Source organism: Alteromonas sp. PRIM-21 (genome assembly GCF_027563165.1).
GTDB classification, from domain to species: Bacteria; Pseudomonadota; Gammaproteobacteria; order Enterobacterales; family Alteromonadaceae; genus Alteromonas; species Alteromonas macleodii_A.
Genome location: NZ_JADOEK010000004.1, coordinates 1 through 57,671, shown reverse-complemented (window position 1 = coordinate 57,671; position 57,671 = coordinate 1). Strand labels below are relative to the sequence as shown.

The window sequence follows — 57,671 nt, the reverse complement described above, 5'->3', positions numbered from 1 at the left end:
TAAATTATTAATATCGCCTTCACAGTTTTATTGCTAAACACAGTGGTTCGTGGCTCAATATACTTTTGAGTTACCGCTGAAGGCCGAAGTATTGCTTACTGCATTAAAAACGTTCAACGACAAACGCTACCTAACGATTTTTCTATTTGGCATTTCCAGTGGTTTTCCTTGGATCATGATTGGTTCAGTGTTATCGGCTTGGCTAAAAGATGAAGGTTTATCGCGTTCGGCTATTGGCCTTTTCGGTATCATCTTCGCCACCTATTCATTTAATTTTTTATGGTCGCCCCTTGTCGATAAGCTTAAGCCGCCGTTGCTAGGACAACGACGCGGTTGGATCTTTTTGATGCAAAGCGTTGTTGCTTCACTGTGTCTGGCGATGTCCCAACTGACCGCAAACCAAGACCTATTCTACGTAGCCTTAATTGGTTTACTCATTGCCATTGCTTCTGCCACCCAAGATATTGCTATTGATGGCTTTCGTATTGATTGCATTGAAAAAGAAGATAAAGATGGTATGTCTGCTGCTTCCTCAGTAGCAACAGCTGGATGGTGGACGGGCTACGGTGGCCTTGGCGCTATCCCTTTTTTCTTAGCAGACCTCACTTCCTGGACTTGGCCAAATATTTACTTATTACTTGGCGCTATCATGGCCTCTTTGGCAATAGCTACCTGGTTTGCTAATGAACCCGCAGTTAATAGGGAAGCTTTGCTTGAGCAAGTAACGGATGTAAACGCAAACAACTCTGCAGTGATTAACTGGGTAAGAACAACGCTCATAACACCATTTTCGGAGTTCTTTAACCGCAATGGCATCAAGCTGGCCGCTTCATTCTTACTGTTTATTTTTCTTTTTAAAATTGGTGAAGCGTTTTTAGGTCGTATGAGCATCGTCTTCTATAAAGAAGTTGGATTTTCAAATAGCGATATCGCCACTTACTCAAAGTTACTTAACTGGTGGGTGACCATTATATTCTCTTTACTTGGCGGGTTAGTAAATATCCGCTATGGCATTTACCGAGGGCTAATGATTGCTGGCGTCGCCATGGCGGCTTCAAACCTTCTTTTTGCACTTATCGCACAGACTGGACCTTCAACTTCACTGTTGGCCATCACTGTAATTGTCGATGGTTTTACCGGGGCATGGAGCACAGTTGCTATGGTCGCCTTTATATCGCTTTTATGTAACCGCGCTTTTAGCGCAACACAATATGCGCTTATGGCCTCACTAAGTGTTGCAGGACGAACATTGGTTGCTTCTAGCAGTGGTTTAGTTGTCGATAGCCTCAATGGAAACTGGAGTTTGTTTTTCATTTTGACCGCTGTCATGGTGGTCCCTAGCCTTTGCTTTTTATATTCCATAAGAGATCACATAAAGCGCGTCGAAGCGCCATAAATTTTTACACTCTGTTGCAGTCTACATTTAGTGACCTTGCAAGTTTGCATTAGTTGCCTACATTTAAAGAAGGTAGTTAATGCAAACTCTTGCAAGGAAGAAATTTGAGCGCAAACAAGGCTGATCCACCGCAACGCAAGTCATCATTGGTATCCAGCGCTTTTACCTTTTCAAAAGTAAACGCCACGGCTATGTTTTTCGCTGCCATTATTATTTCAATCTTGCTTGTGTTAAACACCAAACAGCAGTCTTTCATTACTAGCCTTAAGCAAAAGAGTGATTTAGAAGACAGTATAATTACCGCTGAATATCGAATACACCAGTTCAACAGCCAAACTCAAAGCAATAATGGCACTCATACCGCTTTAGCCCATCAGTTACAGGTAACGTACCAAGGGTTAAATCGATATGTAGAAGACAGGTGGAGGGTCAGCGACAATCTAGCCCCTGTTTCTAAAGAAGAGTTTACAAAGGCATATAAAGGCTTAAATAGAGCCACAGCCGAAGAAAGCGCCAAAACAACGCGAATATTGCTTTACACGCTTATGGCGCTCTCCCCTACTGAAATGACGCTCTATATCGATGATGGCTTTAGCCTTCTTCCTCTTCTAAGCACCTTACAAGCAGAAGAAAACGCGGTGTTACTCCGAGTTCAAGGACTGCGTGAAAAGATGTTGCTAACTACTTTATTTGGCACGGTTGTTATGGTTCTTTGGTATCTTGGTGCCTGGCTTGTTAGTAAAAGCTCACCCAAGAAACCTCTGCGAAAGCTCCACAAGTCGAATGTACGGCTTGCTGTAGCTGATTATGGTCAAGACTTACAGAACAAAGAATTTTTAAAGCTTATCAGCCATGAGTTTCGAGCGCCGATCAGCGCCATAATAAGTGCCTTAGAGCTTATTCCCAATTTGGAAGACCAGCGTACCCGGTTAATCCAGCAAGCTGAGCAATCAAGCTATAGACTGCTTAATCTAACCAGCAACCTTACGGATATACTCAATAATCATGTAGAGGATGACCTACAGCTTTCAAAGGTAGACTTGATAAGTCTGTTAGACGAATGCATCTCGCCTTTTTCGGTAAGAGTGAAAGATAAAAAACTCGAACTTAACATGCATTGCAGTCATAGCGTGCCAAGTTATGCTGAAACCGACGCTATGGCCCTTTCCAAAGTCATAGTGAATATTCTCGATAATGCCGTGAAATTTACTTCAACGGGATTAATTGACGTGACCGTTACAACGCTGGTTAAAAACAAAAAAGTCTTTCTAGTAATCATTATTAACGACACGGGTATTGGTATTGATGAACAAACCCAAAAACGCATGTTCGAGCGCTTTTATAGAGGGGAGCACTCGCAAAGTCAGCGCTACCCAGGGGCGGGAATTGGGCTATCGGTTGCCAAACGCAGTATTGATAAACTTGGCGGTACGTTACAGGTAAATAGTACAGTAGGCGTCGGGTCCGAGTTCAATATATCACTGCCAATTACGCCCCTAGAAGACTCGCCATCAGTAACATCGACGCCTTCTAGTGCCAAGTTTGCTATCGTCGATGATTTAGAAATATCAAGGCTACACCTACAGTCTATTGTCACAAAAGAAGGCTTTAGCGTTCGCACATTCTCATCTGGTGCCAACCTTTTAAACCTTCACGATGAATTGCTTCAATTCTCCGGTATCATCGCCGATCTCTATATGCCAGGAATGAATGGTCTTGAATTGGTTAAAACACTAAAAGCCATTTACGGGGAGCGCGTGCCGCCGGTTATCGTGTTGTCTGCAACGCCGGATATCGCCAATATTATCGCCAAAAGTGAACTGCCTATATTTCAGAGCTTTGTTAAGCCCATCGACAGAAACCGGTTTGTAGACGCCATACATCAGCTTTCAGGGAATAACACAAAGGCCATCAAAGCGTTGACCAAAGCAAACATTCTAGTGGTAGAGGATGAGCCAATAAATGCAGAAATGGTGGAATACATGCTACAAAGTATGGGGCACGATGTCACCGTATGCTACACGGGCGACGATGCAATAGGCAGAGTAAATGAGACCGCCTTTGACTGTATATTACTTGATATTAATCTGCCTGATATCAATGGCTTAGAAGTGGCTAATATTATAAAAGAGGGCCACCCTAACCTGCCCATTATTGCGCTTACCGCTAACGCCCATAGAAACGATAAAGAGGCTTCACTACGGGCCGGTATTCGATATCATCTCGTGAAACCTGTTACATACCAAGAACTTAAGAATACCTTGCGGCTAGCGCTTTCTTAACAAGTCTTTTTTAAGTGTAGATACAGTACTGGTTTCGACCGTTTTCTTTTGCCTGATAAAGCGCTTGGTCAGCACATTCAAGCCATGCCATCGGTTCCTTAAAGTCGGGAGAGAACTGAGCAAGACCAATGCTTACAGTGAAGTTTATTGATTCGCCCTCATGCTCAACCACTAAACGCTGTGCAAATTGACGAATACGCTCGGCAACCGCTTTTGCATCGTCTACCGTTGAATCGTTTAGGATAATAGCAAATTCCTCACCGCCATAACGCCCAGCAAGGTCGGTTTCCCGCACACAACGTTTAATCAAAGCAGCAAGCATTTTTATAACTTTGTCGCCAGCTTGGTGGCCATAGGTATCATTAACCCGCTTAAAATGATCGATATCAAGCATAAGTGCAGTACTCGGCTTTTCTCTGCGAACGCATAACTTGTGCATTTCATCAAAGCGCTCTTGCCAATAGCGACGGTTAAATAGCCCAGTAAGCCCATCGACCCGGCTTGCCGTTTTCAACTCTTCGTTAAGATGCTCCATCCCTAATTTACCCAGGGCCTGTTCGGTAACATCGTAAACCAGCATACAAAACCGCTCTACTCGCCCGCTTTTATCTACGATAGGGAACATGGTCACGTTTTGGTACATAAACTCTGCGGCGCAAGTAACCGGACGATTACAATCGAATTTTAATAAGTAAGGACGCTGCTCCCAAATGATAAACACTGGGCTTTTTAAATTAAATACAGGGTCAATTTTGGTCCTGAGCCACTTCTCTTCTATTTCTGGAAAGTGAGAAAACAAGCTAGTTCCAATAATAGCGTTTGCTTTTTTTGCGCTATGGTTCTCAAGAAATTTATTCCAGACCTGCACGTTGAAGTTGCGATCAATTACCGCAACGCCTACTTCAATTGAGTCGAGTAATTCTGCAGGTACGTGAGATGAACTAACGAGGGTTTCTGCTGCGAGTGTACCAGTTGAAGCATTCATAGACTTTCCTTGTCTTGTTTTATAAAGCCATCATCGAACAGCCGCGCATAAATGTGACTCATAGCATCACCAGGGAACAACAATAGAAGGTCAAAGGAAATATCTCTCGACTTTATTGCATAGCCAATCTCAATAGCCATTAATTTCCCCCAGCGCTGTACGTTATCACTTAAAAGCGTTGATAAGCCTTGGTGCTGCCCGAGTAAGATAGGATGCGTATGACTAAAAGCAACATTGAGCTGTTCTGACAAGCCATTTAAACAAGCACCTATTAGAATATTCGATACGTCCATAAGGGCTTCTAGGGCAAGTTTATCTGATGAGGCAGACGATGGGTATTTCAACAGCTCAACAATGTTTTGCGTATTTGTATCGTTGAAAATAACTAGGGCTTCACCACTTATACCCTCGCTAATAAACCCTTTTGAAACCGCAGAAACGCTGTCATTACGATTAATCTCGGCAATCGCCATAGACAGTTCGTTGCTTTCAATTAAGTTAACATTGGGTATGGGTAAGTCAATAAACTCACCTAGCAGCTGGGCTAGATTTTCTCCCGCGCGCCCCATGGCGATATTGACCATTTCACGGCATGCATCTAACTGCTCTTCGTTACTCGTTGGGCCCTTGGCTTTAGGCGCACTTGACTCACTTTGTCCCTGCGCCTTTTGTAAACTAGCTCCTGATGAATGGCTCTCACCACTATAAATACCGTAGGAAGATAAGATATGACTGAGCTTTTCATTATCAATTGGCTTTCGAATGAAATCTAAAGCACCAAGGGCAAGCATTTTTTCCCGCGCTTGCGCCTGAACATCACCAGACACTACCACCACTAAGCACGGCAAGTCCTGTTGACGTATGGCTTCCATAGTTTGGTAGCCATCCATTACCGGCATGTTTAAATCGAGAAAGACCACGTCGCCCTTACCTTCTTTGATAAGAGCTAGGGCTTGTTCACCATTTTCGGCAAACGAGACATCTACATCCCACCCATCGGGTAAACTGCGCGCCATTTGTCGCCTTGCGAAGCCCGAGTCATCGCAAATCAATATTGGAGTACTCATGGTAACTCCTTAAATAGCGACAGGGGCTTTAATATGCGGGTGTGACTGATAATTCTTTAGCGTGAAGTCTTCGTAGGAAAAACCAAAGATATCTTTAATATCTGGGTTAATTTCCATCGTTGGACGGGCAAAAGGTTCGCGACTAAGCTGAAGCTCTACCTGCTCAAGGTGATTTGAATACAAGTGTGCATCACCTAGCGTATGGATAAAATCACCCGGCTCTAAGTCACACACTTGTGCAATCATCATGGTAAGCAGTGCGTAGCTTGCAATGTTAAACGGAACGCCAAGAAAGATATCACCGCTACGTTGGTAAAGCTGGCAGCTTAGCTTGCCTTCTAAAACGTAAAACTGAAAAAGCGTATGGCAGGGAGGTAACGCCTGCTTGCCCATTGCCGCATTTTCTTTTGGTGAATAGCTAGTATCAGGCAATACCGCTGGGTTCCAGCCGCTAACGATAAGACGACGTGAATCAGGGTTATTTTTAATTTGCTCTACCACTTCGGCAATTTGGTCAACGGAGGTACCGTCACCGCGATCCCAACTACGCCATTGATGGCCATAAACAGGGCCAAGCTCGCCTTCATCGGTAGCCCATTCATCCCAAATTTTTACGCCATGCTCTTTTAAATAGGCAATATTTGTTTCGCCTTTTAAGAACCAAAGTAGTTCGTGAATGATTGATTTTAGGTGACATTTTTTTGTTGTCACCAAAGGGAAACCTTCCTGTAGATTAAAACGCATCTGATAGCCGAATACACTTAAGGTACCTGTACCAGTTCGATCTTCCTTTTTCACACCCGTATCACGTACATGGCGCATTAGTGCGAGATATTCTTTCATCGTTATTCTTATATTTTTTGTTGTTCAACACGGTCTTTTCCGCGCATGTATGCACGGACTATTAATCCTATTCCTAAAGCTATCATAGGTAAACAAAGAAGTTGCCCCTGGCTTAGGCCCATTTGGTATAAGCCAATATGAGCATCAGGCTCTCTGAAGTACTCAACGATAAACCTAAAGCTACCGTAACCGAGCAAGAATAAGCCACTCACCGCCCCTACTGGGCGCTTCTTGGCAGAATAAAGCCATAGGATAATAAAGAGCAGCACGCCCTCTAGCGCAAACTCGTAAAGCTGTGACGGGTGGCGAGGCACATAACCTGCGTTAGGAAAAATAACAGCCCAAGGTACGTCCGTGGTGCGCCCCCATAGTTCTGCGTTTAGGAAATTGCCGATTCGCCCAGCCCCCAAACCAATGGGCACAAGTGGTGCAACGAAATCCCCTAAACGTAAGAAGGTAGTATTCATACACTTTGCGCGCCAAAACAGGGCTGCTAACACCCCTAACAAGCCGCCGTGGAAAGACATTCCACCCGCCCAAATTTTAAATAGATACAGAGGGTCATCTAAGAACATGCCAAACTGGTAGAAAAACACATAGCCAATGCGACCACCCAAAATCACGCCCACAAAGCTCCAGAAAAGTAGGTCACTTAACTGCTCACGGCTCCAGCTGGTTTGAGATAGGCGCTTTTGTGCTAACAAATAAGCTGCAATAAAACCTACCAAATACATTAAGCCGTACCAACGGACACTTAATGGACCGACACTGAAGATAACGGGGTCGATACTGGGAAATACCAGATAACTGCTCTGTTCCATTATATTATTCAATTCCTAAAATCATTCTAATGCTTACTAAAACAAGTAAACATGCCAACATCGCTTTTAACACACGTATATTAACGCGCTGTCCAAGCTTCGCTCCTATGTTTGCGGTAAACATAGAGGTTGCAACAATACCAGCTGTAGCAGGCAGATAAACATAACCCATACTGTATTCTGGTACATCTATCTCACCCCACCCAGCGATAACAAAACTGGTGGTACCAAAAACGGCAATAACTAGCCCGCAAAAAGCAGCACAACCTATAGCCGCGCGTACATTAACACGAAACCACACTAAAGCGGGTACAAGTAATGCGCCACCGCCGATCCCCATTAGCGCACTTAGCATACCTGCTCCACCGCCAACAGCGGCTAACGAACCTTTAGAGGCTTCGTTCTCAGACGCTTTTTGTTTGCCAAAAATCATTTGCAGCGCTATCAATATAACCAGTACGGCGAACACATCTTTAAGCACTTCGCCCGAGATATGACTTGCTACCTGCGCACCGACAATTGCACCAAGCGCAATCCCTAGCCCTGTATAAAGCACTATATGACGCTGAATATTACCCAGTTTATAATGTGCTAAAGCCGACGACATACCCGTGAAAATAATGGTAGATAAAGAAGTTGCGATAGCGACAGGCATAACCGTTTCGGTGGTCATGCCCAGAAAGTGAATCATTAGGTACGACAGCGCGGGTACGATAATTAAGCCGCCACCGATACCCAACATACCCGCAAGAATACCAACAATAGAACCTAAGATAAGACAGCTGGCAACAATTACAACGAGTGGTTCCATTTTTTAAGCACCTGCTCGGATAAGGCCTCCTAGGCCCTTAGTTTCAAGATACTGATTCAAGTGCACAAAAACTTCGTCTTGGCTAACAGAGGTTAGCGCTAATGCAAGTAACTGCTTACACTCATCAAGCGTTACTTTACGAATAAGCCAGTTTATCTTTCTTAAGTTGAAACCATTCATACTCAAACGGCGGTAACCCATCCCCATTAGCAGCAGCGCTCCCGCGGGTTCCCCTGCGATTTCTCCGCAGATAGTCACAGGCACTTGATTTTGGTTAGCTTTTTGAACCACATCGTAAAGTGCCCCTAATACGGCCGGATGATAGCTATTGTAAAGCCCCGCCACCCGCGTATTGTTTCTATCGACTGCCAATAGGTACTGGGTCAAGTCATTACTGCCAACTGAAAAGAAATCAACATGCTTGGCCAGCTGAGGTAATTGATAAAGTACCGATGGCACTTCAAGCATAATGCCTAATTTTGGCTTATTCAGAGTTTGCCCTGATTCTGCAATTTCGTCAGATATCTCATAAAACGCCTGATTGATAAGACGCTTAGACTCCTGCACTTCAGATACTGTAGATATCATGGGCAGCATAATTTGCAGATTGCTTAGCCCGACGCTTGCCCGAAGCATAGCGCGAACTTGAACCAAGAATATTTCGGGGTGATCAAGGGTAAGTCGAATACCTCGCCAGCCTAAAAACGGATTCTCTTCGTTAATAGGAAAATAGGGTAGCGGCTTATCTCCTCCCACATCCAAAGTACGCATGGTGATGGGTAATGACGGTACAGCCTCAAGGACTTGGCGATACAGCTTTACCTGCTCTTGCTCCGAAGGGAATCGCTCGCGCAGCATAAAGGGGATTTCGGTGCGATATAAACCCACGCCTGCCCCAATCTGCTCGGCGTTAAGTTCTACTTCAGCAGAAAGGCCCGCGTTGATGTATAAGGACATTCTGCAACCATCAACGCTTTCACACGGTTTATCTGCCTCTGCGTCAATTTTCTCTGCAATGGCAGACTCTTCTTCAATAAGCTGAATAAACTCAGTCTTAATATTGCGTTCTGGAGAAACAATGACTTCCCCAGAGTAGCCATCAAGCAGAATTTCTTTGTCTTCAAGTAGCGCTGGTGTAACGTTTTGACAGCCCATTACGGCAGGCACGCCCATAGCCCTTGCTAATATGGCTGCGTGAGAGTTGTTCGAGCCTCGAATGGAGATAATGCCTTTGAGCTTATCTCGCGGAAACTCAGCAAGCATGGGGGCTGACACTTCATCAGCGACCAAAATACTGGCCTCAGTAATAACCTGCTCAGACACTTTTTGTCCATTCGCTTCATACAAAATATTGGCTAAGATACGGTCTGATAAATCGACAATATCAATAGCACGCTCTTGCATGTAAGGGTCGTCCATAGCCTGAAAACGTGCAGCGTAGCTTTCGACCACCATTTTCAACGACGAGGCAGCGTCCCAACCTTGGCGAATTTTTTCTTCTACCTCACGCCCTAAACTATTGGCATCTAAAAGGTGATGATAGAGCTGGAAAATTGACTTAACGTCGTCGGGAATACCGTCATCTAATCGCTGAGATAGTGCGTCAACATGGCCTCGTGTTACCTCAACACCTTTACGGTAAAGCTGAATTTGCGTTTGTGGTGATTGAGTGCGCTTAACCACCCAGTTTTTGAGGTTGATAGACTTATCGGGTGAGACCCCTTTACCTATAGCTAAACCAGGCGAGCCAGCAATACCACGAACGTTTTTTTGCCGTGCCGTATTGTCGTTAGAGTTTGATAACGTTAATGCGCCACGTATATCGGCATTGGTGATCTCTAGCGCTAACTGTGCAGCGAGGGTAACTAAAAACGCTTCTTCATCTTCGCTAAAGCGTCGCATCTGAGATTGCTGAAGTGTGATAACACCCAGTACACGCCTTTGATTGATAATGGGCGTACCTAAAAAAGCATTATACTTTTCTTCTTTTACTTCAGGGTAGTGTTTGAATCTAGGGTGGTTGTGTGCGTTTACGATATTTAGCGGTTCTTCCCGTTGACCAACTAAACCGATAAGGCCTTCCGAAAAACCAATGCGAACTTGTTCTACCGCATCGGGGTGAAGGCCGTCAGTGGCTTTGAGGATGAATTCTTGCGTATCGTAATCGGCAAGGTAAATAGAGCACGAGTCAACACTAAGAGTATGCTTTACACGTGAAGCTAGCCTAAACAAAGCGGTATCGAGTGCAGGAATTTGATTCATTTCCTGCACGATACGTTTTAATGTTGTTAACATTGCGCCTTGTTGGCTCTGAGGGCTCACTGGTTTTTCCTTGTGTAATCGCAGTTTGCTCGTCGCTTACTATTGCATATCGCTACTTTTGACACTTTCACCATCTCGCCACCTTGCACACTTTTCCCATTAGCGGCTTAACCGCGCCTACGCTTTTTACCGCGCTTATGCGGGGCTGCATTTTGGCGCTGTTGAGGTCGATGTTGCGCAGACATAACTACAGGCGAGAACTCTTTCATTACTCGTCTGTATACATCTCGCTTGAACGATACAACATTTCTAATCGGATACCAGTAACTTACCCACCTCCAGTCATCAAATTCAGGATGGCCTGTTTTAAGCACATTAACATCGCGCTCGTTGCAATCTAGCTGCAACAAGAACCATTTTTGTTTTTGCCCTATACAAACAGGGTTGCTGCCTTGTCGAATTAATCGCTTTGGTAGCTTATATCTAAGCCAGTTACGGGTAACACTTAAAATGGTGACATCTTTCGGTGTCAGCCCTACTTCTTCGTGAAGCTCGCGGTACATAGCTTGTTCAGCAGATTCCCCTTCATCAATTCCGCCTTGAGGGAACTGCCATGAATGTTGGCCATAACGTCTTGCCCAAAATACTTGACCCATTTTGTTGCAAATCACTATGCCCACATTCGCACGGAATCCATCGGCATCTATCACATAGACTCCCGGGCACACTATACTTGTATATGTTTTCATTCTTCCACAAACTATGCTCCAATCATAGTCTTAATGTTCGCCTTCGCTTTTAAACAGGAAATTAACCACCTTTATGCAACCTCCTTCATCGCCTCCATCTTCGCCAGACAGCCTTTTGGCGCGATGTCACGCCATTGCAGGTTTAACCTTAGGAGAATTGGCTGACATGGCCAATGTTGCCATTCCTGCCAATTTACAGCGCCACAAAGGGTGGCCGGGCATGCTTATTGAGAAATGGCTTGGCGCGAGTGCAGGTTCAAAGCCTCAGCAGGACTTCCCCGAGTTAGGCATAGAGCTTAAAACCATACCCATCGATGCTAATTTTTCCCCACTGGAAACCACCTATGTTTGTTTTGCGCCCCTATTAATGGCGCCGGGTATCACGTGGGAAACATCAAATGTGCGAAACAAGCTACAGCAGGTGTTGTGGCTACCCATTGAAGGCGACAGAGCCATTCCTTTAGCTCATCGTCGGGTGGCTACTGGTTTTTACTGGCGTCCCAATGAGCATGAAGACGCAATGCTAAGACACGACTGGGAAGAATTGGTAGAACAAATTGCTACGGGACAGGTGGAATCTATTACTTCTCGGCAAGGCGAGGCACTTCATATTCGCCCCAAAGCAGCTAACGGCAAGGTGCTTACCGACGCATTAGGACCAGAGGGCCAGCGTATTAAAACTCGCCCTAGAGGCTTTTACTTGCGCAAAACCTTCACCCACCAAATACTGCGCAATGCATTTGGTGTTTAAAGGATGCGGGACGATATAAAAGTATTTTTCACTTGGTAGGAGCAGCATTCAGATGCTTAACGAGGTATTCGCTTAAGAACTTTTCTGAATTAACGCCAAGCCGTTTTGCCACAGCTTCTAATTTGGCATCGCTATGGAGCAACACTTTTTTCGCATATTCCAAGCGGTAGTGGAATATAAACCGCCTAAAGTTCTTCTTTTCAGTAAGCTGAAGCGCGATAGCCAAAGATGTAGGGTCGATATCAGCCCCTTTGCAAAACTCACTAAGCGTAAGGAATCGGGTTTTATAGGCTTTTGACTCAATGGTATAGCGCTCTGCTTTAGAAATAATATTGCTTATCTCATAGGGTGTAGCTTTACCTTCATCCAGTCGCTCGTAGTTCAATGGCGACGGCGCTGTTCGGCGGATAAAAGTAAGTGAAAACAACACAACTAACAGGGCGCAACCAATCATTAAGTGATGAAAGCTTTCCCAAAAAGGTACGGGGAAAAAGCCAAAAGTTGCGGCGGTAACAAGTAAAATACTCATAAAGGCAACACCGACCAAACTTCCCATTACTCCGGCAAGCTTAGGCATTTTTAAATTTTTAATGTCTACTGCCTGCTCAGGTAAATGTCTGTGATACATCTGAATGTGTTCGGTAATAAGAATACCAATAAGCAATACACTAAAGCCTGTTAAAAGCGAGGCAAAATAGGCTGGCCATAACAGTAAAGGCTCGCCGTTCGGCGAAGACGAAAGCCATTGTTGTTTGTCATCTATCGGTATCAATAGCACTGTGCACTGGAAAATTGCCGTTACCACAGCAGGCCACCATAGCCGCTTTCTTGCCGTGGGATAAGCCAATAACATGGGCTTTATGGCACGATAACAACAAGTGATTGCGATAACCGCGAATACGTCTGATAAACCATACAAACCTGCTAGTGAGCTCGCTTGTGCTATTCGCAGCCATTCATCTAGCATAAATAGTGGCCAGCAGATAAAGGCACCCACTAGCCAGCGCATGCTTGTTAAATTTACTTTCTGAACGAACAGACGCGCAAAACAGAAAACATAAACGCCTAGTAGCGAATAAAGAAAATAATCATAGTAGCTTGAAGTCATCAGCGCCCTCCTTCCCTGAGATAAAATTTGCTAACGCAATACGTGTCCATCGGCACGGGTTACCAATAGATTTCACGTTGCATAGCCACAGTGCGCGTTCGCTCCATAATTCGAATTAACGTACTGAGCTTCTCTGCTGTCCATTTGCGTACCTCATCATGAGAGTCAACTTCCGCATCGTCTATTGATTGTTTCAGCATGAGCAATGCGTTTAATTCATCAATGCCGGTAAGTAAGTCTAACCAAGGCGCACGAAAGTTACCCCGCTCTTCAACAAACAAGTCACCAAGTAAAAAACCACTCCACAGGGTTTGTCTTAGCATTATTTCCACTGCGCTGTAATTAGCTGGCCCCATGGTTTTACTGAGGGGCATACTTTGCTGCACGGTTTGCCACCCTTGCGATAACCACCCTTTTGCATGGTCAAGTACAGGGTGATCAAACCCCGTCGCTACCTTTTGCCAAGGCTTATTTTGTATAAGGCTTATAGCGTGAATCTTAATGTCTGTAGCGTCATTGTCGAAAAATAGCTTTTCAGGCTCATGGGCTTGCATCAAACCTGTTTGGCGCCCTTGCAGGTAGCTTACTACCGCTGGGTGTTTGCTTAATGTTTTGTTAAACATGCTCTTTTTAGACAGCAAGTAGCGCAAACTTTGTAAATCGTCTTGCCAGCCCCACTTTTGCGCATGGGTTACCAGTTTTTTGTGCAAGGCTAACAGCTCTGGGCACTGCAATACGGGTAGATAAAGCGACACACTCTGAAGCAGCAACCTAACGCTTTTAGCAACCTCAGCCAGCATTTTTATCGAGCCACTTTCGCAGAATACATGCTCGTGATGCTGCCAATGTGCCAGAGCGGTTTGCACTGCTTGGCCGAATGCCTCTTCTGTGGTGGTGGTCTCTTCAAGGGCTAGAAAGTCTGGTAGGTGGCGAACTTTAGCGTTAAAGCCGTGTAACAACTGATAGCCCTGAGCGGCTTTTGACACATCACTTAGACGCACCGGCATGTTGTCGTTTATTAGTACAGCGAGAGAAAACAGACTGTTGATCTCCCCTGACATCAATTCAAGCTCAATCTCATTGATGGGGGAGCTGGCTTTATCCGTACTAGCTTCACCGCAGTCTAAGACAATTTCAACTAGGCTATCGCCTAAAGCAACCACATAGGCATTGCGCGTAAAGTGTGTACTAAATTGTTTAGAAAGACTCGCATTCTTAGTTGCGATGTCCCAACCTTCAGGCCATACATTTGACTCGAACAACGTGAGATCCGGTCTTGCGTTATCAAGACTTACGTTATACTCCATGCGCTTGTGCAAGCCACCGCTTACTACACCGTTGGTTTTTAACGTTTGTTCGTACTCGCCATTATTACCACGAACCCGAAAGCCCATTTTGTTGTTTTGAAAATCGAGCTTATCCGTATCGTAATAGTCATTCTCTAAGCGCATTTCGCGATGAGAATTAACCTGGATATTGTGTTTTTCAAAAAGAGGGAGTACGCGTTGGGTAAACGCCTGGTGAGCATTGTCACCCGTTACAAATTTTAATTCTATTTCTGACATGGTTGCGCTAAGCACAGCTTATGATGCTGACACCTTACCTTTGTCGTTCACTTTTCGCAATGTTGCTGCTGTTAAAGAAGTCGCTTAAATTAGACAAAAGTGGAACAAACTTGCCTTTATCGCGGTCAACCAATACCATCTTCACGTTTTAAATTCTAAAATTGGACTTCATATGATTCGAAAGTGGTTAGCAGCAGCCCTTATTGCATGCTCTTTTCAAGCATTTTCGCTACAAGATACCGCTGATTTAGAAGCGTCTTCTTCGCACTATATAAGAGATGACTTGTTTATCTTTATGCATACTGGACCTGGTCGTAACTATCGCATTCTGGGTTCAATTGAAGCTGGCACACCTATTACGGTGCTCTCCCGCGACAATGATGCTGAATTCACGCAAATTACCGACGATGAAGGGCGTAAAGGCTGGGTTGAAAGTAAGTTTGTGTCTAATACTATGTCGCAAGCTGAGCAGTTGCCAATTGTTAGTGAGAAGCTTGCTGAGAGCCAAAGTAGTCTGCAAGCGGCACAATCAGAAAATGCCAAACTTCGTCAGCAGCTTAACGATGCTCGCCAAAAGGTGTCTAAACTTACCACCACAAACGACGAGCAAGCGTCTCAAATTATTCGTTTAACGGCAAAGGTTGAAAGCGCGAATAAAGACGAGCTTGTTACTTGGTTTACGCGCGGTGGCATAGTTGCAGGCGTGGGGATATTGCTTGGTGTAATGCTCACTTACCTTCCTAAACGCAAGCGTAGAAACAGCGAATGGATGTAGTGTTAGCATTTAAAATGAGCGCTTAAACAGACAAAAAAACGCCGATGTTAAACATCGGCGTTTTTTGTAGGTGCCTTTGGAAGGTTTAGTACAATATTTCTACGAATAGGGCAGCAATAATAGTGTATTAACTTATACGTACTTACCCTGTGTCTGATTATTTAAGTGTAAGAACAACGCTATATCCTTTCGCCGAAGAGTCCATCCCACCGAGGCCGCCCTGAGTATCCTGTGTAATAATTTTTTTGTGTGAATATCCCCATTCTAGCTTCGCACATAGCTTATCAATAAGCTTTAAACCTATCCCAAAACCGCCATCTAACCCACTATTAGGCGTAATCGATAGCGAGGCATTTTCGCCTTGCTCTAAACCTTCTTCTTCGTTAAGTACAGTAAGCGTTGCACCTGAAAGTGTGATTGCAACATTGCCTTGTTGGGTATGTTGGTAAGCATTTCGAATCACGTTGCCTATCACTATTTCGCTTGCTGTTTTTGGTAGCAACAATGCACATTCGCTCAAGTCTAGCTGTACGTTTACGTCCTTCCCTGAAAGCAAATACATTAAGTCTTGGCTAAGCGCCTCAACCATGGCTTTTAAATCAACGTTCTCTTTAGGCAGCGCAGTCTCTTCATTTCTTCCTAGCCAAAGTAAAGTTTCGGTCAAATCCGCCATGGTTTTTGAGGCGTGATCCACCCGCGCTAGAGCGTTGTTGCCTTTGGTATTCCCACTATCTATCACTCTATGCAGCAAAGCCGCACTGCTTCTAATAACGGCAATGGGCGTTCTTAGCTCATGGCTGGCGTGATTAACAAACTCCCGCTCTCGGTTAAGCGTAGTGCGTACGTTCTGCAAGCTACCGTGAATTATCGCCGCAAGCGCGTTAAGCTCTTTGTAGCGAAACTCAGGGATAGGCTTATCGAGCTCTTTCTCATCAAGAGAGGCAGCCCAGCACTGTAATGACTCTATGGGGCGGGATACGCTGCGCATTAAAAATAGAAGCGCGACAGAAAACGAAATAAGCGCGATAACCCCGACTGCCGCGCTGTAAACAACATGGTTAATGCGGAATTTTTTATAATCCTCAGGAGGCGGTGCCCTAAAGGTTTGCGATACGTAACGCGTTTCACCATTGCCTAAAGTAACCATTAAAGCAAAATGTGCCCAAGTCGGGCGGGTAAGCCAGTTAGGTTTATTTATGTTTTTTTTCAAAGCAAATGGTGTGAAACTATCTTGAGGAAAGCTCTGTTTTATTTCATCGGGCAAATCATCGTAATTTGCGTATACATGTAAATCTAGGATTTGCGCATGATTACTGTTATCAAGCTCTGCACTTTGTGCCGCTCGAACCATGGTATTTCTCAGCATGCCGTCCATACCATCGAAAAAGCTATCGCTGCTCTGTATAGAAAAAAGCACAATGACTATGGTAGCTAAACTCAGTAACGACCATAAGACATAGCGCCTTAAGCTAATGCGAAGGCCGTTTACCATTGGTCAGTGTCCTTATTTTTGTTTGGCGATAAAGTGTTACCCAAGCCCTCATTTGCCATTTGATCAACTTTCAAGGCAACGCAAAAACCTGCGCCCGGTACAGCTTTAATTTCTATGTTTGCGTTAGCTTGAACGAGTGATTTGCGCAAATTGTGAAGGTGAACTTTTAGCGCATTACTCTCGGGCGTGTCTTCTCCCCACACCGCATCAAGTAACCGCTGTCGAGGCATAACTTTTCCTTGTTGCTGCAATAAGGTTTTTAGCAGGGTAAAGCCCGTAGGACTTAGCTTAATAGGCGTGCTATCAACACTTGCCAACTCGTCTCCTAATTCTAAACTTACATTGCCGAAGTTTAGCCTCTTCACTTGCGATGAGCGCCTATGCGCCAACACTGACACTCGTGCTACGAGTTCAGGCATATCAAAGGGCTTTACTAAATAATCATCAGCCCCCTTTTGAAACCCTTCGAGCTTATTTTCTAGCTGGTCTCGGGCGGTAAGCATGATAATAGGTGTATCGTTGCCGTCACCACGTACTTTTTCGCATACGGTTAAGCCATCAAGCCTTGGTAAATTGATATCTAAGACCACAACGTCATACGGATTATTTTGAATAAACGTTAGTGCTGCCACGCCATTAGCGGCGTGGTCACATACCATATCTTCAAGTTCTAAATAGTCGATAATATTGCCCGCAAGGCCCATATCATCTTCCACTAGTAACACGCGGATCATTAACCGTATTCTCCGTTAAGGGTTTAACGAAATATCTTGCCATTAAACGGCTTACATCTTCATAAATTAACAGTAATGCTGGAATTAATAAAAGCGTGATAAGGGTGGCAAACAAAATACCGTAACCCAAAGACGCCGCTGCCGGAATTAGAAACTGCGCCTGTACCGAGGTTTCCCCCAATATGGGATATAAACCTACAAAGGTAGTAATTGACGTTAAAAGCACAGCACGTAAGCGACTGGTGCATGCTTCAACAACCGCTGCATTCGCAGGCATACCATTCTCACGTAAAGCATTAAATCGCGAGACCAATAACAAGCTATCGTTAACTACCACGCCGCTAAGCGCCAATATGCCGTTTAACGAAAGTAGGCTTATCATAAGGCCATTTGACCAGTGTCCGATAATGGCTCCCACAATACCAAAGGGAATTGCAGTCATGATAATAAGCGGCTGCACATAGGATTTAAGTGGTATCGCTAATAATGCAAATATAGACAGCAAAGCCAAAATGAACACGCTCTGCATTGAGCTTTGTGTTTCCGCTTGTTGTTCAGCCTCACCGGCAAAGTAAAGCGATAAGTCTTGGTATTGGCGTTCCAACTGAGGTACAAACTCGCTATTAAGATAGTTAACCAACTCTGTAGAAGTAATAACATCGCTATCCACCGACGCACTTACTGTCAGGGCACGCAATCCATCAATACGTACAACCTGTTTTTCTTGTACATCTTGAATAACATTCGCCACTACAGAAAGTGGTACCACTGTGCCATCGTCTAGGCGCACCTGGGTATTCATTACATCTGACGGATTCATCCTATCTTTTTCTGGGTAACGCACCCTCACTTTTACTTCATTTTTATCTCGCAAATAGCGCTGAACAATTTCGCCGCCGAATGCTTTTAGAAGTTGCTGTGACAAACTTTGCGTATTTAACCCCAAAGCTCGTCCTTCAGGGGTAAGTTCAAAGCGCATCATGGCTTCGCCGGGTGTAAGCGAACTTTCTACGGCATATACGCCATCAATATTGTTAAGCGCCTCAACAAAAGCATCGTTGGCGGCTGTTAGCGTATCATCGTTGATGCTTTTAATTTCAACGTTGAACCCGTCGACCATTTCTCGTCGAGAGCGTATTTTTAAGCTTTTTACGCCTTCTAAGCTGCCAGTTAAGGCATTCCAGCGTGAAGAGAGTTCATCTAACGAATAAGGCGAGTCTTCATCAAGGGAAATAGTGATTGTGCCGCTTTGATCACCACTTGCCGTCACCTGTAAACTACTAATACCGCTTTCATCTGCGCCGTTTTCTTGAGTTAGTTGGCGATCTGCTTCAAGCGCATTTTTCTCTAGCAGCATTAAGTTGCGTTCGTTTTGCCCGTAGCTAGCATCGCTATAAAGCGACATATTGGCCGAAACAGTATCACCTTGCATACTGGGGAAAAAGCTTACTCGTACTGCACCCGTTAGCGGTAAACTAACTACGAAGATAAATAGCGCGATAAACAATAAAACGGCTGCATAGCGGTAGGCTACAGTGACTTTCAACAAGCGTTGATAGACTCGGTAGTTAAACCATTGAAGTCCACCATCTGCTTTTTGCTGCACTTTATTCCACAGGCCGCCTATCCCCTTTCGGGTTTTCTGTTTGGTTGGCAAATGGGCTAAATGCGAAGGCAAAATTAACTTCGACTCCACTACCGACAGCAGTAAACACAAAGTAACGATAGTGCCAAACTGCGAGTACAAGGTACCTAAGCCGCCCGATACGTTCGATAGCGCGAAGAAGGTTGCTACCGTGGTCAACACCCCAAACAGTGTGGGCACCGCTACTTTATGTGTACCTAAAATAGTGTTTTGAAGCGTATCGCCGTGCTGTTTTCGCGTGGCGTACACGCTCTCTCCAACGACTACAGCATCGTCCACTACAATGCCGAGGGCCATTATGAAGCCGAACGTGGTCATCTCGTTTAACGTCATGCCCGTGTAGCTATCGGTCATGAAGTACAAAGTGCCGAAGAAAATAAACGGCAAGCCAGCCGCCACCCAAAATGCCACACGTAAATTAAGAAACACAGCAAGGGTGACAAACACCAACACAATACCCATTAGTGCGTTACTGGTAAGCAATTCCAAGCGCTCGGTAATAAGCGTGCTTTTGTCATACCAGGTTTCGAGTTCGACACCTTGAGGTAGTAAACCTTTATCATGCCACGCATCCACTACCTCGTGAGCCTGCTGCACCATTTTCGTTACATCACCGTATTCATCCATAAGCACCTGAATACCATATCCATTGGTTCCGTTGTAACGGGCCAAGTGGTAGCTGTCATCGGCAAACATATCGCGTACCGTCGCCACATCGCCAACGGAAAGTATTACGCCACTGGTATCGGTAATAAGGGGAATGTCAGCAAAATCTTTCGCCCAATAAGACTGCTCAGAAGCTTTTAAACGAATCACTTTTTCTTTGTTACGCAAACTGGTTGTAAGGGCGGTATTAGACTCCTGGTTTACCGCATCTGCCACATCAGATAGCGTTAAACCATAGGCCTGAAGCTTACCCTCGTCTATTTCAATAGACATCATGGGGTCAACAAAACTACCCGCGCTGACTTCTCTAATGTCGTCTTTTGCCAGCAAGTCTCGCTCTAATTGCTCACCTAGGTACTGAAGCGTAGCATGGTCGACATCGCCAAAAAGCTGCACCCAAATAGCATGTTCTTGCCTACGCGCTTTGCTAATAACTGGGTTCTCTGCATCCGACGGGAAGTTAGAAATACTATCTACTTCGGTTTTGATGTCGTTGAAAAGCGTGTCTAGATCGTATTCGGTTTCCTTTTCCACCTGCACACTCGCACCGCTGGCGTTTGAGGTAGACGTGATTCGCTTAATACCGGGAATGGCCTCTAGCGCGGTTTCAATTTTTATGGCAATCCCTTCTTCGGCTTGCTTGGGGTCACCGCTGTCATATGTCATTGAAATGGTCACGAAGCGAGGCTCCATACTGGGAAACGCCTCTTTACGTATATCGTTCATGGACACCAAACCCAGTACGATAAGACTGACCATCAGTAAGTTGGCCGCCACCGAGTTTTGCGCGAACCAAGCGATAATTCCTCGAGGATTATTTTTGCTATGCTCGCGTCCGTTGCGATTATCACCCTCGTCGAAAGGCCCTCCATTTCGATTATTGGTCATTGGCTTGCCCTCCCGTTTGCCCTTCTACAACAGGCTTAACTTTCGTGTTGATGAGGTAACTGTTTAGGGGGCGCGCAACGACCATCGCTTGGCGTACTTCGCTTTCAGGTTCTGGCTCGGCTTCACTGCCCGCATTGCCCCAAGACTCACTTGCAATATTGCCCTTAATATCACTTGCCTTAGGTGGAGTGATGTAGGCATAGCCATCGCTTTCAAAAAGCACTGAGGGAGTAAACTTCGCTAGTTGCCCGGTGGCCGGCATCACCAACCATACTTCTTGTTTTTGTGAAATGGCAGAAGCCGGCAGCTTCCATACATTTTCGAGCTGTCTTCCTTCAATTTCTGCCTGTACAAAGCTACCAAATAAAAGAGGGGTTGCTTGGTCTAATGGATTTTCAATAACCGCAATAGCGTTGCGCTGGCGCGTTGTATCGCTTTGATGCCATTCGGCGCGAACGATATTGGCACCCCATTTATTACCTGTGGTGGTATCGGTAAGCGTTACCGACCAATTGAGAGGTGTATCATTAGATAGCTGTGCTCCAGAAACCGAAGGTAGCTGAGTCCATTGGCTTGGAGAAAGCCCTATAGCAATTTCGGCAGCATCAGTAGAATAAAGTGTTGCGACAGCACTGCCGGCCTGAACAAAGCTTCCCAACGCTATATCACGGCTAACCACCACAGCATTAAAGGGTGAACGTAATGCTGTAAAAGCTAAGTCTCGCTTCGCCGAGTTTACCGTCTGCTCGGCTTCATCCAAGGTTGCTTGCGCAGCTTCTAGCTGTGGTTTTCTTAATACCAATGCGGATAATGGCTCACCGTCAAGCCCTGAACGTGTCCACTCGTCTTTAGCTTGTGTCCCCTGTAAGCGCTCTTCTTCTAGGCTTACTATAGCGGCTTGATAAGTCGCATTAGCACTTGCTAAAGCCTGCTGATAGCTGGTGTCATCAATGCGCGCTAAAATTGTGTCACTTTCAACTAGCGCGCCCGTCTTAAAAGCTGGCGATACGTGGGTAACTTGTCCGCTAACCTGTGCGACTAAGCTCAAGCTATCCTGAGGAACAACCTGACCATACCCCTTCACTTTGGCCCTATAGCTGTCGGTGGTTACGTTGATAACCCCTACTTGAGCCAGTTGAGAATCAGCACTTTGCTCGTCTTTTTGGGTGCGATAAGTAGTGCTATCTGCAGATAGCCTTTCACTTGCTTCGTTGGCTACTTCAGTATCGCTTTCTCTTGGTGGGCGACGCATAGCGCTTTCAGCCAGTTCTCCTTTGGGAGGTTTTTCATCGCCTATCGGCCTCATTGCAGCAGCGCCACCTTTTAATTGTTCAGCATCATCGGGTATTTGCGAAGACGGTGGCGCTGACTTAGGCGCCCCCTGCGGCCGAGCGCCAGGGTGCTGAGCCCCCATATTCATCATGGTATACATGACTGCCAGCGCAATACTCGCAGCCGCAATTAAGGTTACAATAATTCGTTTGTTTCTCATTGTGACACTCCAAGGCCAAGGGCTAGGCCTAAGTCAATTCGGTTTTGTAATTTTTGGGCGTGAAGTTCAACAGCTTGCGCTTGTAAGTCAAAGCGCGTGTCATACACAGAAAGTAAATCCAAGATATCAGCAAGGCCTTGTCGATATTGACCTTCAATGGTAGTTACACTTCTCTCTGCATTGGCGAGCGCCACATTTGTGTGGCCAATTTGCGCGCTGTAGGCAGTCTCACTATCTAGTGCGTTTTGGGTTTCCTGCACCGCAGTTAATAGCGTTTCGCGATACTGCCACCAAGCATTTGCTGCGGTAAGTTTTGCGTCTTCAATTTGCGCCCTCAATGCGCCCCCCTGAAAAAGAGGTGCCGTCATCTGTCCAAGCAATGTCCATACAGGGTTTGCAAACAAAGCTTGAGAGGGTGTAGAGGCTGCATCAGATAGCGATGCCGATAAACTGATGCTAGGCAGCAAAGCTTTATAGGCCACATCAACTTCAAACTCTGTTGCTTGTATCGTATAGAAGGCCGCCTGAAGGTCGGGCCTGCGGGCAAGGTCTTGTTTTGGCAAATTAGCAAGCGGCAATAAGACATCTGGGAAATTTACCTGCGTATCAAGCTCGCTTAGAGATTGGTCCTGCCTGCCTAGAAGCACTGCCAATGTGCGCTTTGCTGATAACAGTGCATTTTCATATTGAGCAATGGATGCACGGGTATTTGCGCTGCTTGTACGGGCGGTATCTAAATCGTCTAGGCTTCCTAGTCCGGTGCGATAACGCATTAAAATTACTGCTTCATTGTTTTCTAGTACCGATAACCGAGCCTGTTCAATATTTAGTAATTGCTGTTGAGTGAGCACATCGATATAGCTTCTTATTACGCTGGCTACCAGTGAGTCTCTAGCCGATTGATAACTGGCTCTGGCACTTGCTGCATCGAGGTTTGCGGCACTTATGCCATCGCTAATTTTTTGCCACAAATCCAGCTCCCAACTAACGTTTAAACTTGCGCTATAGCTTGGGTTGTTTAGCTGACTACTTGTATCTGTATTTGCGCCCGTACTAGTAGATGAACTGCTGCCTGTAGTTTCACTTTTTGATGACGAAAAGCTTGCGTCAACATTCAGGTTTCTGTCTGCTTTTGCGCTATCTATGGCAACTTGTGCTTTACGAAGTGTAATAAGCGATTGCTGCAGGTTTGCATTGGAAGACAGAGCTTCTTCAATAAAGTCTGCTAAGTGCGGCAGCTGATTGAGGTCTATGACGTCTGTTAACGCAGTATCTGAATTTAACACTAGGGTTTGCGCCGAAGCTTGCTGCTGCGCTTGCGACTGCCACACAACATCATTCCCCGTTGTTAGGGATGCAGATTCGCTCAACGCTCTGTCATCAGTACTTGTGCATGCAGACAATAAAATACAAAGGGTAACAATGTTTACCGTCAGTTTTGCCTTGCCCATAATTTATGCCTATTGCTTGGCGCATAGCCTACTTTTAAAGGCCTATACGCAACTTGTTTAAATTAACTGACGCTAGTATTTCAAACGCGGGGTTAAGGCAGGGTTAAGGCTTAAAAAACCGAGAAAGGTAAAAAAAGAGATAGTACGGAAGCAAAAGAAAAGGCCAGTGCTATACAGCGCTGGCCTTTAGTTCGCATTTATTGTGAAAACACCAGCTTTATTAGATAGCCGCTGGTGACAAGCCCGAGAGCTTATTCATCATCTTCAACAAGGGTCATCAGCGATGTGTTACCACCTGACGCTGTTGTATCGATACTGATGGCTTTTTCAGTCATCAAACGCTGAATAAGGTTATCGTTATACTCAGCCGTGATTACCGGCAAAATAGCCCCTTCACGTGACGAGAGCATTGCAGTAATACGCGCGGTACGATCAGTACCAGAATCGACCACTACGCCAGACAAGTCTTCATCCATCAACAAGGTATCTAAATGCGCTAGACGTGCCACTTGGAACAAGCCTTTCGGTGCCCCCGTCGATTCAAACTTGTTCTGAATCTCTACTGCTTCTTCGTAGAAAATTTCAGAAACCACTGATACCACCGGGTTACCCGTTGATAGCGCCGTCACAATTGATAACAACCAGTATTCGAAGGTTACCTCTTTATCGGCGAAACATACCAAGATACCTCGAGGCTCTAAATAGAGCTTATTCGACTCACCTGTGGGCCCTGGCAATACCTGCGGCTTGGCAAGTTTGCGTTCAACGCTGGTTAGCTGTTGACGTGCCGTTGCTAGCGTGCGGTTTAAGTCGTCAGCCAGCTCATCAACAATGTCCACTTTTGCAATTTTTGCTAGAAGCTGACGCACCATAGATATACGGTCATTAAGCGGCGTATGACGCCACTGTACTTCCACCGCTTTTGCCTTGTCCATCATGACATGGGCACGCTCAGCAATTTTTTCATCACCTACAAGCGCTGCATCGGTACCGTCCACATCGTCAATGCGCGAAGGCTTAGGCGTTGCGCGTTCCATCATTAAGCGAGGTAGATAGTTTGGACCACCCGCTTTTGGACCTGTGCCAGAAAGGCCACGGCCACCAAAGGGCTGTACGCCAACAATAGCACCAATCATGTTGCGGTTAATATATACGTTACCCGCGCGGCTTTTCGCAGCAAGCTCGTTAGCACGTTCTTCAATTCGCGAGTGAATGCCCATAGTCAGGCCGTAACCTGTACCGTTAATTTGCTCTAGTACACCATCAAGGTCTTTCGACTTAAAGCGAACAATGTGCACCACTGGGCCGAACACTTCTTTTTCAAGCACATCAATGTTTTTGATTTCATACAAAGTCGGCGCAAAGAAAGTACCGTTTTCAAAACCTGTTGGCATTTCGTTGCGATAAAGCAACTTAGCTTTGTCTTTCATGAAATCTTGATGATCAGTAAGGCTCTTAAGCGCTTTTTCATCGATCACAGGGCCAACGTCGGTGGCAAGCTGTGTTGGGTCGCCAACGGTAAGCTCTTTCATGGCACCGATTAGCATATCGATAAGGTCATCAGCAATTTCTTCTTGTACAAACAAGACGCGGAGTGCTGAACAGCGTTGACCAGCACTCTGGAAACCCGAATGAATAACATCATCAACCACCTGCTCTGGCAATGCGGTTGAATCAACTATCATACAGTTTTGGCCGCCCGTTTCTGCAATGAGAGGTACCTGCTCACCACCACGCTCTGCAAGCACCTGTGAAATTAAGGTACCGGTTTGCGTTGAGCCCGTGAACATGACAGCTCTAATGCGCTCATCTGGTAGCAAGGTTTCACCCACTTCTTTACCTGGTGATACGATAAGCTTCAGTGCGTCTTCCGGTAAGCCTACCGAATGCATAATATCTACCGCTCGCTTGGCCACCATGCTGGTTTGTTCGGCGGGCTTGGCAATAACGGTGTTACCTGTTACCAGTGCAGCCGTAACTTGACCTAAGAATATGGCCAGTGGGAAATTCCAAGGGCTGATACAAAGCACAACACCACGCGGCTTTAAGCGCTGGTCTTCAGCAAGCTCTTCGGCGCGCGCAGCATAATAGCGACAAAAATCAACCGCCTCGCGCACTTCATCAATACTGTCTTGAGCTACTTTACCTGCTTCACGCATACAGATAGCGATAAGCTCAGCCATGTGACGCTCAAGTGCATCAGCAGTACGATTAAGAATTTCAGCACGTTCGCTGACATCGCGTTTAGACCATGCTTCAAACCCAGCGTCAGCTTCATCTAGCGCCTTGCGCATGTCATCAGGTTTTGCATAGTAGTGATAACCCACCACATCATTGTGGTCTGTTGGGCTAAGTACTGCTGTTGCCCCCTCTGGTACTTCACCCGTTACTTTGTAGTAATCCTGCCAGCGCTCAAGCTCGTGTTTAAGCGCCGTTACCGCATTGGTATCGGTAAGATCTAGACCTCGCGAGTTGTCGCGCTCTGGCGCATACAACCCACGTGGGGTTTTAATTAGCTTGTTATAACGAACTTTCAAACGTTGAGTTTTCTCTACTGGGTCTTCAAGTAACGCTTCAACGGGCTTTTCATCATCAACGATAGCGTTAACGAATGATGAGTTCGCACCATTTTCAAGAAGACGGCGCACCAAGTAGGCCAATAGGTCTTCGTGTTCGCCAACTGGCGCATACACGCGGCACTGAATCTTATCCTGTGTTACCACCTGATCGTACAGGGTATCGCCCATGCCGTGCAGACACTGAAACTCAAAACCTTCTTTGTCGTCACCAGCAAGCTCAACAATCACAGACGCTGTGTAGGCATTGTGAGTGGCAAACTGCGGGTAAATGGTGTCGCGATACTCAAGTAAGCGGTTCGCACAGGCATGGTATGACACATCTGTTGACGACTTACGGGTAAATACAGGGAACTCTTCAAGGCCCGCTTGTTGGGTAAGCTTAATCTCAGTATCCCAATAGGCACCTTTAACCAAACGCACCATTAGCGGACGACCTACCTCTAGGGTAAGTTCACGCAAGTGTTCTATTACGTGAATAGCGCGCTTTTGGTAAGCCTGTACGGCCAAGCCAAAGCCTGTCCAGCCATTTAAATCTTCGTCGCGGAATACGGCTTCTATGATATCTAACGAAAGCTCAAGACGGTCGGCTTCTTCCGCATCAACGGTTAAGCCAATATCGTATTCTTTCGCCATCATACACAAGGCTTTTAAGCGCGGTGGAATGTCAACCATGGCCCGTTCGCGGTGAGAAAACTCAAAGCGTGGATGAATAGCAGAAAGTTTTACAGAAATACCTGGCGAGCGCTTGGGTCCGCGACCATTGGCCGCCTTACCGATAACTTTAATCGCTTTTTCATATGACTCATAGTAGCGATCAGCGTCAGCCATTGTGCGGGCTGCTTCACCTAGCATATCGTAGGAGTATACGTAGCCTTTAGTTTCTTTCTCTTTAGCGCGCTCTACTGCATCTTCAATGGTTTCGCCCATAACAAATTGGCGGCCCATAACGCGCATAGCAATGTTCATTGCGCGGCGGATAACTGGCTCACCTAGGCGACCTAGCGTTTGCTTTAGCAAACCAAACTGTTCTTTTTTGCGCTTGTCAGCATAGTTCACCATGTTACCGGTGAACAATAAGCCCCACGCCGATGCATTAACAAATAAAGATTCTGAGTTGCCTAAGTGCGGTGTCCACTGCCCTTGAGATAGCTTGTCACGAATAAGCTCATCTTGCGTAGCTTTATCTGGTACGCGTAGCAAGGCTTCAGCCAAGCACATCAATACCACACCTTCTGCTGTAGATAGCGAGTATTCATTTAATAGTGCATCAACACCACCGTGCCCTTCTTGCTCCCGGCGAATTTGAAGTACCATCTTACGTGCGCGTTCCCATGCACGACTTCGAGCACGCGGGTTGACCTCGGCGATAGGAAGAATCTGGTCCACAGCCACTGACTCACTAATACGATAGTAGTCTCTTATACGCTGGCGTAGGGGTGATGTTGTATGAAGTGTGTCGTTAATGAGCATTGCAACCCTTTCATAGAAATAGCTGTAACAAAAAGCGTTCCCGCCGTGTATGACTGCCCACGGTTACATGGAAGCGGCTAAATAACAAGCAAAGTCGAAACCCTGCATTGACCTGTCATTCTTCTTTAAACTTTATACTTTTGGATGAAGATCACGACGGGCCAAATTTTCGCGGATAGTAGCACACAAAAATGCCCTGCCAAGCCCCCACTATCAAAGTTTTTAATTTTCTCTGTCAAGCTACGTATTCAGTGCGTTAGATGACATATATCATCCTGTAAAAGCCGCTCTATTTTTGGTTCATTAGTCCATTTATTCACTACGCTAAAGGTCGTAGTAAAAGATTGTTGAAAATGATGTATTTTTAATTGCGATAAAAAGCGGCTAACTAAAAACCGACTACACTATTAAAAAACAAAAAAATAACTAGGTATTGCCAATGTGGTTACGAAAATTTAGCTTGATTCAACGACTGGGCATAATTGTAGCCCTTATTACTTTGCTGTTTGTATTGCTAACCGCTGTTGTCTTAAACAGGCACTATGAAGCTTTAAAACAAAAGTCCTATGACGAAAACCAACACTTGGTTGAAGTAGTTCACACTATGCTCGCCAGCTTCGAAGCGCGTAGCGACGTAGATGAGACTACGGCTAAACAACAGGCGTTAGCAGCGGTAAAGGCGCTGCGATATGACGGCAGCAATTACTTTTGGATCCAAGACCAAACCCCCTCTATGGTTATGCATCCCATTAAGCCGGCGCTCGATGGTAAAGACCTAAGAACATTTAAAGACGGAAACGGCAAAGCCTTTTTTATAGAAATGGCGCGGAAAGTTAAAGCGCAAGGGGACGGCTTTGTTGATTACGTGTGGCCTCTTCCCGGCGAAGAAACCCCTACTGACAAAATTTCTTATGTAAAAGAATTTAAACCGTGGGGCTGGACTGTGGGTTCAGGAATCTACCTTACAAACCTTGAAGAAGAGTTCGCGCACCTTCGCAACCTTATTTTGGTATTTTGCCTAGTGAGCATTGTATTGGTTGTATTGCTGGTTTATGTAATAGGCGGAAGCATTGTAAAGCCTGTCCAAGAAGTGTCTGAACGGATGAAAGATATCTCTCAGGGAGAAGGCGACCTCACTCGCTCTCTTCCTGAAACTGGGCAAGACGAAGTTACTCGGTTAGCCCGCTACTTTAACGAGTACACCGATAAAATGCGTCAGTCTTTGCTGGGTATTCGCGAAAATATCAGCTCTCTTACCCAGCAAGCTGAACTCGTAGAGTCGTCCAGCCAAAATAGTAATGCACAAGCGCAAACACAAAACGAGAATATGCTGCAGGTTGCCGCAGCAATGGAAGAAATGACAACGCAGATTAACGATGTAAGCGGCAATGCGGATTCTGCAGAGAAGAGTACAAGTAGTGCCCGAGGGAACGTTCAAAACGGTGCAGCAGTGGTGGAGAGTACAGTACAAGATATCCGCTCGTTAACCTCTGATATAGAAAGCGTGAGCAACGTAGTGACTGAACTCGCTGCACAAACAGACAGTATCGGAGCTGTGCTTGACGTAATTCGAGGCATCGCGGAACAAACCAACTTACTCGCCCTTAATGCCGCTATTGAAGCTGCTCGAGCCGGTGAACAAGGAAGGGGGTTTGCCGTAGTAGCAGATGAAGTTCGTACCTTGGCAAGTCGAACCGGACAAAGTACCGATGAAATTCAAGCTATGATTGAAAAGCTGCAAAGTAACGCGAAAAGTGCGGTAGACGCAGTACAAATCAGTCAGTCTGCGTCAAACAAAACTGTAGATAATGCCATACAAGCAAACCAAAACCTTCAGGAAGCTGACCGCCTAATGACGGAAATTGCAGACATGAGCAGTGAAATTGCCCGAGCCACTGAACAGCAAGCGGAAGCCGCCACTGAAGCGAATATGCGAATAAATGCATTATCGGGGGCTGCAGATAGTAGCTTGAAAACAGCAGATGAACTGGCAGCTGCAAGCCAAGCACTTAAAAGCAGTTGTCTGGCAATTATGGATATAGCAAACCGTTTTAAGCTGTAAACCTTTTTTCGACTGCGGCCTAGAGAGCCCGCGAAGCAATTCGCGCGTGTTCAGGCCGCTCATACCTTTCTTTATGTCCTTCCCTGCTTTAACTCGAACTTCAAATTCGATTATTTTCGATACTAAGAACGAAACTTTGTAGCATTTAGACGCTCTTAAACCATCAGTGACAAGCTCTGCCTGTGGAACAAAAGCCCTGAGTGCATTACACTCAGAATCACATTAAGTGGCCGAGTGCCGATTTCTTCTAGGTAATCGGCTATGCTATCGCAATGTGGCAATGGCTTAAGCGCTTGTAACGTTAGACGCGTATCAAATCAAGGAGTTGAATATGAGTAGTGGTTCTAAGGGGAAGCCTATTTTACTATGGGTTGCCGGTTTTTTCGTGTTGCTATTCTTGGTGTACTTTTTGTTCGCCAACACCATTATAAAATCTATTCTTGAATCAAAATTAGGGGAATCATACGGCGCCGAAGTCAATATTGACGAATTCGACCACTCTCTTTTCCCCACTACCGTTACCCTAAAAGGCATCGCGCTAACCAACCCAACCAAGCCATCTCACAACCAAGTTTTTGTAGGTGAGGCTAATGCGGACGTCGAATTAAAGCCACTGCTTGATGATCAGGTTATTGTTAATAACCTAGACCTTTTAGAAGTACAGTTTGATACCAAGCGCGAGTCAGAAGGTGAAGTATATCGCGTTCCAGAGCGCTCACTGTCGTTTGATGAAATCAAAACGAAAGCGAAAGAGGCCGTGCCTACGGTTGATGAACTACTTGCACGCAACCCGCTAAAAACGACCGCAGCCATCGAAAATGCCAAGTCTGCCTACGAAACGTATGGCAAAGGCCTTAAAGATGATTATGAATCTTTGCCTGACAAAGCGCGTATTGACTACTACAAAACACAGGTCGCTCAGCTTAAAGAAACTAACTACAAAGATCCGCAGGCATTAGTTCAAGCGAAGTCAGCATTCGATAAGCTGAAAGAAGAAATGCAGGCAGACCGCGCGCTTATTAGCAACTTCACTGAAAAGGCTAGCGATGCAAAACAGGCCTTAAGTGAAAGTATTGAAGCGCTCAAAAAAGCACCTCAGGAAGACTATGCCTTACTCAAAGGTGTTATCGCGGGCGATCAAGCCGCCCTTTCTCAGGTAACCTATTTTGTATTTGGCGATAAAGCAGCGGAATACACCGAATACCTGATGGCAGCAATGCAAATAGTTATGCCGCTTATTCAGGGCGAAGAAAAAAGCGAAGCGCCTGCTGACGTACCCTCAATTTTAGTAAAAGAGGCTAATGTCTCAGTACTATGGCAAAACGAATCTATCACGAGCAAGTGGAACAATATTACTAACGTTCACGAAGTATTTGGTAACCCTACCACCTTCACCATTGAAGCGGCTGGCGATTTATTAAAGTCGTTTACCTCTAGCGGTGAGTTTTGGATTGACGGTGAAGGTGTTGATGCTAGCCAGGTATGGGAGCTAGCTGGCGTGAACATGTCAGACATTTCTTTTAGCGGCAATGAAACACTTAATGCGGTGCTTAAATCGGCGCTAATGAAAACCAACGGGTCGATGAAAGTCACTGATAACATGCTTACCGGTACCGGCGAAGTCGACCTACAGCAGCTTGTCATGGAAGCAACGGGTACTAGCGATATCACTAGCGCTATCGCGCAAGCACTGCAAACCTTAAGTAGTCTGAACATGACCATGTTGCTTGATGGCACCCTTTCAGACCCTGGCTTTAACATTAAGTCTGACCTTGACAATAAACTTGCAAAAGCAGCACTTTCGCAGCTTACGGCTAGCCAGAAAGATAAACTAGACGAGTTAAATACTAAGCTCAACAGTATGATAAGTAGCGAGCAGTCCCTTCTATCTGGTGAGCTTGTTGACGTAAACAGTATGCTTAGCGCAGCCCAAGGTGACAGTGCAGCCCTTCAGGAACTACTTCAAGCTCAGCTTAACAACGTTGTCGAACAGCAAAAAAGTAAACTGTTTGATAAATTGAAGGGTAAATTTGGTCAGGGTGAATAATGCACCTTTGACTCGGCGCTGCTTCGCGGCATAATACAACACAGCAGAGGCATAGCGCCTCTGCTTTTTTTCCGCTTAACCATATTGTCAGGTGAATCTGTGTTACAAGGTAAATGGCTTCCCATTGTGTTAATAGTACTTCTTGGTCTATTGCAATACAGACTATGGTTTGGAAAAAATAGTATTCCCGATTACTTCAACCGAAAACAAGAAGTTCATACACAAGCCCTTCAAAACGCAAACCTTGCTCAGCGCAATGCGTTACTTAAAGCTGATATCAGCGATTTAAAAATTGGATTAGAAGCCATTGAAGAAAGAGCGCGAAATGAACTCGGTTTGATTAAAAAGGGAGAAACCTTTTACCGTATTCTACCCGCAGATGCTAAGTGAATAAAATGACATCGCCCCGCGTTGTTGCGGTTATCCCCGCAGCCGGAGTTGGCAGCCGCATGAAAGCCGACCGTCCCAAACAGTACCTTACCTTAAACGGTAAAACCATTCTTGAACACACCATAGACGCATTGTTAACCCATCCATTAGTTGACGAGGTTGTGGTGGCCATCAGTCCAGGCGATGCATACTTCGATACCTATGGACTGAGGGAAAAACCAATTCATGTGGTAGACGGTGGCAAAGAACGGGCAGACAGCGTACTTAGCGGCATCATGTCTTTGGGCGATAATGATTGGGCTCTAGTACATGATGCAGCCCGCCCCTGTATTGAAAAGAACGACATTTCAGCGCTTATTGCCTTAACAGACAACGAGTCGGTTGCCGGCGGTATTCTGGCAACCCCCGTTAGAGATACTATGAAGCGAGTTGCGCTTGATACGAACAAGGACACCAATGTTATTTCTCACACCGAGGACAGAGACGGCCTGTGGCACGCGCTAACGCCACAGTTTTTTCCCGCAACACTTTTAAAGCAAGCCCTTCAGGAAGGTTTAGCGAAAGGCGCAGCGATTACTGACGAGGCGTCGGCTATGGAGCTTGCTGGCTACAAAGTAGCTATGGTTAATGGAAGCCCTGCTAATATTAAAATTACCCACCCAGCCGACCTTCCTTTGGCAGAATTCTATCTTAAGCAAAAATTTAACGCGCAAGGCGACAATCTGCAAAGCCAAAGCGCGCAAGATCAAAAGGCAAATTTATAATGCGAATAGGACACGGTTTTGATGTACACAAATTTGGCGGCGACGGCCCCATCACCATAGGTGGCGTGCGCATCGACTACGAACAAGGCCTTGTGGCACATTCTGATGGCGACGTATTGCTTCATGCACTTTGCGATGCAATGCTAGGTGCGGCAGCACTTGGTGATATTGGCAAGCACTTCCCTGATACAGACGATGCCTACGCAGGTGCAGACAGTCGCGTACTGTTACGCCACGTTGTGAATGTAGTGAAAGAAAAAGGCTACAAGTTAAGCAATGCCGATATGACGATAGTGGCGCAGGCGCCGAAAATGGCCCCACATATTGAAGCTATGCGCGAGATTATCGCGCAAGACTGTAATGTAGCGCTTGACGACATTAATGTAAAAGCTACGACGACGGAAAAACTCGGTTATACCGGCCGCAAAGAAGGCATTGCCTCTCACGCTGTCGTGCTATTGGAAAAACTATGAAGCCCTTAAACACTGATCACTGGCAGTACTATTTCACAAAGCCTGTATCTACTGGCATATTTAAATTCCAAGCCGACGACTTTCAAGTTGTTGAAGATTTAGGCTATACGCCCTGCGGTGAAGGTGAGCACCAGTTTGTGTTTGTTGAAAAAACCAACACAAATACCGCATTTGTGGCGGAGCAACTTGCGCGCTTCGTTAACTTGCCACTGCGCCAAATTACTTATGCTGGTCGTAAAGATAAATACGCAGTAACACAACAGTGGTTTGGCATACATGCCCCCGGCAAACCTGATTTCGACTTTAGCAATTTCGAACTGGAAGGCGTTAAAGTACTCAAACAAATGCGCCATAACAAAAAGCTGCGTACGGGTCAGCTTAAAGGCAATCACTTCACGATTACCTTGCGTCAGGTATTACACCCAGAAGCTATTGAAGAGCGTTTGCAAGAAATTGCAGAGCACGGGGTACCTAATTACTACGGCGAGCAACGCTTTGGTGTAATGCGCTTAAATGATATGGGTGAAGTGCAGCGTGGCGGAAACCTGGTAATGGCCGAACGCATGGTAAATGGTGAAACCATTAGGCACCGCAACAAACGCTCTATGGCACTTTCTGCTCTACGCAGCTGGCTGTTCAATGAAATGCTTTCAACGCGCCTAGAAAAAGGCACATTTGATAAAGTAAACCAAGGCGATGCACTGGTGCTATCCGGGTCTAATAGCTTTTTCATTAATGAAGGTGCTGAAGGCTCAGAACAGCAACAAGATGCACAACGTCGCTTTACTGCAAAAGATGTGTGCCCTTCAGCGCCACTTTGGGGTAAAGGAGCACTCGTTACGCAAGCTGACGTATTAGCAATGGAACAGTCTGTTGCTGCGCAAAATAGTGAAGTTATCGATTTTTTAAGTCAATGCGGGTTCGAACAAGAGCGCCGAGCGATAAAAATTTGGCCTTCACAGCTTGAATGGCAGAGTAAGGGTGATACATTTACTATCTCGTTTGCGCTTCCGAGCGGCTGCTTTGCAACCTCGGTCCTAAGAGAATGCGTGGAGACCTTATCCCCCATTAATCGGGTTTAAAAAGTATTGATAAAAGTGTGGCGCGCAACAGATTTAACCTCGCGTGGCTGTGAATAAAAATAAAGGAAAGTACGCAACATCATGAGAGCTTCTAGAAAAGGAGACGCGTTAGCACAACTGCTTTATAACGAAGGAATACGTTCACAAGCAGTATTAAACGCCATTGCTGGTACGCCGCGGGAGAGCTTCTTGCCCGACGCGCTTAAACATAAGGCTTATCAAAATACGGCATTGCCTATAGGGCAAGGCCAGACAATTTCGCAGCCTTATATCGTTGCGAAAATGACCGAGCTATTGCTTGATAGCCCCAATAAACCTGAAAAAGTGCTGGAGATAGGCACAGGCTCAGGTTATCAAACGGCTATTCTTGCACAGCTATTCGCGAAGGTTTTTAGTGTAGAGCGTATTAAATCACTGCAGTTTCAAGCGAAGCGCCGAATGAATCAACTCGACCTTCACAATATTGCAATGAAACACGGCGATGGTTGGAAAGGCTGGGCGTCAAAAGGCCCATACGACGCTATTATTGTTACCGCTGCTGCTGCGAGCCTTCCCCAGGATTTGTGCGAACAGCTAAAAGAAGGTGGGCGACTTATAATTCCCGTGGGTAACGAACAACAATCGTTGCTGTGTATTGATAGGATTGAAGGGGAACTAAAAACGTCGACCATTGAATCGGTTCGATTTGTTCCTCTTGTAGCAGGAGAGCTAATGTGAAGCTTTTTGAGCCGTGTTATGACATGGCGTTACGCTGGGCGAGGCATCGCCACGCAACCAAATATTTAGGTGGGTTAAGCTTCTCAGAGTCGGTTTTCTTCCCCATTCCCCCTGACGTGATGCTTGCACCGATGGCCTTGTCGCAGCCTAATAAGGCATGGCAGTTTGCTCTGATTACTACCATTGCCTCTATTTTGGGTGGTATTGCGGGCTACTGGCTTGGTTACTTTGCGTTTGATGCTTGGCTCGCTCCGCTTGTAGAAAGCTGGGGGTATACCCATAAAATTGAAACCGCAATGCAATGGTTTAAAGACTATGGTGTATGGGTAGTCTTTCTTGCAGGGTTTTCCCCCATTCCCTATAAAGTATTTACGGTAAGTGCCGGTTTCTTGCAAATGGCTTTTCTACCATTTTTACTTGCATCTGCAGTAGGGCGTGGCGCGCGTTTCTTTTTAGTCGCGGGCCTAATGCGCTGGGGTGGAGCTCCCATGGAACAAAAGCTAAGACAGTACGTAGAAGTGCTAGGGTGGGCAGTTGTCATCCTTGCAGTACTCGCCTATTTACTGCTGCGATGATATGCATAAGCCTCTTTTTTATATAGGTTTTTTGTTATATTTCTGTGTACTTATTGGGGGATGCGCAGGAAGAAGTGCTCCTGCCCCTGTTGTTTTATTAAATAGTCAAGTTTCAGATGGAAGCGAAGAGTACACAAAAAAAACCTATAAAGTGCAACGAGGCGACACACTTTATGCAGTAGCTTGGTACACCGGAAACGACTATCGCGATCTAGCAAAATACAACCATTTATCAGCCCCTTACACCATTTTCCCTGGTCAGATTTTAAAGGTTACCCCCCCGTCAAATGTAGCTGTAGCCCCCGTAAAATCTAAGGTAAAGACCAAACGGTCAACAACTCCGACCACCCCAAAAGTAGACAAAAGTTTGGTTGACCCCCCATCGCCACAAGCGTATCGTGAAAGTGAAAAAGTTGTTAAGCCACAAAAAGTTACGACTGTCAAGAAGCCGTCACGAAGCGTCAAAAAACAAACGCCGACGAGCTTTCCAAGCAAAGTACAAAAGTGGGTTTGGCCTGCAGAAGGTAAGTTAGTTGGTACCTTCAGTAAGACAGAATCAGGCAACAAAGGAATTGATATCGCTGGTGCTAAAGGCAGTAAAGTCGTCGCAGCAGCAGATGGAAAAGTTGTTTACTCAGGGAGCGCCTTAAGAGGTTACGGTAAGTTAGTTATTATCAAACACACCGATACTTTCTTAAGTGCTTACGCCTACAACGATACTATTTTAGTCAAAGAACGAGAATGGGTGTCAGCGGGGCAGCAGATTGCAACCATGGGTGATAGCGGAACAAATTCGGTAAAACTTCACTTTGAAGTTAGGTATAGAGGGAAATCATTAGACCCGATGAAATACCTGCCAGTATTAAAATAATAAAAATAAATAACAATAAAAAAAGACAAAGGAGAAACGTCATAAGGTAAACCTTGTAGCAGGAGATTCATGATGGGTAAGTCAAATAAAGCCTTGGAATCAAAACCGCAAGATGACTTAGATGTCATCGATATGCCAGCTGATATGAAAGCTGACGAAACCTTAACCAACGACGCTGAACTAGAAAATGACGATGCCATTTTCAGTCAGGATGACCAACCTAAAAACCTAGATGCCACACAGCTTTATCTAGGCGAGATTGGTTTTTCACCACTGCTAACCGCAGAAGAAGAAGTTTATTTTGCGCGCCGCTCACTGAAAGGCTGCGAAGCCTCTCGCAAACGTATGATTGTTAGCAACCTTCGCCTTGTTGTTAAGATTGCTCGCCGTTATAACAACCGTGGACTAGCACTTCTCGATTTAATTGAAGAAGGTAACTTAGGTCTAATCCGTGCCGTAGAAAAGTTTGATCCTGAACGCGGATTCCGTTTTTCAACGTATGCAACCTGGTGGATTCGCCAAACTATCGAACGCGCGATTATGAATCAAACGCGTACTATTCGTTTGCCTATCCACGTAGTGAAAGAACTAAACGTTTATTTACGTGCTTCTCGTGAACTTTCACAAAAGCTTGACCATGAGCCAACTGCAGAAGAAATTGCAGCGGCCCTAGATAAGCCAGTGGAAGATGTAACAAAGATGCTTCGTTTAAATGAACGCATTACCTCTGTCGATACACCTATTGGCGGAGAAAATGATAAAGCACTGCTTGATATTATTGCTGATGAGAAAGAGTTTAGCCCTGAAGAGAGCTTACAAGACTCTGATATCAAAAGTAATATCGTAACTTGGCTTGAAGAGCTAAATCCTAAGCAGCGCGAGGTACTCGCTCGCCGTTTTGGTCTTATGGGATATGAGCCTTCAACCCTTGAAGATGTGGGTGTAGAAATTGGATTAACACGTGAGCGTGTTCGTCAAATTCAGGTGGAAGCACTTCGCCGTCTTCGCGATATGCTGGGTCATCAAGGCCTTTCATTAGAGAACTTGTTCGACCAAATGAAGTAGCTTCTACTCACATTGTAGAGTAAAACGTAAATGCCAGTGTTGTGACGCTTTTAAACAAGCGTTTCAACACTGGCATTTTTATTTTAGATTCACGGTAACCTAGCAACCCTTTGCTAGTTCTATCTATGCGGATTGGTATTAGTTTCTCTCAAGCGTCACAAAAGTATAAGCATGCGCATTCTTTTCATCGGCGCTATGTGCTTCTCGTGATACTTCAGTCCAACTTGCTGCTGCCTCATAATCAGGGAACTGGGTATCTCCCTCTACTGAAAGATCAATATGTGTAAGGTACAAGGTATCCGCTCTATCTAAAAATGACTGGTAGATAGTACCGCCACCAATAATCATTACCTCGTCATTCTGCCCATTATCGTTACTTAGCGCTTTTGCGACCTCAAATGCTGATTCCGGCGAGTCGACCACAGTAGCGTCAGATAAGCTGTAGTCAGCATTACTGGTAATGACGATATTTGGCCTACCAGGAAGTGCTTTTCCAATTGACTCGTAAGTTTTTCGCCCCATGATAACCGCCTTGCCCAGAGTAATAGCTTTAAAATGCTTCAAGTCAGCAGGTAAATGCCACGGCATATCATTGTCTGCGCCAATAATTCTGTCCTTTGCCATAGCAGCAATCATCGCTATTTTCATTTTTACACCTTCAGGCCAAGTTTTAATTGTTTAAAGCAAAGTATATCAACATCAGATAGGAAATGCGCCAACACCTTAAAGCAAATAATAACAATTATCATTTGCATGAGTTATAAAAGTATTTTAGTGTAGAGTTAGGAGGTGGCTACCATGCTTATAACTTATTTATGCCCTAAACATGCAGACTGGGTTTACAACAATCCAGAGCAAGCGCTACACGTAATGGCACGGGACGAAATGCAGGGCACTATGCTTATGCAAAGTGGTCAGTTAAGTGAAGCGATTCCCTATCTTGGATGTGCATTTGATATCGCCGTCATACTGCTTGAAGTTGACGGTGGCGAAAACAGCGCTATGACATCTAAAATTATGAGCTTAACCAGTTTACTTGAAGATATTTATTTTCATTTGAGACTTACCCATTACAGAAATGCCATAGTAGACAGAGCCCACAGGATAATAGAAGCTTCTAACAATATCGCGAACAACGAAATACCTCTGCGATTTGCGGTGTAGAATTGGTACGCACCTAACAAAAAAGCTCGCACTTTGCTTTGGCAAATGTACGAGCTTAATGTTTTGTGAGCTGATTGATTGTGAATGCTTAAATCACTAACTCACAGAAACTATCTTCGACCAGTGCTTCTCGACGATTGTTTCTCAGCGATTGTTTCTCAACGACTGTTTCTCAGCGATTGTTTCTCAACGACGATACTCAACTTCCACGTCGTAGTCGTCTTCGTCCCAGTCGTCGTCATCGAGATCATCTTCAAATTCATCATGGGCTTCTAGTGTATTCTTATGGTAAGTGTCCCACTTGAATTCCACTTCTTTCTTCTCTTCTTCCTCTTCTATTTCTGCAGGAAGACTTTCAATGAAGTCCATAACATCGTTACAGAGTGGATCGAGGTTCATCTTTTGGAACGCTGAGATTTGATAAACAGGGCCTTCCCACCCTAGCGCATCAATAACGTGCTGGCAGCGCTCTTCGGCTTCTTCTTCAAGCAACAAATCAACTTTGTTAAATACCAACCAGCGTGGCTTTTCTGCTAGCTTAGGGCTGTATTTCTCAAGTTCTTCTATAATTGCTTTAGCATTTTCGGCCGGATCAGTTTCATCTACAGGGAAAATATCTACCACATGAAGCAAGATACGACAGCGCTCTAAGTGCTTTAAGAAACGAATTCCTAGGCCCGCACCATCGGCTGCACCTTCAATCAAACCAGGAATATCAGCGACAACAAAGCTACGCTGTGAATCTTGGCGAACAACACCTAAGTTAGGTACAAGCGTAGTAAACGGGTAGTCAGCCACTTTCGGCTTAGCCGCCGATACAGAGCGAATAAAGGTTGATTTACCCGCGTTAGGCATACCAAGCAAGCCCACATCTGCTAGAAGCATAAGCTCTAGCTTAAGATTACGAATTTCACCTGGCGTACCATTGGTTTTTTGACGTGGTGCGCGGTTAGTACTGCTTTTAAAGCGAGCATTACCTAAACCGTGAAAACCACCTTGTGCCACTTTAAGCTTTTGACCATGACGAGTTAAGTCACCCAATACTTCACCAGTATCGCTATCAGTGGCGCGTGTACCCACGGGCACCATAACGGTAAGATCTTTACCCTTCTTACCGATACAGTTACCGCCTTGGCCGTTTTGGCCGCGCTCTGCTCGATGAAAACGTTCGAAGCGATAATCGATCAATGTATTTAGGTTTTCATCGGCTTGTAAGAATACGCTGCCGCCGTCACCACCGTCGCCGCCGTCTGGGCCACCTTTAGGTACGTATTTTTCCCTTCTAAAGCCAATGGTACCGTTGCCGCCGTCACCGGCTTCAACGCGAATTTCAGCTTCATCTACAAATTTCATTTATCACTCCGGGCTGTAATGCCGTGGGTTATTAACTTTTTAATGCGAATACTAAGTTTACACCAAATTACCCATTGGCGCTTTTGTGTCTGCTCAGCATTCTAAAAAACGAGAAGTAAAACCTTGCCTAGCGTTAATTCGTTCTAGAATTTACACGCTACAAATAAGAACAGTAAAAGAAAGAAAGGTTTCACAAAACAAAAAACCCCGCTTGCGCGGGGTTTTTCTAAGCCTGTTCGGCGAGAAGCTTTCGCGCTTACTCAGCTACGATGCTTACAAATTTACGGTTTTTCGGTCCTTTAACGTCGAACTGAACTTTACCGTCTTTTAGTGCAAACAACGTGTGGTCTTTACCGATACCCATGTTGTCACCAGCGTGGAAACGAGTACCACGTTGACGAACAATGATGTTACCAGCAAGAACAGATTCGCCACCAAAGCGCTTAACACCTAGGCGTTTACTCTCTGAATCACGACCGTTTTTGGTACTACCACCAGCTTTTTTGTGTGCCATGTGTTCGTGCTCCTATTATGCGTTGATACCAGTGATTTTCACTTCTGTGAACCACTGACGGTGACCCGCTTGCTTACGAGAGTGCTTACGACGACGGAACTTAACGATTTTTACTTTATCGCCACGACCGTGTGTAACAACCTCAGCAGTCACCTTACCACCAGCAACGATTGGTGTGCCGATTTTTACGTCGTCACCGTTGCTTACCATTAAAACTTTGTCAAATTCAACCGTTTCGCCTGGGGCTACTTCGATTTTTTCAAGACGAACGGTTTGGCCTTCGGCCACACGGTGTTGTTTACCGCCACTTTGGAAAACCGCGTACATAGTTAACTCCGCTCTGCGTCCACTGACGCTTCAATTCAAAAAACAGGGCGCGAATTGTACGTGAAACATCCGTAAATCACAAGCCCGATTCGCAGAAAAAATGATTATTTTTCCAACATGGGGCGAATTATGCCTCAATTGCTTATTTGATGCAGCTTCAAATGCTCTGAAACTATTAAAATTTCAAAAATAATTTCGATAAATCAGCAGAAAAGTAGGATCGCTAACTATAAAAACTTAGGCTATTTCTACAAAATATTGGCGAAAAGTGCAGGCATAACTACAGCGAATTGATTGTGGCCGCTGGCGGTTGAACTTGCGCCGCTAGCGATCCGCGAAAGCCGTTAGCGGTCAAAGAAGCCATTAGCGATCTAGGAAAGAATTAGCGATCTAATAGAGGCTATTTGCGATCGGCTTAATGAGATCCCGAATAGATCAGCACAATCGGTTAAAGGATAAAAGATCCTTTCTTACGAGATGAATTGTGTCCCTCCTCACTATCTAGTCATAGTACTACTTTTTGTAGTTTTACTTTCCGATTGCCTATTGGATCGCAAGTTTAGATCGTTACGCTCCCCTTTTGCTTGATACAGGATCCGTGAATTTACGTAAACGATCATCCGGTTTAATTGCTCGGCTAAATAGCTCGCTTAAATGCTCGCTTAATTGCTCGTTTTAGTCGACAGTGGAGCGTATTACTATTCAGATATAAAACGTTAAAAAATCGCCCTTTGAAAGGAAAAACAATTAAGAGTGCCTATAATTACAATTAATTGCATACGGAAGTATTAATGGGCAAAGCTCAAGTAAGCGAATACCGCAAATTGAACACTATTGAAAAAACAATATTTAAAAGAGTTGAGAATCTCTGATGAAAAATGCTTTTCCTCAATTTCTAAAACGAGTTTAAGCGTAATTAAGAAATTACACGTAAATACGTTAAGCCGTCATTTTTTAAGACAATTTGGTGGATAGTACAGATGATTAAGGTACAATCGCCAGCAACCATTGCCCAAGACGTAAGAGTAAGTATTTATTGCCATGCCTATGGATATAGATCAAATCCGCGCCCTGTCTAATGATGATATGCAGGCGGTTAACCAGCTGATTCAACAACAAGTCGATTCTGATGTTGCCCTTATTAATCAGCTTGGCTTTTATATTGTAAACAGTGGCGGCAAACGCTTACGCCCCCTACTTACCGTGTTAAGTGCGCGGGCAATGGGCATAGGTAATAACGACCATCACACCCTTGCAGCCATTGTAGAATTCATTCATACCGCGACCCTGTTGCACGACGATGTGGTTGACGAGTCGACCATGCGCAGAGGTCGGGAGACTGCGAATGCTATCTTTGGTAATCAGGCCTCGGTATTAGTAGGTGACTTTCTTTACACCCGCTCTTTCCAAATGATGGTTAGCCTTAAGCGCATGCGCGTTATGGAAATATTGTCGGAAGCCACGAACCAAATAGCAGAAGGCGAAGTGTTGCAGTTGATGAATTGCAACGATGCCAGCACTACAGAAGCGCGCTACTTTGACGTTATTTATGGTAAGACGGCCCGTTTGTTTGAAGCAGCAACACAGTTAGCGGCTGTTTTGACTGACCAAAACGAGCACATTGAACATGCTATGCAAGAATATGGTAAGCACTTAGGCACAGCCTTTCAGCTTGCTGATGATATTCTTGATTACATGGCCGACAGCGAAGAAATGGGTAAAAATGCCGGCGATGACTTAGCAGAGGGTAAACCTACCCTGCCATTACTGTACGCTATGTGGCATGCAAAGAATGATGACGATAAAGCACTCATTCAAGAAGCCATTGAGCAAAGTAACGGCCTACCACATTTAACCCGTATTCAAGGCATTATGGAAGAAACCGGCGCTTTGGACTACACACGAGAATGTGCCCAAAAAGAAGTGCAAATGGCCATTGATAGTCTAAACGCTGTCGAAGATTCTGAATACAAAGAAGCGCTCATTGCGCTGGCGCATATTTCAATTGAGCGCACGAGCTAATTACCAATAAATGGTATGAGAAGGCGTGTTATGAACAACACGCCTTTTTTGTGGGTGGAACTTGGGTACTACTTATAACGTAGACTACTCACTTTTTGATACACAAACGTTTTCGACGCTCTGACAGGCCATTTCAGTACAGAACCTTCTCTTCGTCGGCTCAATATGAAAACACACGTTTAGGCTAAGCGCATGTTTAGCAAGCTAGCCTTCAAGCATGAAACCTACAAGGCCTACTAGGAAGCCAAGAATACCGCCTAGAGGTGGTAACCAATGGTTTTCCATACGAATTTGCGGTGCTATATCCTGGAACACTGAATAAAGAATACCGCCTGCAGCAAACAGCATAATCCCACTCATGACCACTGGGAACTGGGCTAAATAGTAAAAGCCTAGCAAACTGAATAACGGCCCCAGTAACGCCATCAGAACAAAGATAACAATGAGTTTATTACTGCGCTGTTTGTTTTTGGGCAACATTTCTCTGTAGGCGTTGAACCCTTCAGGTAAATTTTGGACCGCAATCAATAGGCCTAATAACATGGTACCTCCACCTAAAGCTGCCGTGGTACCAAGGGCGATAGACTCTGGCACAAAGTCACTGAGCATAGCGGCTAACTGACTGCCAGCGGTTTTCTTTTTCGCTAAATAAATATCAAGGGCCATAAAAGCTAAGGCGCCACCAATAAAACACAATATGGCAGCAAATACCGATACGTCTTTTATCCCTTCGGGTACAAGTACTAAGCCAACTGCTGATATCAGGGCCCCTGCCCCAAGTGCTAAAATGCCGTGGCGTAACTCTTTTTCTAACCACTTAGGTTGAATACCTTGGTACGTTGCTAAGATAGCGCCCGCTGGCATGGCTAGGCCAGCTACCGTTGCCATTACCAATAAACCTACAATATCACCTTGTGACATAAAGACTCCTTTCTCGCTTTTGTCTGTGCACGTCTATTTATTGATTACTACACACAGCCCCATTGGTTTAAAAATAATACTAGTTTGCATAGATTATTACCCACTCAACGAGATTTAAAATGTTCGTAATCGCGGCGTGTTACCGCAGGAATAGTGGTTCTACATCAAGGTGACACAATAAAAGAGAGCAGCCTAACGCTGCTCTTTGCATTCATGAAGATAGTTTGAGCTTGCGGTTAGCTATGCTCAAAAAAGCCCGATTAATTTAAATCTAAATCTCGGGTCATATTTTCGTTCTTATCGCGATGCACAATAATATTATCTTCAATACGAATACCGCCAAACGGCTTGTATGCATCAATAGTATCCCAGTTGATGTATTTAGACGCAGGCGTCGCTTTCAAGTCGCGCAGCAAGCTTTCGATAAAGTATAAGCCAGGTTCAATAGTGAACACCTGACGAGCTTCAACCATTCGCGTACAGCGCAAGAATGGGTGTTCATCAGGAGCAGGCTTAGGCGTACCGCGATCGTCATTTACAAGACCACCTACGTCGTGTACCTGAAGGCCCAAGAAGTGACCAATACCGTGTGGGAAGAAAGTACGGGTAATGCCCATTTCCACGATTTCTGGCGGCGTTAAGTTCACCATGCCGGTATCGTGAAGAATTTGTGCAATACCGTCGTGGGCTAACAAATGTATGTCGGTATAAGCTACGCCAGGCTTCAACGAGTCGACCAAGGTCAGCGTTACCTTGTCTACCGCCTGAATAAGGTCTCGAAACATTGCTGAATTTTTAACACCGTCTTGAGCATAAGTACGGGTAATATCTGCCGCATAACCATGATAATTCGCACCCGCATCAATCAAAAACGAACGTGACTCTTTTGGCGCTACGGTATCGCACTGCATGTAGTGAAGAATTGAAGCGTGTTCGTTAAGTGCCACAATGCTGGTGTAAGGCACATCATTATCGCCTTGTCGACTTGCCGTTGCGTAAGCAAGATTAATATCAAACTCGCTTTTTCCTTCACGAAAGGCTTGCTCAGCCGCTTTGTGCCCAGCTACCGCCAGCTTGTTAGCTTCGCGCATGCAATCTAGTTCGTAATCGGTTTTATAAGCACGTTGATAGTGCAAATAATGCAACACGCGGTCTGGGTTTACGTTATCAAAGCCCAGCGCTTTTGCCACCTCAATGTATTCGCCCACATAGGCAAAACGGCTTTTGTCATAAGGCAGGAATTTTTCTACCGCATCGGCTTGTTGCAGCAATTTAATGTCGAAGCTGTCAGTCCAAAAATCGTTTGGTTCTGGCGGCACCTTGTGCCAGAAGTCTTCGGGACGGTAGAAAATAAGCGTAGGCTTGTCTACCCCGTTTACCACCAGCCAACAGTTAGGATTATCAATAACAGGCACCCATGCTTTGAACTGCGGGTTTACCTTGAATGGGTAATGATTATCGTCTAAGAAAAGGCGCTTGCCCTGCCCCGAGTGAATCACTAGCCCGTCGAGACCTTCTCGTTGTAATGCTTCACGGGTACGAGCCTGAAGCTCTTCGATATGCTGTTGGTAGGTTGCTTGATGTTGCGACATAGCCCCTCTTATCTTTGTAGTCGTTAGATGGAACACATTAGCCACTAGTGTATCACGAGGCCAACATGACGTGCATGCTGACCCCGACCATTGCGCTGTCGTTTACGGTAAGTCGTCGGAGCTCTCCGCCGCACAAGGTAAACCACTGTGTACGCCTAGCCTTACATCGCTATCGTGGCGCTAGTTGCAGTGTGCCTGTTACCGGATGTGTACTGACCGCATCAGCCGATGGGATCATATCGCGGGTAAGTTGAGGGAAGATATTCTCGTTGCCACCTAGCTGTTGGTCGTAGATATGCTGATACGCCATAACCGCTTTTACGTAAGCGCGGGTTTCTTTATAAGGAATATTCTCAATCCAGATATCAACCGGAAGCGCTTCATTAGCAGGCAGCCATTCCAACACTTTGCGCCACCCCGCATTGTAAGATGCAGACACCAGCACTGGGTTATTGTTTAGCTTGTCCATTAAGTAACGAAGGTACTGCACACCATAATCAACGTTATCATCGACTTTAAAAAGCTTGTTTCTACTTACTTTCTCTTTTGCCACATAGCGCGCTGTTCCTGGCATTAGCTGCATTAAACCTGCCGCTCCGACCGGCGATATAGCATCACTTCTAAAAGAGCTTTCGCGGCGAGCAATAGCCATAGCCATAGCCAGTGATTTCGAAATGCTATAGGCCTGCGATTTTTCGCTAAATACATCGCTAAACGCTAGTGGGAATCGGCGTTCTACATCGTCCCAATAGCCGCTTCTAGCGAAGCTGGTAATTGCTTGGTCGTACAGCCCCCACTCATAAGCGAGTATGCCTGCATCAGTCACTTTCGACTCAGGTAAATGGGAAAGCAAGTAGTACCACTCTCTACGCGCTTCTGTGGTTCTGTCTAACCTGAAAAATTCTACGGCGCGCATAGTGGCTGGGGTTTTAGCCACACTAGCAATAGCTGCCGTGTCTCTAGGCGCTGGCGTGTGCGCAAGCGATGGAATTTCGCCAATGTGCGCACTGGCCATAAACCCGTAATAGTGTCGCTCTTGCGCAAGTTCTTTATACAACACAGTTGCCTGCATAGTTTGACCAAGCGCTTCTAAGGCACGGGCTTTCCAGTAACGGAAATTTTCTTCTTGCTGCAGGTTAACTGGGGCGTTATCAATAACATCAATCACCTCCTGCCATTTCTTCATGCGCAGCAAATGAGAAACATGCCATAGCTTTACATCATCACTGGCACCCTGAACATCGGCTAGTTCTAGCCACTGGTGGGCTTGAGGAAGGCGGTCTAACGTGTAGCTAAGCGCAATCGCTCGACGCATAACGTGTTGCTGGGCTTCTGAGAATACTTGCTTAGCCTTGTAGCGATTAAATACCTTGCCGGCTAAATCTGGGTTTCGCCACGCTAGTTTTTCTATTGCCCATACCATTACCTCAGCTTCATGTGATGTATTTTTAAGTGGGAAAAGCGCGGTTTTATTAACGCGGCTGGTGTCGCGGGTTACCGATAGCCATGCATCAGCAATGTATTGCTTATCGCTGGGAAGTTGGCGTTTTAGGTAAGAGATGATACTTCGGTTATCTTCTTTCGCTGCAATTTCGATGCGTTTTATCACCATTTCTGGTGTCATCATGCCCGCTTTTTTCCACTTCGCAAAAAGCGGATCGCATTCGTCAGGCTGGGACTGGCCATGAAGCCAAAGCGCATCTACTTCACGGAGAATATCTTGTTCGCTTTCACCTTCTTTCAAACGGTAATTAAGCGCAGTACATGTTAATCGTGCGCCCATGCCGGGACGATAACTGCTTAAAAATGTACTGCGATAATTGTTCTTTGCGAGATACTTCAGCCACTTGTAACGCAAGCCATAGCTAACCGGTTGACCGTTAAAGTCATCTAAAAACTGTTTAACTTCGCGCTTTGTTTTGATTGACATGGTGCGCTCTAATTTAAGCCGTAGCAGGTACGGATAGAGTGGATAATGCGCTAACTCATAAATGTCGTTATCAAGGTGTTGAAGGCGGTGTTTCGAGTAAGTAAGCAGCTTCTTTTCAACTTCTAAATAGCGGGCACGATCTTTTTCGAAAATATCGTTGGGTAGCGTTAACGGCTGTGTGGCCCATGCGCTAATAGAGAAAACTAAAGAAAGCGAGCAAACTAGCGCCCCCACTAGCGTGGCGAGTAATTTATCGTTTTTTGCCAGCGAGTGCTGACCTAACCTCGAACTAAAATAAAAACCAGACACAATAGAACTCCTACCCTGCTCTACACTCGAATGACCTATGAAAGCCGGAAAATTAGCCTAATCGAGCTGTTTGTAAAATGTTGCTGATAAAGCAGCATTACGACTGACCCACTACATTTGTTTTATAAACAAAGGGAAAATTTCAGTCTGGCTCCGTGCCAAAGAAGATGTTGTGCCAGCTGTCGTTAGCTATGCTTTACAAACATAGTTGACATGATTGTAGATTATTCTTTTGCTGGATTGGCGCTTTGGGCCAATAACGCTCATTATACAACCACCAATACCGAAATGAAGCTTGAATTCGATATTTGCACTTGAATTTAAGTCATCGGACCACTACCTTAGACAAATTGAAACGCTTGTTTGATTTTTTGTTGAAATTTTGTGTGGCTTTGTAAAGAATCTAGCCACCCTAACGCGTTAGTGAATGCATACGACCCTACAAATTAGTTGGATTACTTCACTAACATCCTGGCCAATGCCGAAGGAGATGATAATGATATACACAGGCAAAAGTCTTTCCGTCAGCCTGTTAGATGACGGCTTTGCTGAGCTGGTATTCGACGCCGAAGGTTCAGTAAACAAGTTCGACCGCCAAACAGTGAGCGAACTTGACGAAGCAACCCAAGCCCTACTTGCTAAAGGCGATGTAAAAGGCTTAGTAGTACGCAGTGCAAAACCTGCATTTATCGTAGGTGCAGATATCACCGAGTTCACTGGCCTTTTCGCTATGGACGATGCTGAAGTACTACAGTGGGTTGCTAATACGTCACAAGTATTCGACCGCTTCGAAGACCTACCTTTCCCTACTATTGCTGCCGTTAATGGCTTTGCGCTAGGCGGTGGTTGTGAAATGGCATTGGCATGTGACATGCGTATTGCCGACACCACAGCGTCTATTGGTTTACCAGAAGTTAAGCTAGGTCTTATGCCTGGTTTTGGTGGTACAGTTCGTCTACCTCGTCTTATTGGTGCAGATAATGCTCTTGAGTGGATGACTACTGGCCGCGACAGAAAAGGCGCGAAAGCCTTGGCTGAAGGTGCGGTTGACGCCGTTGTTGCACCAGAAGCGCTAGTTGAAGGCGCGCTTTCAATGGTGAAAGACGCAGCTGACGGTAAGTTTGACTGGCAAGCACGTCGTGCGGTTAAGAAAGCTCCACTACAGTTAAACAAAAACGAAGCTATGATGAGCTTCAGTACTGCTCAAGCTATGGTATTTGCGCAAGCTGGCAAACACTACCCAGCACCGCACAAAATGGTTGAGACTGTTCAAAAAGCAGCGGGCCTAGACCGTGACGGCGCACTTAAGCTTGAAAACGAAGGCTTTGTAGCGCTAGCGAAAACCGACGCTGCGAAAGCGCAAATTGGTATTTTCCTTGCCGACCAGCTAGTTAAGAGCAAAGGTAAGAAGCAAGCGAAAGCGGCTACTAAGCAGTCTAAGCTTAACGCTGTACTAGGTGCAGGTATCATGGGTGGCGGTATTGCCTACCAAAGCGCTGTGAAAGGCACACCGGTAATTATGAAAGACATTAACCAAGGTGCACTAGACCTTGGCCTTTCAGAAGCGGCAAAAATTCTTGGTAAAGGTATGAAGCGCGGTAAAGTTGATGCGACTAAAATGGCGCAAACGCTTAACGCAATTACACCTACCCTTGAGTACAGCACGCTTAAAGATGCAGACCTTGTTATTGAAGCGGTTGTAGAAAACCCGAAAGTAAAAGGTATTGTACTTAAAGAAGTAGAAGACAATGTAGCGGACGACGCAATCATCACTTCAAACACTTCTACTATCTCTATCAATCAGCTAGCTGAAAGCCTAGACAAGCCAGAGCGCTTCTGTGGTATGCACTTCTTCAACCCAGTGCACCGCATGCCGCTTGTTGAAATCATTCGTGGCGAAAAAACCTCTGAAGAAACCATCAATGCAGTAGTAGCGGCTACCCTTAAAATGGGCAAAACCCCAATTGTGGTTAACGACTGCCCAGGGTTCTTGGTAAACCGCGTATTGTTCCCATACTTTGCGGGCTTCAGTAAGCTACTTATCGACGGCGCAGACTTTGTTGCTGTTGATAAAGTAATGGAAAAAATCTTCGGCTGGCCTATGGGCCCTGCTTACCTAATGGACGTTGTGGGTATCGACACGGGCGATCACGCAGCAGACGTAATGGCTGCGGGTATTCCAGAGCGTATGGCTCGTCTAGACAACGACCCTGTAACACTGTTCTACAAAGAAGAGCGTTTAGGTCAGAAGAACGGAAAAGGTTTCTACAACTACGGTGTTGATAAGCGCGGTAAGCCGAAGAAAACACCTGCTGAAGAAGCATATGCACTAATGGCGCCACACGTAGCCGAGAAGACAGACTTTGAAGCTGACGACATTATTGCACGCCTTATGATCCCTATGGCAAACGAAGCAATTCGCTGCCTAGAAGAAGGCATTGTAGATAGCGCAGCTGAAGCAGATATGGCGCTACTTTACGGCTTAGGTTTCCCTCCATTCCGCGGTGGTATTTTCCGTTGGATTGAAACCATTGGCTTGGCGAACTTTGTTGCTATGGCAGACAAGTACGCTGAACTTGGTCCTATTTATCAGATTTCAGATGGCGTTCGTGAAATGGCCGCTGCTGGTAAATCCTATTTCGCATAAGACCCGGAGGAAAAACTAATGAAAGAAGTGGTCGTAATCGATTGCGTACGTACCCCTATGGGTCGTTCAAAAAACGGTGTTTTCAGAAATGTGCGTGCAGAAGACCTATCTGCTGCGCTAATGACTGCGCTATTAGAGCGTAACCCTGGCGTAAACCCAGCGGAAATTGAAGACATCATTTGGGGCTGTGTTCAGCAAACTAAAGAACAAGGCTTCAACGTTGCACGTAACGCGCAATTACTAACACAAATTCCACGCACAACTGGCGCGGTAACAGTAAACCGTTTATGTGGTTCATCAATGCAAGCGCTTCACGATGCAACAAGCGGCATCATGAGCGGCCGTGGTGACATTTACATGATTGGTGGTGTTGAGCACATGGGTCACGTACCGATGAACTACAACATCGACTTCCACCCTGGCCTTGCTAAGTACACGGCAAAAGCGTCGGGTATGATGGGTATGACTGCCGAGCTACTTGGCCGTCAAAACGGTATTACTCGTGAGCAACAAGATGCATTTGGTGCGCGCTCGCACCAGCTAGCGCACAAAGCACACCTTGAAGGCCGCTGGGCTAACGAGATTGTGCCTGTTGAAGGTCACGATGCAAACGGCGTATTAAAGCTAATTGACTACGATGAAGTAGTACGCCCAGAAAGCACGGCTGAGAGCATGGCAGCACTTCGCCCAGTGTTTGACCCAGTAAACGGAACCGTAACTGCGGGTACGTCTTCGGCGCTGTCTGACGGTGCATCAGGTATGCTGCTTATGTCAGCAGACCGTGCGAAAGAGCTTGGCCTGACGCCTCGTGCGAAAATTCGCTCGATGGCTGTGGCTGGTTGTGATGCGGCAATTATGGGCTACGGCCCAGTGCCAGCAACACAAAAAGCCCTTAAGCGCGCTGGCCTAACTATGGACGATATTGAACTTGCTGAGTTTAACGAAGCGTTCGCCGCACAGGCACTATCGTGCATTAAGCAGTTAGGTTGGATGGACCACCTAGATACTAAGATTAACCTTAACGGTGGTGCGATTGCACTTGGTCACCCACTAGGTTGTTCTGGTTCACGTATCTCGGGTACGCTTATCAACCTAATGGAATCGCAAGACGTAAGCCTAGGCTTAGCGACTATGTGTATTGGTTTAGGCCAAGGTATTGCTACCGTATTTGAGCGCGTATAAGCGTTTATATAAAAGCTTTTAAAGCTAAATTTTGAAAAGGGCCTTCGGGCCCTTTTTTGTTTCCGTGAACAAAAAACTAAAACGCTAAATTAGAAAGTGGGCTGACAACACCATTCGCTCCTTGTTGAAGTATATGGGTATAGATTTGAGTAGTTCTTACATCGGCATGACCTAATTGATCTTGCACTGTTCTGATGTCTGCGCCAGATTGCAATAAATGAGTAGCAAATGAATGACGAAGCGTGTGTGGCGTAACATGCTTAATTATTCCCGCATCACCTGAAGCACGACTTACCGCACGCTGTATCTGTTTTTCATCAATATGATGACGCCGTAATAGCTTGCTTTCTGGATCGATACTTAACTTTGATGCAGGGAACAAATACTGCCATTCCAGCGTTTTATTACGCTGTTGATACTTTTTCCTCAATCCATGTGGAATCCAAGCACCAGCAAAGTCTGGCACCATCAAATCTCGTTGCAAAAGTTTTTCACTTTCACTGATATGATTTTTTAAAAGTGGGATAAGTGATTCTGACAGTGTTACCACTCGATGCTTGCCACCTTTCCCAAACCAAATCCTCACACACTTGTAGTCGAAGTCTATATCTCCCGTTCTAAGACGCACGCACTCCATTAATCGAAGGCCACTTCCATAAAGGAGTGCTACCGCTAAGTAATGATGGGTAGGCACTCTACCAAGCAATGCTTTTACTTCTAACTGGGTTAGCACAACTGGCAGCTTCCTTTCCCTTCCACTTCCCACAAAATTCATGTCGGAAGGAAGTGGTTGTTCTAAATATTTATTGTAAAGAAACACTAATGCGTTAAGTGCTGTAGCTTGTGTAGACCGCGCATTTTTTCGCTTGGTAGAAAGATGAGTAAGGTATGCTTCAACATGCAACACGTCGAGATCTTTCGGGTGCTGAAATTTGTGAAAACGAATGTAATCTGAAATCCAGTTTATGTAGGTTTGTATAGTACGCTTTGCATAGCGCTTGAGCATCATGTGCTCGTACAGGGATTTAATAAACTGAGACTTCATATTCGACTCCAAAATAAAAGAAGTCTATTTGATAAATCGCAACGAGATAACTGGCTTTAGTAACTGTTTTGTTGCAAAGGCACTCACGAAATATCCCAAATTCACCTGCAACCCGATTTGGTGTTTTTAGCTTTTGAGTAAAATACACCAAAAACGTATTTTACTAATCCTATCGATAGGTTATGGTTTAATCATATTTATAACCAAACGGACAAAAACCCCGTTCTGGTTCGTTAAATCGCCCCGTTTAGGGAACGATTAAATTGTTATGCATCTAGATAGAGATTGAGAGAAATTGTGTTCTTCGTATTTGGCATCATCTTACAAATAGTGTTTCTGAGTCCGTCATTGTTGATCTGGGCTTTGTGTAAGAAATTCTGGCCAGGTAACTTCTCTATTAATCCGTATCTAGCTACATTTGGCTGTCTTGTTTTGGCAGTTGTTACTGCTCTTATCTTAAATGTGGAGTTTGAGGGTGGGCTAATAACGGGGGTAATTGTATTCAGTGCTTTTTCGTTTGTTTACAGCATTGCCCTCAGTGCAATTACATTTATATATAAATCAGTGCAGGCGCGTAAAAATGCATAACAAGGCGGTGTTGCCGCCTTCGGCTGGGACAGCCAAAAGCGTGCTTCGCACTGGCTGCCCCAAACCTTGGCGTTATGTGACTAGGGGAATAGAATCATCTAATGACTAATGAAGACAAACTACAACTTCCTAAGATACAGTTATTGGCCCTGTTCTTATCTAGTTGTTTCTTCATACTTCCTTGTGTTTTCAAGCTCAATGTTCTAGCTAGCTGTGCTTTTGCATTCGTCATTTTTTTCTACTTGCTCAGTGAAATGGACTGGTTGCGTAGGTACTTTGATCTGTCCAATAAACAGTTAGCGCTTAACATTATCTTAATTGCAGTTAGTGGGCTTCTGGCTTTCGAAGTGTTTTTTATGTTTGCTCTGGTTGCCATATATCCTGTTTCTAAATTCTATAAAACTTAGGTACTCTGTATTGGCAAAGTCACATAACAAAAAAATCAAGTCACTCACTTCGTTCGCTGGGACGCATACACGCGGGGCGGCTTCGCCATTATGCCCCACATGCCTGCGCCCCTTATTTAAAAGTTAGGCGTCATTTACTTACAGCATTAAAAAGTGGGTTTAGGCGTGACACTCCAGCATTGAAGTTGTTTCGCTAGGTTGTCTTTACAGCTTGCTTTTTCGGTAGTTTCAACGGCTTTTGCAACGCGCTTTTTATCAACACCGCAACGCCAACATTCTGCATCACCAGCTTTCTAAACTCGCTCTTTTATCCAGCAATGTCGTTAACATCTGGCATTTCGCACAGGGTTGTTTTATCTTAAATTTAAAAATTTAAACACGCGGCTTAATTGGCTAGTGGTGGCAGCAAAGCTGCGTACTTTCAGTTGTACGCCTAACAAAACGCTGTTGGCACTCCCTTCGGTCGCTGGGACGCTAACACGTGGGCTGGCTCGCTTCGCTCGGATTTTAGCCCACGTGCTAGCGCCCCAAAGCTTAGCGTTAGTTGCCAAGGAGGCTCATGAAGTCAGCACAAATAAGCGGTCTTGCTATTACCATTTTAGCGATCGCCTACCTTTACTCTTTTGCACACAGAATTTCTGACCCAACCGACTCCGCACCAACCGTTGGATTCGGGATATTACTAGTGTTTTTCATGCTACTTATATCGGCTGTAATTTTAATGAATAGCTCTTTCCGGTTATGGAGTAAAGAGGTTCGTTTAAGAGAGGGATTTGTTAATAAATGGTGGCTTACCTTGTTGGGTATCAACTCTATCCTTGCAGTTAGCTATACTACAGCAATCGTTGCCGGGATCGCGTTAATTCTCAAAACTGTGCATGGCAACTAACAAACGCATTAACACTCGCTGCGCTCGCCGGGGACAAAAACACGTAGGCTCCCTTCGCTTCGCTCTGTATTATAGCCTACGTATTTTTGCCCGTTATGCAGGTGTTAGGTTTCTCTATTGAATAAAAAGGATTTTTTGTGAAGAAACGCGTATTAATTCTGCTTCTATTACTTTTACCGTTAGTTGGTTGTGACCAATTTTCAAAGGTACAAGCCGTTAATCACCTAATGGGCTCACAACCGATTTCGTACCTTAATGGCTTTTTAGTCCTTACTTATCATGAAAACCCTGGAGCGTTCTTAAGCTTGGGCGCTTCACTACCGCATGAAACTCGAACTATCATTTTTAGCGCGTTTGTCACTTTGTTTTTGTTAGCAGTATTTGCCTATCTTTGCCTTAAGCCCTTATCGAATGCCAGTTTTATTGTCGGCTCACTAATCCTAGCTGGCGGCATTGGCAACGTTTACGATAGGCTGACAAACACTGGGCGCGTAATAGATTTTGTTTTACTTCAGCTGGGACCACTGCATACTGGTGTTTTTAACTTAGCAGACGTATTTATAATGCTGGGTGTATTTTTGGCTGCCTTCTTTTCTACAAAATGGGGTGAAAACCTAACAAACAAATTAAGCCGTTCCCGTTGGTCACTGGGACGCTAACGCGCAGGGCCGCTTCGCTATTATGCCCTACGCGTTATCGCCCCTTATTTAAAAGTTATACACAATGCGCAACATCAGGAAGATTAAAGTGAACAAAACCAAAACGTCTCTTCTATTTTTTGCTTTTATAGGCACTTGTTTAGTAACGATGAGTGCATTTGCTTCATCAACGATAGAAGGCGTTTGGAAACACGCAACAAAACCAGCTCTAGTCGAATTCAATTTAACAACTGGTGTAGCAAGTGTTAAAGAACACCAGACTCATAAACAAAACTCTGGCCTCACGATCATCAAAAATATTGTTCAATCAACAGAAACTGAGTGGGTCGGGGAAATGTACAATGGCTACGAAGACAAATATGTTTTCGTTACAATCAAGTTAAATAGCACATCGCTATCTGTCTTCGACTCAGAAAACAATGAAGTGCTTAAACTTGTTAAGGAATAGCCTTGTGTATAACAAAAAAATTAAGCTCGCCCGCAGCGCGGGCTGGGACGCAAACATGTGGGCTGCTCACTTCGTTCGGATTTTAGCCCACATGTCTGCGCCCCTTATTTAAAAGTTAGCTGCAAAATGGAAACTCGATACAAAGTCAGAATAAAAACCAAAGTCAAAGTAAGGCTTATTGCAACAATGACGTTGATAGTCTTGCCTCTAGCTTTATTCGGGCTTTATCTCTTCGAATATAAGACTCCGCAAGTTGAAATAAGAAACCACTTTCCAGCAGAAGTCATCGAATTTCCGAAATGGAGTGCTCCGAAAATAGGAAAAGGAATATACTCGAAATATGTAGGTTATCCATATTATGCAGCAGTAAACTACAAAGGCGAGACGTATGGCGTTGGCAGCTTCAAGCCGCTATATCCCGGCACAAAAGTTTGTATTGGAGCTGTTGTTAAAGGAGATTCAAACGAAGTTATCAACTATGTTAATGTCGATTTGAGCAATTGCAGCTAACAAACGCATAAACTCGCTCGCGGGCTCGCTGGGACAAAAACACGTAGGCTCCCTTCGCTTCGCTCAGTATTATAGCCTACGTATTTTTGCCCGTTATGCGGGCCGTTAGGCGTCATTTACTCACAGCATTAAAGTGTGGGTTCGGACGTGGCATTCCACCATCAAGGTTGTTTCACTAGGTCGTTTTTACAGCTTGCTTTTTCTGTAGTTTCAACGACTTTAACAATGCGCTTTTTATAAACACCGCAACGCCAACATTATGCATCACCAGCTTTCTAAACTCGCTCTTTTATCCAGCATTACCGTTAACATCTGGCTTTTCGCACAGGGTTGTTTTATCTTAAATTCAATAATTTAAACACGCGGTCTATTTGGCTAGTGGTGGCAGCAAAGCTGCGTACGTTTCTTTGTACGCCTAACAAAACGCTGTTGGCACTCCCTCCGGTCGCTGGGACGCTAACACGTGGGCTGACTCACTTTGTTCGGATTTTAGCCCCCGTGCTAGCGCCCCAAAGCTTAGCGTTATACCCACTAAACATCGGATGAATATTAAACTTAAAATAATATTTTGCTTAATTGTCATTACTGTGTTCACAGCTCTTACTGTTAGTGCAGGCTTTCCTCGCTATTATTCACCATTTTCATTACCAACCGTTTTGCCTATGTTTCTTGTTTACTCCTCCGGCATTTCTGGGATGACGTTATCATTTGTTTCTGCTATACCAAACGCATTGGTATTTCTAATTAGCACCTTATCGCTAACTGAGCAAGATTCTAAACTCACCAAGCCGTTTACAATATTCTGTGGCATCATCATACTGTTCTCCATTGCTTTTTTTGTATTCAGTTTCAGTTATGGTGTAATTTATCAGGGCCTGAGGCATACGCTCTTAATGTGCATTTTTAGTGGCACTTTTATTGTTGCAATATTTATCGCGTATAAACTTAATAATCAAAAGCCAAACATCAATAATGCTCTTGCATTCAGAGTTTTATTTTTTAGTTGGGTAGGCTGGGTCTCGTTCCCATGGCTCGGTGAAATGATTTAGTGGGTATAACAATCAAATTAAGTCGCTCGCGGGCTCGCTGGGACAGTAACACATGGGCTCTGTCGCTTCGCTCCGATTTTAGCCCATGTATTACTGCCCCTTATTAGGGTGTTATGTTTCTAGGGAAAGAACACATGTTTTATAAACAACTTCTAAAGCTCACACTAACATGCACACTAGCTATAGCCTGCTTTCCAACCAGTGCAGATAACCAAATTAAAAGAAAGATGTATAACC

The 57,671-nt window shown here is 45.1% G+C and carries 46 protein-coding genes; 22 read left to right on the top strand and 24 right to left on the bottom strand.

What is annotated here, in order from left to right; genetic code table 11:
• Positions 1–49 precede the first annotated feature (49 nt).
• Positions 50–1,396, top strand: a complete 1,347-nt coding sequence (locus tag IW644_RS08075) for an AmpG family muropeptide MFS transporter (RefSeq protein WP_269917178.1) — start codon at positions 50–52, stop codon at positions 1,394–1,396.
• Positions 1,397–1,500: 104 nt separating this feature from the next.
• Positions 1,501–3,678: a response regulator gene (locus tag IW644_RS08070; RefSeq protein WP_269917177.1), complete on the top strand. Its 2,178-nt coding sequence runs from the start codon at positions 1,501–1,503 to the stop codon at positions 3,676–3,678.
• A 10-nt stretch (positions 3,679–3,688) separates the two neighbouring features.
• Here IW644_RS08070 and IW644_RS08065 read toward each other — a convergent pair whose 3' ends face one another.
• The 7 genes from IW644_RS08065 to rppH all read right to left on the bottom strand — a co-directional run bounded on the left by IW644_RS08065 (position 3,689) and on the right by rppH (position 11,177).
• On the bottom strand, positions 3,689–4,663 hold the full coding sequence (locus IW644_RS08065) for a sensor domain-containing diguanylate cyclase (RefSeq protein WP_269917176.1): 975 nt from the start codon (positions 4,661–4,663) through the stop codon (positions 3,689–3,691).
• Positions 4,660–5,730 (bottom strand): response regulator, encoded by a 1,071-nt coding sequence (locus IW644_RS08060; protein WP_269917175.1) that lies wholly within the window; start codon positions 5,728–5,730, stop codon positions 4,660–4,662. Before IW644_RS08060 ends, IW644_RS08065 begins: the two co-directional genes overlap by 4 nt.
• A gap of 9 nt (positions 5,731–5,739) precedes the next feature.
• Entirely contained in the window at positions 5,740–6,573 is an 834-nt protein-coding gene (locus IW644_RS08055; RefSeq protein ID WP_118490335.1) for a thymidylate synthase, read from the bottom strand.
• An 8-nt stretch (positions 6,574–6,581) separates the two neighbouring features.
• Positions 6,582–7,394, bottom strand: a complete 813-nt coding sequence (gene lgt, locus IW644_RS08050) for a prolipoprotein diacylglyceryl transferase (RefSeq protein WP_179982305.1) — start codon at positions 7,392–7,394, stop codon at positions 6,582–6,584.
• A 4-nt stretch (positions 7,395–7,398) separates the two neighbouring features.
• Complete coding sequence (locus tag IW644_RS08045) at positions 7,399–8,205, bottom strand: sulfite exporter TauE/SafE family protein (protein WP_269917174.1); 807 nt, start codon at positions 8,203–8,205, stop codon at positions 7,399–7,401.
• Positions 8,206–8,208: 3 nt separating this feature from the next.
• Positions 8,209–10,500 (bottom strand): phosphoenolpyruvate--protein phosphotransferase, encoded by a 2,292-nt coding sequence (ptsP, locus tag IW644_RS08040; RefSeq protein WP_269917320.1) that lies wholly within the window; start codon positions 10,498–10,500, stop codon positions 8,209–8,211.
• 134 nt (positions 10,501–10,634) lie between these two features.
• Positions 10,635–11,177, bottom strand: coding sequence for an RNA pyrophosphohydrolase (gene rppH, locus IW644_RS08035; RefSeq protein ID WP_014948179.1), 543 nt, complete (start codon positions 11,175–11,177; stop codon positions 10,635–10,637).
• A gap of 112 nt (positions 11,178–11,289) precedes the next feature.
• Between rppH and mutH the strand changes: the two genes are divergently transcribed.
• On the top strand, positions 11,290–11,967 hold the full coding sequence (gene mutH / locus IW644_RS08030) for a DNA mismatch repair endonuclease MutH (protein ID WP_179982303.1): 678 nt from the start codon (positions 11,290–11,292) through the stop codon (positions 11,965–11,967).
• A 28-nt stretch (positions 11,968–11,995) separates the two neighbouring features.
• Here the strand turns inward: mutH and IW644_RS08025 are convergent, their stop codons facing one another.
• Both IW644_RS08025 and IW644_RS08020 read right to left on the bottom strand, forming a co-directional pair.
• The gene (locus IW644_RS08025) at positions 11,996–13,075 is read right to left on the bottom strand and encodes a helix-turn-helix domain-containing protein (protein WP_269917173.1); all 1,080 of its coding nucleotides are present in this window, start codon (positions 13,073–13,075) and stop codon (positions 11,996–11,998) included.
• A gap of 59 nt (positions 13,076–13,134) precedes the next feature.
• A complete protein-coding gene (locus IW644_RS08020) occupies positions 13,135–14,640 on the bottom strand; it encodes a CYTH domain-containing protein (RefSeq protein ID WP_269917172.1) in 1,506 nt (501 codons plus the stop codon).
• A 172-nt stretch (positions 14,641–14,812) separates the two neighbouring features.
• Here IW644_RS08020 and IW644_RS08015 point away from each other — a divergent pair, with 172 nt between their 5' ends.
• Positions 14,813–15,415 carry a TIGR04211 family SH3 domain-containing protein gene (locus IW644_RS08015; RefSeq protein WP_232091101.1) on the top strand — a complete coding sequence of 201 codons (603 nt, stop codon included), beginning with the start codon at positions 14,813–14,815 and terminating at the stop codon, positions 15,413–15,415.
• 157 nt (positions 15,416–15,572) lie between these two features.
• Here IW644_RS08015 and IW644_RS08010 read toward each other — a convergent pair whose 3' ends face one another.
• The 6 genes from IW644_RS08010 to putA all read right to left on the bottom strand — a co-directional run bounded on the left by IW644_RS08010 (position 15,573) and on the right by putA (position 27,832).
• Positions 15,573–16,907 (bottom strand): sensor histidine kinase, encoded by a 1,335-nt coding sequence (locus IW644_RS08010; RefSeq protein WP_269917171.1) that lies wholly within the window; start codon positions 16,905–16,907, stop codon positions 15,573–15,575.
• The gene (locus tag IW644_RS08005) at positions 16,901–17,641 is read right to left on the bottom strand and encodes a response regulator transcription factor (protein ID WP_269917170.1); all 741 of its coding nucleotides are present in this window, start codon (positions 17,639–17,641) and stop codon (positions 16,901–16,903) included. The genes IW644_RS08010 and IW644_RS08005 overlap by 7 nt, the downstream gene beginning before the upstream one ends.
• Positions 17,613–20,840: an efflux RND transporter permease subunit gene (locus IW644_RS08000; protein ID WP_269917169.1), complete on the bottom strand. Its 3,228-nt coding sequence runs from the start codon at positions 20,838–20,840 to the stop codon at positions 17,613–17,615. The genes IW644_RS08005 and IW644_RS08000 overlap by 29 nt, the downstream gene beginning before the upstream one ends.
• Complete coding sequence (locus IW644_RS07995) at positions 20,830–22,332, bottom strand: efflux RND transporter periplasmic adaptor subunit (RefSeq protein WP_269917168.1); 1,503 nt, start codon at positions 22,330–22,332, stop codon at positions 20,830–20,832. The genes IW644_RS08000 and IW644_RS07995 overlap by 11 nt, the downstream gene beginning before the upstream one ends.
• A complete protein-coding gene (locus IW644_RS07990) occupies positions 22,329–23,783 on the bottom strand; it encodes a TolC family protein (RefSeq protein ID WP_269917167.1) in 1,455 nt (484 codons plus the stop codon). The genes IW644_RS07995 and IW644_RS07990 overlap by 4 nt, the downstream gene beginning before the upstream one ends.
• A 251-nt stretch (positions 23,784–24,034) precedes the next feature.
• Positions 24,035–27,832 (bottom strand): bifunctional proline dehydrogenase/L-glutamate gamma-semialdehyde dehydrogenase PutA, encoded by a 3,798-nt coding sequence (gene putA / locus IW644_RS07985; RefSeq protein ID WP_269917166.1) that lies wholly within the window; start codon positions 27,830–27,832, stop codon positions 24,035–24,037.
• Positions 27,833–28,271: 439 nt separating this feature from the next.
• On the opposite strand from putA, the gene IW644_RS07980 reads away from it, so the two are divergent.
• From IW644_RS07980 to rpoS, 10 genes are all read left to right on the top strand, one after another.
• Positions 28,272–29,894: a methyl-accepting chemotaxis protein gene (locus IW644_RS07980; protein ID WP_269917165.1), complete on the top strand. Its 1,623-nt coding sequence runs from the start codon at positions 28,272–28,274 to the stop codon at positions 29,892–29,894.
• Positions 29,895–30,225: 331 nt separating this feature from the next.
• Positions 30,226–31,941, top strand: a complete 1,716-nt coding sequence (locus IW644_RS07975; RefSeq protein WP_269917164.1) for a TIGR03545 family protein — start codon at positions 30,226–30,228, stop codon at positions 31,939–31,941.
• Positions 31,942–32,040: 99 nt separating this feature from the next.
• Complete coding sequence (gene ftsB, locus IW644_RS07970; protein WP_179982290.1) at positions 32,041–32,331, top strand: cell division protein FtsB; 291 nt, start codon at positions 32,041–32,043, stop codon at positions 32,329–32,331.
• Positions 32,332–32,336: 5 nt separating this feature from the next.
• Entirely contained in the window at positions 32,337–33,095 is a 759-nt protein-coding gene (ispD, locus tag IW644_RS07965) for a 2-C-methyl-D-erythritol 4-phosphate cytidylyltransferase (protein ID WP_269917163.1), read from the top strand.
• Positions 33,095–33,568: a 2-C-methyl-D-erythritol 2,4-cyclodiphosphate synthase gene (gene ispF, locus IW644_RS07960; RefSeq protein ID WP_269917162.1), complete on the top strand. Its 474-nt coding sequence runs from the start codon at positions 33,095–33,097 to the stop codon at positions 33,566–33,568. Before ispD ends, ispF begins: the two co-directional genes overlap by 1 nt.
• The gene (gene truD, locus IW644_RS07955) at positions 33,565–34,650 is read left to right on the top strand and encodes a tRNA pseudouridine(13) synthase TruD (RefSeq protein WP_269917161.1); all 1,086 of its coding nucleotides are present in this window, start codon (positions 33,565–33,567) and stop codon (positions 34,648–34,650) included. The genes ispF and truD overlap by 4 nt, the downstream gene beginning before the upstream one ends.
• Positions 34,651–34,731: 81 nt before the next feature.
• Positions 34,732–35,367 carry a protein-L-isoaspartate(D-aspartate) O-methyltransferase gene (locus IW644_RS07950; RefSeq protein ID WP_118490353.1) on the top strand — a complete coding sequence of 212 codons (636 nt, stop codon included), beginning with the start codon at positions 34,732–34,734 and terminating at the stop codon, positions 35,365–35,367.
• Entirely contained in the window at positions 35,364–35,942 is a 579-nt protein-coding gene (locus IW644_RS07945; RefSeq protein ID WP_269917160.1) for a YqaA family protein, read from the top strand. The genes IW644_RS07950 and IW644_RS07945 overlap by 4 nt, the downstream gene beginning before the upstream one ends.
• A 1-nt stretch (position 35,943) precedes the next feature.
• Positions 35,944–36,813, top strand: a complete 870-nt coding sequence (locus IW644_RS07940; protein ID WP_269917159.1) for a peptidoglycan DD-metalloendopeptidase family protein — start codon at positions 35,944–35,946, stop codon at positions 36,811–36,813.
• A 72-nt stretch (positions 36,814–36,885) separates the two neighbouring features.
• Positions 36,886–37,878, top strand: a complete 993-nt coding sequence (rpoS, locus tag IW644_RS07935; RefSeq protein ID WP_269917319.1) for an RNA polymerase sigma factor RpoS — start codon at positions 36,886–36,888, stop codon at positions 37,876–37,878.
• Positions 37,879–38,016: 138 nt separating this feature from the next.
• On the opposite strand, the gene folA is transcribed toward rpoS, so the two are convergent.
• Positions 38,017–38,514 (bottom strand): type 3 dihydrofolate reductase, encoded by a 498-nt coding sequence (folA, locus tag IW644_RS07930; RefSeq protein ID WP_269917318.1) that lies wholly within the window; start codon positions 38,512–38,514, stop codon positions 38,017–38,019.
• A 162-nt stretch (positions 38,515–38,676) separates the two neighbouring features.
• Here folA and IW644_RS07925 point away from each other — a divergent pair, with 162 nt between their 5' ends.
• Positions 38,677–39,042, top strand: coding sequence for a hypothetical protein (locus IW644_RS07925; protein WP_269917158.1), 366 nt, complete (start codon positions 38,677–38,679; stop codon positions 39,040–39,042).
• Positions 39,043–39,228: 186 nt separating this feature from the next.
• Here the strand turns inward: IW644_RS07925 and cgtA are convergent, their stop codons facing one another.
• From cgtA to rplU, 3 genes are all read right to left on the bottom strand, one after another.
• A complete protein-coding gene (gene cgtA / locus IW644_RS07920) occupies positions 39,229–40,395 on the bottom strand; it encodes an Obg family GTPase CgtA (protein ID WP_269917157.1) in 1,167 nt (388 codons plus the stop codon).
• 256 nt (positions 40,396–40,651) lie between these two features.
• On the bottom strand, positions 40,652–40,909 hold the full coding sequence (rpmA, locus tag IW644_RS07915) for a 50S ribosomal protein L27 (protein ID WP_012517170.1): 258 nt from the start codon (positions 40,907–40,909) through the stop codon (positions 40,652–40,654).
• 15 nt (positions 40,910–40,924) lie between these two features.
• Positions 40,925–41,236: a 50S ribosomal protein L21 gene (rplU, locus tag IW644_RS07910; protein WP_012517169.1), complete on the bottom strand. Its 312-nt coding sequence runs from the start codon at positions 41,234–41,236 to the stop codon at positions 40,925–40,927.
• A 1,047-nt stretch (positions 41,237–42,283) separates the two neighbouring features.
• On the opposite strand from rplU, the gene ispB reads away from it, so the two are divergent.
• Positions 42,284–43,258, top strand: coding sequence for an octaprenyl diphosphate synthase (ispB, locus tag IW644_RS07905; RefSeq protein WP_179982283.1), 975 nt, complete (start codon positions 42,284–42,286; stop codon positions 43,256–43,258).
• Between the two features lie 204 nt (positions 43,259–43,462).
• On the opposite strand, the gene IW644_RS07900 is transcribed toward ispB, so the two are convergent.
• The 3 genes from IW644_RS07900 to IW644_RS07890 form a co-directional block, all read right to left on the bottom strand.
• Complete coding sequence (locus IW644_RS07900; RefSeq protein ID WP_269917156.1) at positions 43,463–44,179, bottom strand: ZIP family metal transporter; 717 nt, start codon at positions 44,177–44,179, stop codon at positions 43,463–43,465.
• Positions 44,180–44,439: 260 nt separating this feature from the next.
• Positions 44,440–45,771, bottom strand: a complete 1,332-nt coding sequence (gene pepQ / locus IW644_RS07895; RefSeq protein WP_269917155.1) for a Xaa-Pro dipeptidase — start codon at positions 45,769–45,771, stop codon at positions 44,440–44,442.
• 169 nt (positions 45,772–45,940) lie between these two features.
• On the bottom strand, positions 45,941–48,010 hold the full coding sequence (locus tag IW644_RS07890; protein WP_269917154.1) for a transglycosylase SLT domain-containing protein: 2,070 nt from the start codon (positions 48,008–48,010) through the stop codon (positions 45,941–45,943).
• A 496-nt stretch (positions 48,011–48,506) separates the two neighbouring features.
• Between IW644_RS07890 and fadB the strand changes: the two genes are divergently transcribed.
• The gene (gene fadB, locus IW644_RS07885; protein WP_269917153.1) at positions 48,507–50,657 is read left to right on the top strand and encodes a fatty acid oxidation complex subunit alpha FadB; all 2,151 of its coding nucleotides are present in this window, start codon (positions 48,507–48,509) and stop codon (positions 50,655–50,657) included.
• A gap of 18 nt (positions 50,658–50,675) precedes the next feature.
• Positions 50,676–51,839 (top strand): acetyl-CoA C-acyltransferase FadA, encoded by a 1,164-nt coding sequence (gene fadA / locus IW644_RS07880; protein WP_014948145.1) that lies wholly within the window; start codon positions 50,676–50,678, stop codon positions 51,837–51,839.
• A gap of 76 nt (positions 51,840–51,915) precedes the next feature.
• Here the strand turns inward: fadA and IW644_RS07875 are convergent, their stop codons facing one another.
• On the bottom strand, positions 51,916–52,884 hold the full coding sequence (locus IW644_RS07875) for an integron integrase (RefSeq protein ID WP_024015657.1): 969 nt from the start codon (positions 52,882–52,884) through the stop codon (positions 51,916–51,918).
• Between the two features lie 1,554 nt (positions 52,885–54,438).
• On the opposite strand from IW644_RS07875, the gene IW644_RS07870 reads away from it, so the two are divergent.
• The 4 genes from IW644_RS07870 (at position 54,439) to IW644_RS07855 (ending at position 56,385) form a co-directional block, all read left to right on the top strand.
• Positions 54,439–54,768 carry a hypothetical protein gene (locus tag IW644_RS07870; RefSeq protein WP_269917152.1) on the top strand — a complete coding sequence of 110 codons (330 nt, stop codon included), beginning with the start codon at positions 54,439–54,441 and terminating at the stop codon, positions 54,766–54,768.
• A gap of 137 nt (positions 54,769–54,905) precedes the next feature.
• Positions 54,906–55,427, top strand: a complete 522-nt coding sequence (lspA, locus tag IW644_RS07865) for a signal peptidase II (RefSeq protein WP_269917151.1) — start codon at positions 54,906–54,908, stop codon at positions 55,425–55,427.
• Positions 55,428–55,515: 88 nt separating this feature from the next.
• Positions 55,516–55,875 carry a hypothetical protein gene (locus IW644_RS07860; RefSeq protein ID WP_269917150.1) on the top strand — a complete coding sequence of 120 codons (360 nt, stop codon included), beginning with the start codon at positions 55,516–55,518 and terminating at the stop codon, positions 55,873–55,875.
• Between the two features lie 126 nt (positions 55,876–56,001).
• On the top strand, positions 56,002–56,385 hold the full coding sequence (locus IW644_RS07855) for a hypothetical protein (RefSeq protein ID WP_014976484.1): 384 nt from the start codon (positions 56,002–56,004) through the stop codon (positions 56,383–56,385).
• 673 nt (positions 56,386–57,058) lie between these two features.
• Here IW644_RS07855 and IW644_RS07850 read toward each other — a convergent pair.
• Complete coding sequence (locus IW644_RS07850; protein WP_269917149.1) at positions 57,059–57,202, bottom strand: hypothetical protein; 144 nt, start codon at positions 57,200–57,202, stop codon at positions 57,059–57,061.
• Positions 57,203–57,671: the final 469 nt, after the last annotated feature.

What these genes read in the sequence shown, in the direction of transcription:
- IW644_RS08045 (WP_269917174.1), bottom strand. Translation starts at nt 8,205, where the DNA reads ATGGAACCACTCGTTGTAATTGTTGCCAGCTGTCTTATCTTAGGTTCT.
- IW644_RS07855 (WP_014976484.1), top strand. Translation starts at nt 56,002, where the DNA reads ATGGAAACTCGATACAAAGTCAGAATAAAAACCAAAGTCAAAGTAAGG.
- IW644_RS07975 (WP_269917164.1), top strand. Translation starts at nt 30,226, where the DNA reads ATGAGTAGTGGTTCTAAGGGGAAGCCTATTTTACTATGGGTTGCCGGT.
- ispB (WP_179982283.1), top strand. Translation starts at nt 42,284, where the DNA reads ATGGATATAGATCAAATCCGCGCCCTGTCTAATGATGATATGCAGGCG.
- lgt (WP_179982305.1), bottom strand. Translation starts at nt 7,394, where the DNA reads ATGGAACAGAGCAGTTATCTGGTATTTCCCAGTATCGACCCCGTTATC.
- IW644_RS08025 (WP_269917173.1), bottom strand. Translation starts at nt 13,075, where the DNA reads ATGACTTCAAGCTACTATGATTATTTTCTTTATTCGCTACTAGGCGTT.
- IW644_RS07980 (WP_269917165.1), top strand. Translation starts at nt 28,272, where the DNA reads ATGTGGTTACGAAAATTTAGCTTGATTCAACGACTGGGCATAATTGTA.
- cgtA (WP_269917157.1), bottom strand. Translation starts at nt 40,395, where the DNA reads ATGAAATTTGTAGATGAAGCTGAAATTCGCGTTGAAGCCGGTGACGGC.
- IW644_RS07850 (WP_269917149.1), bottom strand. Translation starts at nt 57,202, where the DNA reads ATGATGATGCCACAGAATATTGTAAACGGCTTGGTGAGTTTAGAATCT.
- fadB (WP_269917153.1), top strand. Translation starts at nt 48,507, where the DNA reads ATGATATACACAGGCAAAAGTCTTTCCGTCAGCCTGTTAGATGACGGC.
- pepQ (WP_269917155.1), bottom strand. Translation starts at nt 45,771, where the DNA reads ATGTCGCAACATCAAGCAACCTACCAACAGCATATCGAAGAGCTTCAG.
- IW644_RS07940 (WP_269917159.1), top strand. Translation starts at nt 35,944, where the DNA reads ATGCATAAGCCTCTTTTTTATATAGGTTTTTTGTTATATTTCTGTGTA.
- rplU (WP_012517169.1), bottom strand. Translation starts at nt 41,236, where the DNA reads ATGTACGCGGTTTTCCAAAGTGGCGGTAAACAACACCGTGTGGCCGAA.
- putA (WP_269917166.1), bottom strand. Translation starts at nt 27,832, where the DNA reads ATGCTCATTAACGACACACTTCATACAACATCACCCCTACGCCAGCGT.
- IW644_RS08020 (WP_269917172.1), bottom strand. Translation starts at nt 14,640, where the DNA reads ATGTCAGAAATAGAATTAAAATTTGTAACGGGTGACAATGCTCACCAG.
- mutH (WP_179982303.1), top strand. Translation starts at nt 11,290, where the DNA reads ATGCAACCTCCTTCATCGCCTCCATCTTCGCCAGACAGCCTTTTGGCG.
- IW644_RS08010 (WP_269917171.1), bottom strand. Translation starts at nt 16,907, where the DNA reads ATGGTAAACGGCCTTCGCATTAGCTTAAGGCGCTATGTCTTATGGTCG.
- IW644_RS07925 (WP_269917158.1), top strand. Translation starts at nt 38,677, where the DNA reads ATGCTTATAACTTATTTATGCCCTAAACATGCAGACTGGGTTTACAAC.
- IW644_RS08015 (WP_232091101.1), top strand. Translation starts at nt 14,813, where the DNA reads ATGATTCGAAAGTGGTTAGCAGCAGCCCTTATTGCATGCTCTTTTCAA.
- truD (WP_269917161.1), top strand. Translation starts at nt 33,565, where the DNA reads ATGAAGCCCTTAAACACTGATCACTGGCAGTACTATTTCACAAAGCCT.
- IW644_RS08065 (WP_269917176.1), bottom strand. Translation starts at nt 4,663, where the DNA reads ATGAATGCTTCAACTGGTACACTCGCAGCAGAAACCCTCGTTAGTTCA.
- folA (WP_269917318.1), bottom strand. Translation starts at nt 38,514, where the DNA reads ATGATTGCTGCTATGGCAAAGGACAGAATTATTGGCGCAGACAATGAT.
- IW644_RS08000 (WP_269917169.1), bottom strand. Translation starts at nt 20,840, where the DNA reads ATGACCAATAATCGAAATGGAGGGCCTTTCGACGAGGGTGATAATCGC.
- IW644_RS07875 (WP_024015657.1), bottom strand. Translation starts at nt 52,884, where the DNA reads ATGAAGTCTCAGTTTATTAAATCCCTGTACGAGCACATGATGCTCAAG.
- rpoS (WP_269917319.1), top strand. Translation starts at nt 36,886, where the DNA reads ATGGGTAAGTCAAATAAAGCCTTGGAATCAAAACCGCAAGATGACTTA.
- IW644_RS07990 (WP_269917167.1), bottom strand. Translation starts at nt 23,783, where the DNA reads ATGGGCAAGGCAAAACTGACGGTAAACATTGTTACCCTTTGTATTTTA.
- IW644_RS07950 (WP_118490353.1), top strand. Translation starts at nt 34,732, where the DNA reads ATGAGAGCTTCTAGAAAAGGAGACGCGTTAGCACAACTGCTTTATAAC.
- rpmA (WP_012517170.1), bottom strand. Translation starts at nt 40,909, where the DNA reads ATGGCACACAAAAAAGCTGGTGGTAGTACCAAAAACGGTCGTGATTCA.
- ptsP (WP_269917320.1), bottom strand. Translation starts at nt 10,500, where the DNA reads ATGTTAACAACATTAAAACGTATCGTGCAGGAAATGAATCAAATTCCT.
- IW644_RS08060 (WP_269917175.1), bottom strand. Translation starts at nt 5,730, where the DNA reads ATGAGTACTCCAATATTGATTTGCGATGACTCGGGCTTCGCAAGGCGA.
- IW644_RS07995 (WP_269917168.1), bottom strand. Translation starts at nt 22,332, where the DNA reads ATGAGAAACAAACGAATTATTGTAACCTTAATTGCGGCTGCGAGTATT.
- ispD (WP_269917163.1), top strand. Translation starts at nt 32,337, where the DNA reads ATGACATCGCCCCGCGTTGTTGCGGTTATCCCCGCAGCCGGAGTTGGC.
- ispF (WP_269917162.1), top strand. Translation starts at nt 33,095, where the DNA reads ATGCGAATAGGACACGGTTTTGATGTACACAAATTTGGCGGCGACGGC.
- IW644_RS07870 (WP_269917152.1), top strand. Translation starts at nt 54,439, where the DNA reads ATGAAGTCAGCACAAATAAGCGGTCTTGCTATTACCATTTTAGCGATC.
- IW644_RS08005 (WP_269917170.1), bottom strand. Translation starts at nt 17,641, where the DNA reads ATGATCCGCGTGTTACTAGTGGAAGATGATATGGGCCTTGCGGGCAAT.
- IW644_RS08055 (WP_118490335.1), bottom strand. Translation starts at nt 6,573, where the DNA reads ATGAAAGAATATCTCGCACTAATGCGCCATGTACGTGATACGGGTGTG.
- fadA (WP_014948145.1), top strand. Translation starts at nt 50,676, where the DNA reads ATGAAAGAAGTGGTCGTAATCGATTGCGTACGTACCCCTATGGGTCGT.
- IW644_RS07900 (WP_269917156.1), bottom strand. Translation starts at nt 44,179, where the DNA reads ATGTCACAAGGTGATATTGTAGGTTTATTGGTAATGGCAACGGTAGCT.